This window comes from Streptomyces sp. Y309, from assembly GCF_056712025.1.
Map to the genome: position 1 here is coordinate 7,280,001 of NZ_CM160048.1, position 56,476 is coordinate 7,336,476.

Sequence of the window (56,476 nt, forward strand, 5' to 3'; positions counted from 1 at the left end):
AGCGTCGTGTGTTTCTTGCCGGAGGTAGAGCACTGGATAGGCGATGGGCCCTACCGGGTTACTGACCTTAGCCAAACTCCGAATGCCGGTAAGTGAGAGCGCGGCAGTGAGACTGTGGGGGATAAGCTCCATGGTCGAGAGGGAAACAGCCCAGAGCATCGACTAAGGCCCCTAAGCGTACGCTAAGTGGGAAAGGATGTGGAGTCGCAGAGACAACCAGGAGGTTGGCTTAGAAGCAGCCACCCTTGAAAGAGTGCGTAATAGCTCACTGGTCTAGTGATTCCGCGCCGACAATGTAGCGGGGCTCAAGCGTACCGCCGAAGTCGTGTCATTGCGATATGTACCCCCAACGGGGATCGTGATGGGTAGGGGAGCGTCGTGTGCCGGGTGAAGCTGCCGCGTAAGCGAGTGGTGGACGGTTCACGAGTGAGAATGCAGGCATGAGTAGCGATACATACGTGAGAAACGTGTGCGCCGATTGACTAAGGGTTCCTGGGTCAAGCTGATCTGCCCAGGGTAAGTCGGGACCTAAGGCGAGGCCGACAGGCGTAGTCGATGGATAACCGGTTGATATTCCGGTACCCGCTGTGAAGCGTCAAACATCGAATCCAGTGATGCTAAGGCCGTGAAGCCGTTCCGGACCCTTCGGGGAAAGGAAAGTGGTGGAGCCGCCGGCCCGATCTGGTAGTAGGTGAGTGATGGGGTGACGCAGGAAGGTAGTCCAGCCCGGGCGGTGGTTGTCCCGGGGTAAGGGTGTAGCCCGTCATCCAGGTAAATCCGGATGGCATGTGGGTGAGACCTGATGCCGAGCCGATTGTGGTGAAGTGGATGATCCTATGCTGTCGAGAAAAGCCTCTAGCGAGTTTCATGGCGGCCCGTACCCTAAACCGACTCAGGTGGTCAGGTAGAGAATACCGAGGCGTTCGGGTGAACTATGGTTAAGGAACTCGGCAAAATGCCCCCGTAACTTCGGGAGAAGGGGGGCCACACCTGGTGATCCGTTTTACACGGTGAGCTGGGGGTGGCCGCAGAGACCAGCGAGAAGCGACTGTTTACTAAAAACACAGGTCCGTGCGAAGCCGTAAGGCGATGTATACGGACTGACGCCTGCCCGGTGCTGGAACGTTAAGGGGACCGGTTAGTCACTCTTCGGGGTGGCGAAGCTGAGAACTTAAGCGCCAGTAAACGGCGGTGGTAACTATAACCATCCTAAGGTAGCGAAATTCCTTGTCGGGTAAGTTCCGACCTGCACGAATGGCGTAACGACTTCTCGACTGTCTCAACCATAGGCCCGGTGAAATTGCACTACGAGTAAAGATGCTCGTTTCGCGCAGCAGGACGGAAAGACCCCGGGACCTTTACTACAGTTTGATATTGGTGTTCGGTTCGGCTTGTGTAGGATAGCTGGGAGACTGTGAAGCATGCACGCCAGTGTGTGTGGAGTCGTCGTTGAAATACCAGTCTGGTCGTGCTGGATGTCTAACCTGGGTCCGTGATCCGGATCAGGGACAGTGTCTGATGGGTAGTTTAACTGGGGCGGTTGCCTCCCAAAGGGTAACGGAGGCGCCCAAAGGTTCCCTCAGCCTGGTTGGTAATCAGGTGTTGAGTGTAAGTGCACAAGGGAGCTTGACTGTGAGACTGACGGGTCGAGCAGGGACGAAAGTCGGGACTAGTGATCCGGCGGTGGCTTGTGGAAGCGCCGTCGCTCAACGGATAAAAGGTACCCCGGGGATAACAGGCTGATCTTCCCCAAGAGTCCATATCGACGGGATGGTTTGGCACCTCGATGTCGGCTCGTCGCATCCTGGGGCTGGAGTCGGTCCCAAGGGTTGGGCTGTTCGCCCATTAAAGCGGTACGCGAGCTGGGTTTAGAACGTCGTGAGACAGTTCGGTCCCTATCCGCTGTGCGCGTAGGAGTCTTGAGAAGGGCTGTCCCTAGTACGAGAGGACCGGGACGGACGAACCTCTGGTGTGCCAGTTGTCCTGCCAAGGGCATGGCTGGTTGGCTACGTTCGGAAAGGATAACCGCTGAAAGCATCTAAGCGGGAAGCCTGCTTCGAGATGAGGACTCCCACCCCCTTTGAGGGGTTAAGGCTCCCAGTAGACGACTGGGTTGATAGGCCAGATATGGAAGCCCGGTAACGGGTGGAGTTGACTGGTACTAATAGGCCGAGGGCTTGTCCTCAGTTGCTCGCGTCCACTGTGTTGGTTCTGAAACAACGAACAGTTGTGCTGGCTGAACAGCTCTACTAATCAATTGAAGAGTGTGCTTGTTCGCTGCCCTGTTTGAGATCCCGTTCTACGGCGGGATATTTCATAGGGTTTCGGTGGTCATAGCGTGAGGGAAACGCCCGGTTACATTCCGAACCCGGAAGCTAAGCCTTACAGCGCCGATGGTACTGCAGGGGGGACCCTGTGGGAGAGTAGGACGCCGCCGAACTATCTTTGGAGGACCCTTGGTCCCAGCGTTCACGCTGGGACCAAGGGTCCTTTTTATTTTTGCTCGAAGAGCGCCGACTACGCGGCTGCGTCAGAATGACTGCGGTACCGAAGACTAGGAGTCACCCATGTCCACCAACTCTCCCGACGAGCGCCCGGAGCGCGACCAGCGCCGCCGGGATGGTGGCGACCGGGGCGGACACCGCAGTGGGCCGCGTCGCGACAACGACCGCGGCGACCGTGGCGGGTTCCGCCGCGATGACCGCGGTGACCGCCGCGACGACAACCGTGGCAGTGATCGTCCCGGCTTCCGCCGTGATGACCGGCGCGATGAGCGCCGTGACAACGACCGGGGCGACCGCGGTGACCGTGGCGGGTTCCGGCGCGACGACCGCCGCGACGGGGACCGGCCGGCCTTCCGGCGTGACGACAACCGTGGCGGTGGCGGATACCGAGGCCGTGACGACCGCGACAGCGGACGCCCCCCGTTCCGCCGGGACGATCGCCGCGATGACCGCCGTGACGACCGGCGTGACGACCGAGACCGCGGCGATCGCGGTGGTTTCCGTCGTGACGGCGATCGGCCCGCTTTCCGGCGCGATGACCGGCGTGACGATCGTCGTGATGACCGGCGTGACGGTGACCGTGGTGGTTTCCGGCGTGATGACCGGCCTGGTGATCGCGATCGTGGTGATCGTGGTGGTTTCCGTCGTGATGGTGACCGGCCCGCGTTCCGTCGTGACGACCGGCGTGATGACCGTGACCGCGGCGACCGTGGTGACCGTGGTGGGTTCCGGCGCGATGACCGCGGTGACCGCCGCGACGACAACCGTGGCGGTGATCGTCCCGGCTTCCGCCGTGACAACGACCGCGGCGATCGCGGTGGTTTCCGTCGTGACGGCGATCGGCCCGCCTTCCGGCGCGACGACCGGCGTGACGATCGCCGTGATGACCGGCGCGACGGTGACCGTGGTGGTTTCCGGCGTGATGACCGGCCTGGTGATCGCGATCGTGGTGATCGTGGTGGTTTCCGTCGTGACGGTGACCGGCCCGCGTTCCGTCGTGACGACCGGCGCGATGATCGGCGTGACGACCGTGACCGCGGCGACCGCGGTGGCTTCCGGCGCGACGACAGCCGCGGCGGTGGCGGATACCGAGGCCGGGACGACCGCGGCCGCGACGACCGTGGGCGCGGGCCCCGCCGCGACGACAGCCGTGGCCGGCCCGGCGGGTTCCGTGGGCGCGACGACCGGCGCGACGACCGCGGTGGGTTCCGTCGCGACGACCGCGAGCGGGACCGCGAGCCGATCAAGCGGCTGCCGATCCCGGACGACGTCACGGGCGACGAGATTGACAAGGACGTACGACAGGAGCTGCAGAGCCTTCCCAAGGGGCTCGCGGAGGACGTCTCCAGGAACCTGGTGATGGTCGCCAAGCTCATCGACGAGGACCCCGAGCAGGCCTACGAGTACGCGAAGATCGCGCTGCGGCTCGCCTCGCGCGTCGCCGCCGTGCGTGAGGCGGCGGGCTTCGCCGCGTACGCCAACCAGAAGTTCAGCGAGGCGCTCGCCGAGTTCCGGGCCGCGCGCCGGATGACCGGCGGCGTCGAGCTGTGGCCGGTCATGGCCGACTGCGAGCGTGGGCTCGGGCGGCCCGAGAAGGCGCTCGACATGGCCGGGGCGCCCGAGGTGCACAAGCTCGACAAGGCGGGCCAGGTCGAGATGCGGCTCGTCGCCGCCGGCGCGCGGCGCGACATGGACCAGATCGACGCCGCCATCGTCACGCTGCAGAGCCCCGAGCTGGCGTCCAACTCGGTGCAGCCCTGGACCGCGCGCCTGCGGTACGCCTACGCCGACGCGCTCCTCGCCGCCGGGCGGGAGGACGAGGCGCGCGAGTGGTTCGCCAAGGCCATCGAGGCCGACAAGGACGGCACCACCGACGCGTCCGACCGGCTCGCGGAGCTGGACGGCGTCGAGTTCGTCGACGCCCTGCACATCGATGACGTCGAGCCCGAGGAAGCAGCGGCTCCTGAGGCCAAGGCCGAGGCCGAGGCTGACGCCGATGCCGGGGACGCAGGCGACGCCGGTGCCGACGTCGTCGAGCGCGATGAGATCGAGCGTGACGAGAACTGACGGCAGCGTCAGTTAGGTGATCGAAGGGGCGGGTCTCCCAGTGGAGGCCCGCCCTTCGTCGTACGCGAGGTCAGAACGCCAGGTCGCGCAGGACCAGGCCCGTCGCCGGCTTCGGGCCGAACGACGTCGACTTGCGGGGCATCGTGACGCCCTGGCGGGCCAGGTCGCGTACGACCTCCTCGCGGACTGGGTGCATCAGGACCGCCGTGCCGCCCTCGCGCTCGGCCTTCTCGACCGTCGGCTCCGTGTGATGGATGTACGCGATGTTCTCCGGGTCGTCCGGGATGCGCCAGATGTGGTCCAGGAGCGTGGCGTGCAGGACCGTCGCGTCGAGGGTGCGCCAGGCGTCGGGCCGGCCCAGGGGAACCGTGCGGGCCAGGAGGTCGGCGGAGGGGCGGTCGACGAGGTGGTACGAGCCGTCGCCGGCCAGGAGGAAGGCGTTGCCCTCGGCTGCGGCGTCGGCGAGGGCGGCCCGCGCCTCGGACAGCGAGCAGCGCAGGGTGCGTACCCGGAACGAGTCCGCGAGGGCGCTCAGGGCCTCGGCGACCGGCAGCCGGTGCAGATAGCGGTGGATCGCGCGCACCCGCAGCGGATAGCGGGCCGTGTCCACGAGGAGGACCAGACCGAAGTCCCAGGGGCCCGGCGAGGAGTGCTCGGAGCGCAGCCGCAGATAGGTGGCCCAGCGGTGGTGGCCGTCGGCGATGAGGGCCTGGTGGCGGGCGAGATCTGACTGGATCTCAGCGATCTCCGCCGGGTCGGTCACCGCCCACAGACGATGGCTGAAGCCGTCCTCCGTGGTCGTGGAGAGCAGCGGTTTGTGCTGCGCGGCGCGCTCTATTACGGCAGCGGTGCCGACCGCGACACCGCCCTCCGGACCGGCCGCGCTGTCACCCGATGTGTGGCCCGCCGCTGCGTCGCCGCGGTAGGTGAGGAGCAGCGGCTCGAAGTTCGCGGCCGTCGCGCGCATCAGGGCCGCGCGGTCCTCTACGACGTGCGGCATGACGTCCTCGTGCGGCAGGACGACGCCCTGATCCGGTTCGGACAGGCGCAGGGCGCCGACGATGCCGCGCTGCAGCATGACGTCGTCCCGCTGCTCGTACACGTACAGGCTGGGGATCGGATCGGGGGCCAGGATGCCCTCGCTGAGCCAGTCGTGGAGGGTGTCCGCGGCCTGGCGGTTGCGGGCGGCCGGAGTGGTCGCCTGCGGCAGGATCAGGCGGACGATGTTGTGCGGATCGGACGACTCCAGTTCGAGGAGTCCGTCGGGCCGGACGATCACGTCGTACGGCGGTGAGGTCACGGCGGCGAGGGAGCCGACCCGCTCGGAGTCGTAGCGCACCCCCCTGAACGGGATCAGGTCGAGGCCGTGGACGTCCGTGTGACCCGCTGTGTTCATTGGTGCATCGTATGTGTGTCAGTGGCATGAGCGATGATCGGGGGAGTGGAATTAGCGAGGAGAGATGCGTAATGAGCCAGACCGGCAGCGGGGGCGGAAGCCGGCCCGTGCGGACCCGTCCCGCGGGCAGCGCGCGGGCGCTGAGCGAGAGCTATGACACGGCGCTCCTCGACCTGGACGGCGTGGTGTACGCGGGCGGCAAGGCCATCGCGCACGCCGTCGAGGCACTGGAGGCGGCCCGGTCGGGCGGCATGCACCTCGCGTACGTGACGAACAACGCGCTGCGTACGCCGGACGCGGTGGCCGGACATCTGACGGAGCTCGGCATCCCGACCGCGCCGTCGGACGTGATCACCTCGGCGCAGGCCGTGGCGCGGCTCGTGAGCGAGCAAGTGCCCGCCGGGGCACGGGTGTTGGTGGTGGGCGGTGAGGGGCTGCGGGTCGCGCTGCGTGAGCGTGGTCTCGAGCCGGTGGAGTCGGCCGACGACGATCCGGCGGCCGTGGTGCAGGGGTATGGCGGGCCCGAGCTCGCCTGGGGGCGGTTCGCGGAGGCCTGTTACGCGATCGCGCGTGGGGTGCCGTGGTTCGCCTCCAATACGGATCTGACGATTCCGAGCGGGCGGGGCATCGCGCCGGGGAACGGGGCGGCCGTCGAGGTCGTGCGGATCGCCACGGGAGCGGAGCCGCAGGTGGCGGGAAAGCCGTTGCCCCCCATGCACCGGGAGACGATTCTGCGGACCGGGGCGGAGCGGGCGCTGGTCGTGGGGGATCGGCTCGACACGGACATCGAGGGGGCGTTCAACGGGGGCGTGGATTCGTTGCTCGTGTTGACCGGGGTCACCGATGGGGCGCAGTTGCTGGCCGCTCGGCCTGAGCATCGGCCCACGTATGTGGACGCGGATTTGCGGGGGATGTTGGGTGGGCAGCCTGAAGTGACCTCGGGGGAGGGGGGGTTCGTCTGTGGGGGGTGGACTGCTTCCGTTTCCGTGCGGGGTGATGCTTTGGTGCTTGAGGGGGAGGGGGAGGCTTTGGATGGGCTTCGGGCGTTGTGTGCGGTCGCTTGGGCGTGGGCCGGGGATGGTGTGTGTCGGTTGGACGGGGGGAAGGTGTTGGCTCGGCTGGGGGTATAGGGCCCTGCGGGGCATTCCCCAGTCCCGCCCCTTCCCGTAACCAAGGGCTGCCGCCCCTGGACCCCGCTTATCGGCCTGAACGGCCTCGTCCTCAAACGCCGGACGGGCTGAGATAGGGCTGGGGTGGTGGGCCGCACCGGGCGGTGGCAGCGCCGGGCGGTTGAGCCGGTAGGCGTCGGTCAGGCCTGCTCGTTGTTCGACAGGAGTTGGTCCTCTGTTGTGCCCTTGCGCCAGTAGCCCGTGAACTTTACGCGTTTGCGGTCGATGCCGCGTTCGCCGACGAGGTGGCGGCGTACGGACTTGACCGTTGCCGATTCGCCCGCGATCCAGGCGTAGGGCGTGCCGGTGGGGAGGCGGGCGGCACGGATCGCGTCCGTCGTCGTGCCCTCGCCCGTGAGCCAGGTGATGTCGGCGTCCGCCTTGGTGAGCAGTTCCTGGCGGTCCGCGGGGTCGTGGAGTTCGAGCCACGCGAGGACCCGCGTCGACGGCGGCAGCGATTCGAGGATGCCGGCGACGGCGGGCAGTGCCGATTCGTCGCCGGTCAGCAGGATCCAGTCGGTGTCCTCGGGCGGCCTGAAGTCGTACGCCGCGTTCTCCTCCTCGACCGGGGCGAGGACGCCGACGCGGGTGCCGGGACGGGCGGCCGTGCGCGCCCAGCGCGAGGCCGGGCCCTCGGTGGCAGGCGCGTCCGGGGCAGCCTCGTGCACGGCGAAGTCGACGATCAACTCGTCCGGGTCGCGGCGCAGTTCACGGATGGTGTACGTGCGCATGATGCCGCGTACGGCGGGGTCCAGGGCGCGCCAGGCCGCGTACCAGTCCGGGGAGTCGGTGTCCGGCATGACCGGCGCGCTCTGGCCCGGTTGCGGCAGGAAGACCTTGACGCGCTGGTCGCGTCCGCCCGAGGCCATCCGCGCCACGTCGGAGCCGCCGAGGGCCACGCGGATCATCGACGGCGTCAGGCGTTCGGTGCGCAGGACGTGGGTGTCGAAGAACTGGAACGGGGCGTCGGTCATGGTGAGCCTCTTTCCTGTGTCCCTGTGCGTCTTCTGGTTCCTGTGGCGTCTTCTGGTTCCCGTGGCGAGTTCTGGTTCCCTTGGCGAGCTGCTAGGGCTTGAGCTTCTTGGACTTCTCGATGGCGGCGGCGAGCTGTTCGAGTACGGGCGCGTAGCCGGCGTAGCTGTAGCGCTCCTCCATGGACCACGGGACCGTCTGGCCGGCCTTGACGGCGGGAAGCTTGGTCCAGGTGGGCTTCTTCGCGAGCTGCTGTTCGGTCAGGGCGGAGGAGCGGTTGTCGACCATGATCAGGTCGGCGTGGTACTTGTCGGCGTTCTCCCAGCTCAGGAACTCCCAGAAGCCCCACTCGTCGCTCTTCTTGCCCTCGACGAACTCGACGCCGAGGTCCTTGAAGTAGTTGAGGTCGCAGTAGGAGTCCGGCACGGCGACGTACATCTGGTCGGCGTCGCCCGTCATCGCCATGACCTTCAGTCCGCCGTTCGCCTTCGCGGCCTTGCGCAGGGTCCGTTCGGCCTTCTGGAAGCGGGACTTGGCAGCGCGCACCTTCTCGGCCTCCAGGTCGGCGCCGAGCGCGACCGCCAGGTCGGTATAGCGCTTCAGCGGCTCCAGGAGGGAGGCGCGGGCGCCGTTGATGCCGACCGTCGGGGCGAGGGCGGCGATCTTCTTGCTGCTCTCCTCGGGGACGAACCAGAGGTTCGGCGGCGGGAACATGTTGCTGATCAGCAAGTCCGGTTCGAGGGACGCGTACTTCTCGATGTTGAACTGGCCCCAGTTCTCGCCGACGCTCGTCAGTCTGTCGACATCGAGTTCGCCGGCCTGTGGGTTGGGCTTGCCGTCGACGGGCTTGGACGGGCCGAAGACGCCGGTGCACTCGACGCCGTAGTCGTGCAGGGCGGCGGCCGTGCTGATGAACGCGACGATGTTCTTCGGGGTCGACTTGGCGCGCACGGTCTTGCCGCGGTCGTCCTTGAAGCTCCAGGCCTTGCCGTCGGCGCCCGTGTTCGACGCCTTGTCCTTGTCGTTGTCGTCGCCGCAGGCCGTGAGGAGGGCGCCGAGGCCCAGGGCGCCGCCGGCGGTGAGCAGGCCGCGGCGGGAGAGGCGGGAGGAGTGAGAGAGACGAGAGGGGCGGGAGAGGTGGGGCGCGGGCATCAGGTGACCTTCTTCGACTTGTCCAACGCCTCGGCGAGCTGCTCGATGAGCGGCGCGTACCCGGCGTGGCTGAACTGGGCTTCGTTGTGCCAGGAGATGACCTGGCCTGCCTTGACCGCGGGCAGCTGGGCCCAGGTCGGCTTGGAATCCTTGAGCTCGTCGGGCTGGAGGTTGCCCGTCCGCTTGTCGACGAGAATCAGGTCGGCTTCGTACCGATCGGCGTTCTCCCAGCTGAGGTTCTGCCAGAAGCCGCTCTTGATCACGCTGGTGGGGGTGACGAACTCGACGCCGAGGTCGCGGTAGTGACGCAGGTCGGTGAAGGCGTCCGGATCGCCCACGTACATGGTGTTGGCCTGGCCGGACATCCCCAGGACCTTGATGCCGCCGCGGGACTTGGCCGCCTTGGCCGACTTGCGCAGCCGCTCGGACGCGGCCTCGAAGCGCTTCTTCGCCGCGGTGACCCGCTGCGCCTTCAGGTCGGCGCCCAGCGACTCGGCGAGTTCGGCGAAGCGGCCGATGGCCCTGGTCAGGGACGTCTTGCCGGTGAGGATGCCGACGCTGGGCGCGAGCGGCAGGATCTTGCCGGCGGACTCCTCGGGGACGTACCAGAGAGTCGGGGAGACATTCATGGTGCTGACGAGGAGTTCGGGGCGCAGGCTCGCGTACTTCTCGATGCTGAACTCGCCCCAGGCGTTGCCGATGATCGTCACCTTGTCGACATCGACATCCGCGGCCTGCACGTCCGGCTCGCCGTTCTTGAACTTGGTGGGGCCGAAGACGCCGGTGCACTCGACGCCGAAGTCGTGCAGGGCGGCGGCCGCGCCGATGTAGGCGACGATGCGGCGGGGCCGGCTCGACGCCTTCGCGGTCCTGCCGCGGTCGTCCTTGAAGGCCCAGGCTCCGCCCGCCTTCGAGGAGTTGTCGCCCGCGCCGCCCGCGCCGTCCCCGTCGTCCTTGCCGCCCTCGCCGCCCTCGCCGCCACCGCCACCGCACGCCGCGAGCAGCCCGCCGATGCCCAGCGCGCCGCCCGCGCCGAGCATCGCGCGCCGCGACGGCCGGGACCAGGGGGACTCGGGAGAGGGGCGTGACCCGGGCATACGTGGTGCTTCTCTCGTCGAAGAGCAATGGGAGGGTAGGCTAACCTAACCACGTGTTGGTCGACAGTCCCCCTGAACCCAGCGCGGAGACCGCTCCCGCGCCACCCGGCCGCCGAGCGATACGCGGCGCCGGGCTCCTGTTCTCCGCAGTGGTGCTGCTGGCCCTGGTGTTCGCCAGCATCGCCGTGGGCGCCAAACCGCTCTCCATGGACCAGGTCTGGCACGGCCTGTTCGAGGACTCGGGGACGTACACCGACATCGTGGTCGGCGAGCGGGTGTCCCGTACGCTGCTCGGCCTGCTCGCGGGCATGGCGCTCGGCCTGTCCGGCGCCGTCCTGCAGGCGCTGACCCGCAACCCGCTGGCCGATCCCGGGCTGCTCGGCATCAACATGGGCGCGTCCGCCGCCGTGGTCACCGCCATCAGCTTCTTCGGCGTCACCTCGCTGAGCGGTTATGTGTGGTTCGCCTTCGTGGGCGCGGCGGTCGTCGGTGCCCTTGTGTACGCGCTCGGCGGCACCCGCAGCGCGACACCCGTGCGGCTCGCGCTCGCCGGCACGGCGCTGACCGCGGCGCTCACCGGCTATCTCCAGGCCGTGATGATCACGGACAACGCCGCGCTCGACAAGATGCGCTTCTGGACGGTCGGTTCGCTGGCCTCCGCCAAGATGGAGACGATCCAGCAGGTCCTGCCGTTTCTCGCCGTCGGCACCTTGCTCGCGCTCGCCCTCGCCCGGCCGCTCAACGCCGTGGCGATGGGCGACGACACCGCCCGCGCCCTCGGCGCCCATCTGACCCGCACCCGCGCGCTGTCCATGGTCGCCGCGACGCTGCTCTGCGGCGCCGCGACCGCCGCGTGCGGGCCCATCATGTTCGTCGGCCTCATGGTGCCGCACATCGTGCGGTCCTTCACCGGCCCGGACATGCGCTGGATCTTCCCGTACGCGGCCGTCCTCTCGCCCGTCCTGCTGCTCGGCGCCGACGTGCTCGGCCGGGTCGTCTCGCGCCCCGCCGAACTCCAGGTCGGCATCGTCACCGCGGCCGTCGGCGCCCCGGTGTTCATCCTGCTCGTACGACGGCGGAGGACGGCCCAGCTGTGAAGGCGATACGTACCCGCGCGACACGTACCCCGGCGATGCGTGCCCGCGCGATCCGTACCCGTGCGATGCGTACCCGTGCGATGCGTACCCGTGCTATCCGTACGGGCGGCGGGCTCTCCGTCCGCTTCGACGTCCGCGCCGCCGTCGTCGTGGCCGTCCTCGTGGTCGCCGCGCTCGCCGCGAGCGTCGTGCTCATCGGCACCGGCGACTTCGACATCCCGACCGCCGACGTGATCCGCACCCTGCTCGGCAACGGCGACCCCGGCCAGGAGTTCATCATCAACGACCTGCGGCTGCCGCGGGTCGTCGTCGGCCTCCTTGTGGGCGCCTCGCTCGGTCTCGGCGGCGCGCTCTTCCAGTCCATCGCCCGCAATCCGCTGGGCAGTCCGGACGTCCTCGGCATCGGGCAGGGCTCCACCGCCGGCGCCCTCCTCATGATCGTGATCTTCCAGGGCAGCGCCAACGAGGTCGCCGGCGGTGCGCTGGTCGGCGGCCTGGTCACCGGTGCCGCGATGTATCTCCTCGCCTGGAAGCAGGGCGTCCACGGCTACCGGCTCGTCCTCGTCGGCATCGGCGTGAACGCCTTCGCCGTCGCCATGAACGGCTATCTGCTGACCAAGGCCGACCTCGTCGACGCCGCGCGCGCGGTCGTGTGGATGACGGGCTCCCTCAACGGCCGCGACTGGGAGCAGGTGTGGCCGCTGCTCACGCTGTGCGCGGTGCTGCTTCCGCTGGTCATCGCCCATGCGCGGCCGCTGCGGATGCTGGAGATGGGCGACGACACCGCGTACGCCCTCGGGGTGCCCGTCGAGCGCACCCGCGTCGTGCTGATGGGCTCCGCCGTGCTGCTCACCGCCGCCGCGACCGCCGCCGCCGGGCCCGTCAGCTTCGTCGCCCTCACCGCGCCGCAGCTCGCCCGCCGCCTGACCCGCTCGCCCGGCCCCAATCTGCTGCCCGCGATGTGCATGGGCGCCACCCTGCTGATCGTCGCCGACTGGGCCTCGCAGCGGGCCTTCGGCGCCGACCAGTTGCCCGTCGGCGTCGTCACCGGTGTGCTCGGCGGCGTGTATCTGCTGTGGCTGCTGGTCACCGAGCGGAAGGCGGGGCGGATATGAGGACCAGGACCCCGTCCTCGTACGAAGACACACACGACCAGGAGCGTGCCCCTGTGAACCGGCTCATCGCCGACGACGTGACCATCGGCTACGACCAGCGCGTCATCGCGGAGAAGCTGTCCGTCGAGATCCCCGACAACTCCTTCACCGTGATCGTCGGCCCGAACGCCTGCGGCAAGTCGACGCTCCTGCGCGCCCTGTCCCGGATGCTCAAGCCCTCGGCGGGCCGGGTGCTCCTGGACGGGCAGGTCATCCAGTCGATGCCCGCGAAGAAGGTCGCGCGGACACTCGGACTGCTGCCCCAGTCGTCCATCGCCCCCGACGGCATCACCGTCGGCGACCTGGTGGCGCGCGGCCGCTACCCGCACCAAGGTCTGCTGCGGCAGTGGTCGGGCGCCGACGAGCGGATCGTGCGCGAGTCCATGGAGTCGACGGGGGTCGCCGAGCTCGCCGACCGGTACGTCGACGAGCTCTCCGGCGGCCAGCGGCAACGCGTGTGGATCGCCATGGCACTCGCCCAGCAGACGCCGCTGCTGCTGCTCGACGAGCCGACCACGTTCCTCGACATCCAGCACCAGATCGACGTCCTTGACCTCTGCGCCGACCTGCACGAGGAGCAGGGGCGCACGCTGGTCGCGGTCCTTCACGACCTGAACCACGCCGCCCGCTACGCCACGCACCTCATCGCGTTGCGCGACGGCGAAGTTCTGGCCGAGGGGCCGCCGCGTGAGATTGTCACCGCTGAGTTGGTTCGGGAGACCTTCGGGATCCAGTGTCAGGTGATCGATGATCCGGAGACGGGGACGCCGCTTGTGGTGCCCGCTGCGCGGAAGGCTCGCGTGGGCGCGTGATGCGGGGCTCTTATGGGGGCTTCGCCCCCTTTCCCCCTCTTTCGCCGCTTCGCGGCTCGTCCTCAAGCGCCGGACGGGCTGAATTCTCGCCGTCGGCCGCCGCGGGGCTGGGCGCTACAGCAGGGAGCGCAGGCGCAGGAGGTCTCGGAGGCCCGCCTCCAGTTTGACGCGGCCGGAGGTCCATGCCTTGGTGAAGTTCAGGTTGCCGTCGACCATCGCGAGCAGGTCGTCGCCGGTCATGGCGAGGCGGATCTGGGCCTTCTCGCGCGGTGGGCCGGGGCGCTGGTCGAGCACCTCGATCCGGCCGTTCTTCAGACGGCCGGTGAAAGTGGCGTCCAGGTCCTTGATGTGGCAGCTCAGCGAGCGGTCGAGCGCCGCCGCACTGCGTACGTCGCCGTCGGCCCCCGCGAGATTGTCCGAGAGTCTGTCGAGTGCGTCGCGGCACTCCGCCATGGTCGCCATCGTGATCGACGGTACCGCAGGGCTTCGATGTAGCGTCGTGCCATGAGCGACTGGACGCCGGGCCGCGAGCCCGAGCCCACGGAGGCGGAGTACGAGATTCCGGCGGAGGCGGACGCCAACGCTCCGGTGGGCCCGGAGGCGGGCGCGGATGCCGACGCCGACGCCCTGGTCGGCCCGGAAGCCGACCCCTCGGAGCCCGCCCCGCTGGAAGTGGTCCGCACGCCCACCGGCAACGCCGAGGTCGACGCGCAGCTCCAGCGTCTCGCCGACGCCGACCACCTCGCCACGGACGGCCACATCGAGGTGTACGAGGATGTCCACCGGGGCCTGCGCGACACGCTGACCGCGCTCGACGCACGCCCCGGGCCCCCCGCGCCTTCGGGGGCGCCGCACACTTCGTACGACAGGAGCTGAACCGAACGTGGCAGGAGTGGCACGCCGCCGCCTCGACGCCGAGCTGGTGCGCAGGAAGCTCGCGCGCTCGCGCGAGCACGCAAGCCAGCTGATCGCCGCCGGCCGGGTGAGCGTCGGCAAGACCCTCGCGACCAAGCCGGCCACGCAGGTGGAGACGGCCGCCGCGATCGTCGTCACCCAGGACGACAGCGACCCCGAATACGTCTCGCGCGGCGGCCACAAGCTCGCCGGCGCGCTGGCGGCCTTCGTGCCGCAAGGCCTCGCCGTCGAGGGGCGGCGCGCTCTCGACGCGGGCGCGTCCACCGGCGGCTTCACCGACGTGCTGCTGCGGGCCGGGGCCGCGCACGTCGTCGCCGTCGACGTCGGCTACGGCCAGCTCGCCTGGTCGCTGCAGAGCGACGACCGGGTCACCGTCAAGGACCGTACGAACGTACGCGAGTTGACGCTCGACCTCATCGACGGCATCCCCGTCGACCTGGTCGTCGGCGACCTCTCCTTCATCCCGCTGGGCCTGGTGCTGCCCGCTCTGGTGCGCTGCGCCGCCCCGGACGCGGACCTGGTCCTCATGGTCAAGCCGCAGTTCGAGGTCGGCAAGGAACGCCTCGGCAGCGGCGGTGTGGTGCGCAGCGCCGAGCTGCGGGCCGACGCCGTGCGGACCGTGGCACGGCAGGCGTGGGGGCTCGGTCTCGGGGTGCGCGGTGTGACCGCGAGCCCGCTGCCCGGGCCCTCCGGGAATGTCGAGTACTTTCTGTGGCTGCGCGCCGGGGCGCCGGAACTCGACCCGGCGGACGTCGACCGTGCCGTGGCGGAGGGGCCCCGTTGAGTCAGACCCGAGCTCGTACTGTTTTTCTCCTTGCGCACACCGGCAGGCCCGCGGCCATCCGCAGCGCCGAACTCGTCGTACAGGGGCTGCTGCGCAGCGGCCTCGGTGTGCGGGTGCTCGAGGCGGAGGCGGCGGACCTGCCGCTGCCGCCCTCGGTCGAGCTGGTCAAGGAGGCGACGCCCGCCTGCCTGGACGGCTGTGAGCTCCTGGTCGTGCTCGGCGGTGACGGGACGCTGCTGCGCGGCGCCGAGTTCGCCCGCGCCTCCGGCGTGCCGATGCTCGGCGTGAACCTCGGCCGCGTCGGCTTCCTCGCCGAGGCCGAACGCGACGACCTGGACAAGGTCGTGGACCGCGTCGTCACCAGGGCGTACGAGGTCGAGGAGCGCATGACCGTCGACGTCGTCGTGCACAGCAACGGTGACGTCGTGCACCGCGACTGGGCCCTGAACGAGGCCGCCGTGCAGAAGATGTCGGCCGAGCGGATGCTGGAAGTCGTCCTGGAGATCGACGGACGCCCGGTGACCGGCTTCGGCTGCGACGGCATCGTGTGCGCGACACCGACCGGCTCGACGGCGTACGCCTTCTCGGCGGGCGGGCCCGTGGTGTGGCCGGAGGTCGAGGCGCTCCTGATGGTGCCGATCAGCGCGCACGCCCTCTTCGCCAAGCCCCTGGTGACCTCGCCGGACTCCGTCCTCGCCGTCGAGGTGCAGCCGCACACGCCGCACGGGGTGCTGTGGTGCGACGGGCGGCGGACCGTCGAACTGCCCGCCGGGGCGCGGGTGGAGGTGCGCCGGGGCGCCGTGCCGGTGCGGCTCGCGCGACTGCACCACGCGTCGTTCACGGACCGGCTGGTGGCCAAGTTCGCCCTGCCGGTGTCCGGGTGGCGGGGCGCGCCGCACTAGGCGTGGCCGGGGCCGCCCCCCTGTGCCGGGCGGCTCCTTGACGGCGCGTCACGTCGTTGCGCCGACCAAGGCGGCCATGTCGCGCCGGCCGTCGCCGCGTCGCGTTGACCGTCGCCACGTCGCGCTCCGCAACGCTACGTCGCGCTGACCACGGTTATCGCGCGGCGCCGCAGCACTGCCATCACGGGCAGCCCCGTGGCGCCGAGGGTCAGGAGCAGCGTGCCAGCGCCTATGCCCGTCGGCACCGCCCACGGCAGATACGGCACCGCCGAGCCGAAGGCCGTGCTGAGCATCGGCGCGAGCGTCGCGAGGGCGATCGCGCCTCCGAGCAGCAGCGCCGTCCCGGCGACGACCACCGCCTCCCACGCCGCCATGGCCCGCACCTGGCGGCGCTGGGAGCCGACGACCCGCAGCAGGGCCAGATCGCGGCGGCGCTCGAAGGAGATCATGGCGAGGGTGTTCGCCGAGGCGATCGCGGCGAAGCCCGCGTACAGCGACGTGCCCATGTAGTCCATCCAGACCTCGCCGGTGCTGCCCGCCGAGCCGGTGTGGTGCTCGGCCGTCGTATGCATCGCGATCTTCGTGAGGCCGAAGCCGACCACAAGGAGCAGCGGCACCACCGCCGCGGCGAAACGGCGGGGCTGGGAGCGGACGTTGAGCATCGCCAGGCGCGCCGCGCTGCCGCCGAGGCGCCCCACGGCTGCCGACACCAGCCAGGCCGCGGGCCCGATGAGCCGCGGTCCGAGCAGTCCCGCGCCCGCGCAGAACAGGATCAGGACCAGGAACGCCCCTTCGTTCGCCTCGTCCGCGGGCTGCCGCGAGAGCAGCACGGACAGGAAGACGCCGCCCGCGACCGCGAGCAGTCCGAGCGGGGCCCGCAGCAGGCCGAGGCCGCGCCGCCCGGCCGCCGCCTCGTCCAGCGCGCGTGCCGGGCGCAGCAGCGAGAAGCGCAGCGCGGACAGCACGGCCGCCAGGGTCGAGGTGACCACGGCGACCCCCAGGCACACGGGCAGCGCCAGCCAACTGAAGCGGAAGGGCACTTCGGCCGGCACCAGGCCGTGCGTGACCATGCCCCGGAACCACACCCGGGCCAGCACGCCGCCGAGGGCGAAGCCGGCCAGGGCGGCGGGAACGGACGCGGCGAGGGCCTGGACGGCCACGGCGCGGCGGACCTGCCGGGGCCTGGCGCCGATGGAGCGGACCAGCGCGAGCTCGCGGTGCTGCTGCACGACGGCCGTGCCCATCGTCGACACGACCACGAATATCGACATGTAGATGGAGCCGATCAGGAGCACGGCCGCCATGTCGCCCACGGCGTTCTCGGTGAGCTGTGCGCGTGCCCGGGCCGAAAGGCTGTCCGTGCTCGTCGTCCGCAGCATCATCGTCGACGCGCTCACGACGGTCGCCGCGAACAGCGCCGCGACGGCCGTGCCGATGAATGCCGGGCGGTGCGCGTGCAGCGCCGCCCGAGCCAGTCCAGTACTCATACCGATCATGATGGGGCGGCAGATACACCCCCCACCATGAGGGCGACCGCATGATCTTGCTGGGGAAAACCCCACCCCGACGCTCAGAACCCCACCCCGACGGTCAACGGAACGGGCCACGGGGAGTGACGGAACCGCGTCCGCCGCCCGGCGCACCGACCAGCGCCTTCACAGCGGGGAGTGGGGCGGCGTCGCGGCGCGCCGGGAAAACCTCGTATGGTCAGGGGCGTGTTGGAGGAGATGCGGATACGGTCGCTCGGAGTCATCGACGACGCTGTCGTCGAACTGTCGCCCGGCTTCACCGCCGTGACCGGCGAGACCGGAGCGGGCAAGACGATGGTCGTCACCAGCCTCGGCCTGCTGCTCGGCGGGCGCGCCGACCCCGCCCTGGTGCGGATCGGCGCCAAGTCGGCGGTCGTGGAGGGGCGCATCGCCGTCCCCGCGGGCGCCTCCGCGGCCGTGCGCGCCGAGGAGGCCGGGGCCGAACTGGACGACGGGGCGCTCCTGGTCAGCCGTACGATCTCGGCGGAGGGCCGCTCCCGCGCCCACCTCGGCGGGCGTTCCGTGCCCGTCGGCGTGCTGTCCGAGCTCGCCGACGACCTCGTGGCCGTACACGGGCAGAGCGACCAGCAGGGCCTGCTGAAGCCCGCCCGGCAGCGCGGCGCCCTCGACCGGTACGCGGGCGAGTCCGTCGCCGTACCGCTCGACAAGTACACGGCCGCGTACCGCCGGCTGCGCGCCGTCACCCTGGAGCTCGACGAGATCACCACGCGCGCCCGCGAGCGCGCCCAGGAAGCCGACATGCTGCGCTTCGGCCTGGAGGAGATCGCCGCCGTCGAACCGCGTGCGGGCGAGGACACCGAACTCGCCGCCGAGGCCGAGCGCCTGGGCCACGCCGAAGCCCTCGCCTCCGCCGCGGCGGCCGCGCACGCCGCGCTCGCCGGCAACCCCGAGGACCCCGAGGGCGTGGACGCCACGACCCTCGCCGCGGGCGCCCACCGCGCCCTGGAGGCCGTCCGGACCCACGACCCCGCCCTCGCCGCCCTCGCCGACCGCATCGGCGAGATCGGGATCCTGCTCTCGGACGTCTCGGGCGAGCTCGCCGGGTACGCCGACGACCTCGACGCCGACCCGCTGCGGCTCGCCGCCGTCGAGGAGCGGCGGGCCGCGCTCACGCAGCTGACCCGCAAGTACGGCGAGGACGTCGGCGCCGTGCTCGCCTGGGCCGAGGACGGTGCCTCGCGGCTCACCGAACTCGAGGGCGACGACGACCGGCTGGGCGAGCTGACCGCCGAGCGGGACGCGCTGCGGGCCGAGCTGTCCGGGCTCGCCCGGGCCCTCACGGACGCCCGTGCGGAGGCCGCCTCGCGGTTCGCCGCCGCCGTCACCGAGGAGCTGGCCTCGCTCGCCATGCCGCACGCGCGCGTGACGATCGATGTGCGGCAGACCGACGACCCCGACGGGGTCGAGATCGACGGGCGTACGGTCGCGTACGGACCCGCCGGTGTCGACGAGGTCGAGCTGCTGCTCGCCCCCCACCCGGGCGCGCCGCCCCGGCCCATCGCCAAGGGGGCCTCCGGCGGTGAGCTGTCGCGCGTCATGCTCGCCGTGGAGGTCGTCTTCGCCGGTACGGATCCCGTACCCACGTATCTCTTCGACGAGGTCGACGCGGGGGTCGGCGGGAAGGCCGCCGTGGAGATCGGGCGGCGGCTCGCGCGGCTCGCCAAGTCCGCGCAGGTCGTGGTCGTCACGCACCTGCCGCAGGTGGCCGCGTTCGCCGATCGGCAGTTGCTGGTCGAGAAGACGAACGACGGGTCCGTGACGCGGTCCGGGGTGCAGGTGCTCGAAGGGGAGGACCGGGTGCGGGAGCTGTCCCGGATGCTGGCCGGGCAGGAGGACTCCGAGACCGCCCGGGCGCACGCGGAGGAGTTGCTGGCCGCGGCGCGCGGGGACCGCTGAGCCTCGGGGCCCTGCGGGGCTTTCCCCAGTCCCGCCCCTTCCCGAAACTGGGGCTCCGCCCCAGACCCCGCTCCTCAAACGCCGGAGGGGCTATATCTAGCCCGTCCGGCGTTTGAGGACGAGCCGCGAAGCGGCGATACGGGGGTCCAGGGGGCGGAGCCCCCTGGTTACGGGAAGGGGCGGGACTGGGGAGCCTCCCGGCAGGGCCCCGTACCCTGACCCCCATGATCGCCCCCTTCCTCGCCGCCGCCACCGTCACCCGTGCCGCTCTGACGGCGCTGCGCACGCGCCCGCCGGGCGGCCCCGCCCGCTGGCAGCGGACGAACTTCGCGGGGCGCGCGGTCGAGTTGTACGGGGGACCCGCGACGGCCGTCGGCGCGGTTTTCGGGGCGGCGGCGCTCGCCCCCCGGCCCCGCGCCGCCGCGGGCCTCGCCGTGCTGGCGGCGGGCGCGTGCGGGGCGTACGACGACGTGGCGGGAGCGGAGGACCCCCGGCGCGGGTTCCGGGCACATCTGGGGGCGTTGCGCGCGGGTGAAGTGACCAGTGGCGCCGTGAAGTTGTTCGGTGTCTCGGCGGCGGCGCTCGCCGCGGGCGCGCTGCTCAAGGAGCGGCCGGTGGACAAGGTGCTCGCGGGCGTCGTCATCGCCGGTACCGCGCACTTCGTGAACCTCGTGGACGTACGGCCCGGCCGCGCCGCGGCGACCGTGCTCGCGCTCGGCGCGCCGGGCCTGCTGCGGCCGGGGCCGGGCGCCGCGCTCGCCGCCGCGTCGATGGGCGCCGCGGCCGCCGTGCTGCCCGACGACGTGCGGCAGCGCACGATGATCGGCGACACCGGGGCGCACGCCCTGGGGGCGGCCCTGGGCGCGGCCGTCGTCGCGGGCAACGGGCGGGCGGGCCTCGCCGCGCACGCGGTGGGACTGGTGGCCGCGGCGGCCTGCGGGGACACGGTGAGCCGGGTCGCCCGGTCCGCCCTCGCGTAGGGGGGCGTGCCCGGTGGCGTTCCCGGCCGCTTCAGCCACGCCGAGACCCGCCGAGACCCGCCGAAGACTTTCGATCGTGCCCCCGGAGTTGCGAAGATGCGTGGGCCGACGGGCACTTGGCGCGAGAACGCGGCAGCCGAGCAGAAGACACGTTCGGCGGCGCCCGCGCTCACCCGAGTGGGTGATCCGGTGCGCGGAGTTGTCCCGTCCGACGTGGAAGGGACCTTTCTGCGGTGCCGGAACGGGCGTACGTACTGGCATTCTTGGCGCTGCGCACGGCCGGTCGACCGACCGCCCGCGCCCTCGGCGCCCACCCACCCCTCGGCGCGCCGCCCAGCCGCCGACCCGACCCAGGAGCCCCGGCCACGTGAGCCACGTGAGCACCCCCGCACCGCAAGGCCAGCCGCCGCTGCACACCGTGCAGGTACTGGGCGGCGGCAGCGCGGGAAGCAGCGCGCACGTCAGGTCCCTGGCGACAGGGCTCGCCGCGCGCGGCGTGCGCGTCACCGTGTGCGCCCCCGCCGAGGCCGACGAGGCGTACGACTTCGCGGGCACCGGCGCCCACCACGTCCCCGTGCCGCGCCGCAGCGACCCCGCGTCCGTCGCCGCGCTCCGGGCTGCCTGCGCGGACGCCGACCTGGTGCACGCCCACGGGCTGCACGCCGGGCTGCGTGCCGCCCTCGCGCTGACCGGCCGCCGCACCCCGCTCGTCGTCACCTGGCATACCCGCACCCAGGCCGGCGGCGCCCGCGCCCACGTCCTGCGGGTCCTGGAGCGGCGTGTCGCCAAGGCCGCCGCCGTGGTCCTCGGCACCTCGTCCGACCTCGTCGACCGGGCCCGCGGCCGGGGCGCCCGCGACGCCCGCCTCGCCCCCGTCGCGCTGCCCGCGCCACGCCGCGGCGACGGGGCGGACGCCGAGCCCGACGGGCCGCGCCACAAGGTCCGCGCCGAACTCGGCGCCGTGGACCGCCCGTTGCTGCTCGCCGTCGGCACCCTGGACGGCCACCGCGGCTACGACGTCCTGCTGGACGCCGCGCACTCCTGGAGCGGTCGCGAACCGCTGCCGCTGCTCGCCGTCGCGGGGGAGGGGCCGCTGCGTGCCGCACTGCAGGCCCGCATCGACGCCGAGGGCCTGCCCGCGCGGCTCATCGGACGGCGCGAGGACGTCCCGGAACTCCTCGCCGCCGCCGACCTCGTAGTGCTGCCGAGCCAGTGGGAGTCCCGCTCCCTGCTCGCCCAAGAGGCCCTGCACGCGCGCGTGCCGCTCGTCGCCACCGCCGTCGGCGGCATCCCCGAACTCGTCGGCGACGCCGCCGAACTCGTTCCCTACGGCGACGCCCAGGCCCTCGCCGACGCCGTCGTCCGCCTCCTCGCCGACGACGTACGCCGGCAGGAGCTGAAGGACAGGGGCACCGCCCAGGCCGCGACCTGGCCGACCGAGGACGAAACGGTCGCCCAAGTGCTGAGTGTCTACGACGAGTTGACCCAGCCCCTCACCTCGTACTGAGCTGATCCAGCCCCTCACCTCGTACGGAGCTGCCTCAGCCGCCCATCTCGTACGAACGCTTCCCCACAGGTAGTGAGCCGCCCCGGCTACGCCACATGCCTGCGCGCCCGCAGCGCCAGGCTCAGTGCGAGCACCGTCTGCGGGTCGTCCAGGTCCGTGCCGAGCAGTTCGCCGATCCGGGCCAGGCGGTTGTACAGCGTCTGGCGGTTCAGATGCAGCTCGCGCGCGGTCTCCGCCTTGCGGCCCGCGTGGGCCAGATACGTCTGCAGGGTGGGCAGGAGCGGCGGCTTGGAGCGCCGGTCGTGATCGCGCAGCGGGCCGATCGCGCGGTCCACGAACGCGGCGAGCGCGGTGCCGTCGTGCTGGTGCAGCCGCCACAGGAGCAGGTCGATGTCCAGGCGCCGCGCGTCGTACCAGGCCCGGTCCGGCAGGCCCTGCGCCGCCGTGGCCGTCTCCGCCGCGTGCCGCAGCCCCGACGCGGCCGCCGCCCAGCCGCCCGCCACGCCGACCACCACGATCGGCGGCGGCGCCCCGGCCCGCCGCATGCCCGCCCGCTCCACCCCGGCCCGCAGCGCCGCCGCGACCCGGTCCGCGACCGCCGCGCGCTCCGGCTCGGCGCGCAGCCCGAGCAGAAGCGGAACTCTCCCCTCCACGGGGCGTACGCCGAGCAGCGCCGGCACCCCCACCGACGCCAGCTCCTCCGCGACCGCCCGGGCGAGGACCGCCCACCCGCCGCCGGTCGGCAGTCCGTCGGGGATCCGCATCACGACCGGGAGCAGCGGGCTCGCCCCCGGCTTGAAGCCGAGCACGCGTGCCTGTGCGGGCGCGTCGTCGGCGGTGATCCGGCCCTCGGCGAGGTCGGTGAGGAAGTCGCCGCGGCCGCGCGCCGCCAGCTCCTCCTCCTGTCTCGCCTGCATCAGGACCACCGCGAGGCTGCCCGCGGCCCGCTCGGCGGCGATCCGGTGGACGGGAAGCAGCGGGGACTCCACGGCCAGCAGGACCAGTCGGGCGCGCACCGAACCGGCGCCGGGCCCGCCGCCCGGCACGTCCACGAGGACCGCGTCGGCCGGCGGCTCGGCCCGGTCCTCGGGGCGGCCGCGCAGGCCCTCCCAGACCTGGAGCGGATCCGCGCACGCGCTGTCCGCCCCGGCGGCGTACAGGAGTTGGCCGTCGGCCGTCTCCAGGAACACCGCATTGCCGCTGAACTCCGCGAGGACGGCGAGGACTTGCGGTACGCCGCCGCCCGAGAGCAGGGCGTCCGTGCAGCGCCGGTGCACCTCCTCGGCGCGGCGGAGGAGCGCGTAGTGGCCGTTGACGATCTCCGTGTGCACCTCTTCGGTGACCGTCACGAAGGGCACCTCGCGGTGGAGCTGCACCAGCGGCAGACCGGCCGCGCGGGCGGTGTCCACCAGCGCGGCCGGGAGGCGGCCGAAGCGCGGGCCGAGCTCGACGACCAGGGCCGCGATGCCGCGTTCGGCGAGATCGCGGACGAAGGCGCGCTGCTCGGCGGGGCGGGTGCCGAGGCCGAGGCCCGTGGTCAGCAGGAGCTCGCCGCCCTTGAGCAGCGAGGCCATGTTGGGCACCTCGCCGGCGTGCACCCACCGCACCGTCCGCTGCAGCCGTTCGGCGCCCGCCACGACCTCCGGCAGCCCGCCGCGCAGCCCCGGGAGCTCCAGCGCCCGCTGTACGGTGATGCCGCCCTGAGAGTCCTGACTGTCCATGGGGCGGACGCTACCCGACCAGCACGGGAGTGCCGGTGGCCGTGCGGAGGCCGGGAGTCCGGGCGCCCCGGCGTGTCCTGGCCGCCGGGACTTTGCGCGGCGGGGCCACGCCCTCCCGCCGCGCCCTCCGGCACCCCCTCGTGCGTACGCGGGCGCTGCTAGCCCCCGTACGCCCCGGAGGCCGTGAGCCGCAGGGCTGTGTCGATCAGTGGCACGTGGCTGAACGCCTGCGGGAAGTTGCCGACCTGGCGCTGCAGGCGCGGGTCCCACTCCTCGGCGAGGAGGCCGAGGTCGTTGCGCAGGGCCAGGAGGCGCTCGAAGAGCTTGCGGGCCTCGTCCACGCGGCCGATCATCGCCAGGTCGTCGGCCATCCAGAAGGAGCAGGCGAGGAACGCGCCCTCGTCGCCCTCCAGGCCGTCCACGCCCTCGTCCTCACCGGCCGTCGGATAGCGCAGGATGAAGCCGTCCGAGGTGGACAGCTCCCGCTGGATGGCCTCGATGGTGCCGATGACGCGCTTGTCGTCCGGCGGCAGGAAGCCGACCTGCGGGATGAGGAGCAGGGAGGCGTCCAGCTCCTTGGAGCCGTACGACTGGGTGAAGGTGTTGCGCTCTTTGTCGTAGCCCCGCTCGCAGACGTCGCGGTGGATGTCGTCGCGCAGCTCGCGCCACTTGTCCAGCGGGCCGTCCGCGTCGCCGGACTCGATGAGCTTGATGGTGCGGTCGACGGCGACCCAGGCCATCACCTTGGAGTGCACGAAGTGCCGGCGCGGGCCGCGCACCTCCCAGATGCCCTCGTCGGGCTGGTCCCAGTGCGCCTCCAGATAGCGGATCAGCTTGAGCTGGAGGAGCGAGGCGTAGTCGTTGCGGGCCAGGCCCGTCATGTGCGCCAGGTGCAGGGCCTCGGTGACTTCGCCGTACACATCGAGCTGGAGCTGGTGGGCCGCGCCGTTGCCCGCGCGGACCGGTGCCGAGTTCTCGTACCCCGGAAGCCAGTCCAGCTCGGCCTCGCCGAGCTCGCGCTCGCCCGCGATGCCGTACATGATCTGCAGGTTCTCCGGGTCGCCCGCGACCGCGCGCAGGAGCCACTCGCGCCAGGCGCGGGCCTCCTCGCGATAGCCGGTGCGAAGCAGCGAGGAGAGCGTGATGGCGGCGTCGCGCAGCCAGGTGAAGCGGTAGTCCCAGTTGCGGGAGCCGCCGATGTCCTCCGGCAGGGAGGTGGTGGGCGCGGCGACGATGCCGCCCGTGGGGGCATACGTCAGGGCCTTCAGGGTGATCAGCGAGCGGACCACGGCCTCGCGGTAGGGCCCGTGGTACGTGCACTGCTCGACCCACTCGCGCCAGAAGTCCTCCGTCGCCGTGAGAGCGTTCTCCGGCTCGGGGTGGGCGGGCTGGCCCTTGTGCGAGGGCTGCCAGGAGATCGTGAAGGCGATGCGCTCGCCGGGGGCGACCGTGAAGTCCGAGTACGTCGTCAGGTCCTTGCCGAACGTCGCCGCGGTGGTGTCGAGCCACACCGAGTCGGGCCCGGCGACGGCCACCGTGCGGCTGTCGACCTTGTGCACCCAGGGCGTCACGCGGCCGTAGCTGAAGCGCATCCGCAGGGCCGAGCGCATCGGCACCCGGCCGGTGACGCCCTCCACGATCCGCACGAGCTGCGGGGCGTCGGTGTCGCGCGGCGGCATGAAGTCCGTGACCCGGACGGTGCCGCGCGTGGTGTCCCACTCGGACTCCAGGATCAGGGAGTCCCCGCGATACCTGCGCCGGGCCGCCGTCGCGGGCCGCGCGCCCGGACCGGGGGCGGGGCCCAGGCGCCAGAAACCGTGCTCCTCGGTGCCGAGCAGGCCGGCGAAGACGGCGTGGGAGTCGAAGCGGGGCAGACACAGCCAGTCGACCGTGCCGTCCCGGCAGACCAGTGCTGCGGTCTGCATGTCTCCGATCAGTGCGTAATCCTCGATGCGCCCGGCCACGTGCATCCCCATTCAAACGGCCACGTTCGCCCGCTCACGGGGCGCTCGTACTACGGTCAAGGGTTCGCTGTAAAACGAACTGCCGGGCCCGAATGTTTCCGGTGGTCTCCAGAAGTGCCGACGGGGGGTGGTTCCGCCCGTGCGCACGGCTCGGCAGCAAGTGTCCGAGCAACATACATCGACGCCCCGGAAATCCGCCCGCTCGTACCGGCGAAGTGACTACGCCGAACGAGTTCCGGGTCAGCCGGTGCCCGTACGGTGCCTGCGCGGTGAAGATCGTGTACGCGACGTGAAAGCGCGTGTCAAGACGTGGCCGGAAGCAGCCCCCTCCTGTCGCTGATACCCTGGTAGCCCGTGAGCCGGTGGTCATCGAACCCCCGAACCGCAGCGACGGCACTTCCCTCCGAGCAGCAAACCCAGCCCGGAGCGGACGCCGGTACGCACCTTCAGACCGCGACGCACGGGAGCCCCCCCTTGGCCATGCCGCCCAAATCATCGACGACCAAGCACATCTTCGTCACCGGGGGTGTCGCCTCCTCCCTCGGCAAGGGCCTGACGGCCTCCAGCCTGGGTGCGCTCCTCAAGGCCCGGGGCCTGCGCGTCACGATGCAGAAGCTCGACCCGTACCTGAACGTCGACCCGGGCACGATGAACCCCTTCCAGCACGGCGAGGTGTTCGTCACCAACGACGGCGCCGAGACGGACCTCGACATCGGACACTACGAGCGGTTCCTCGACGTCGACTTGGACGGCTCCGCCAATGTCACTACAGGCCAGGTGTACTCGCAGGTCATCGCCAAGGAGCGGCGCGGTGAGTACTTGGGCGACACCGTGCAGGTCATCCCGCACATCACCAACGAGATCAAGCACCGCATCCGGCGGATGGCGACCGACGACGTCGACGTCGTCATCACCGAGGTCGGCGGCACCGTGGGCGACATCGAATCGCTGCCGTTCCTGGAGACCGTCCGCCAGGTCCGCCACGAGGTCGGCCGGGACAACGTCTTCGTGGTGCACATCTCGCTGCTGCCCTACATCGGCCCGTCCGGCGAGCTGAAGACCAAGCCGACCCAGCACTCGGTCGCCGCCCTGCGCAACATCGGTATCCAGCCGGACGCGATCGTGCTGCGCGCCGACCGCGACGTGCCGACCGCCATCAAGCGCAAGATCTCGCTGATGTGCGACGTCGACGAGGCCGCGGTCGTGGCCGCCATCGACGCCAAGTCGATCTACGACATCCCGAAGGTGCTGCACACCGAGGGCCTGGACGCCTACGTGGTCCGCAAGCTGGACCTGCCGTTCCGCGATGTGAACTGGACGCAGTGGGAGGACCTGCTCGACCGGGTCCACAACCCCGACCACGAGATCACGATCGCCCTCGTCGGCAAGTACATCGACCTGCCCGACGCCTATCTGTCGGTGACCGAGGCGCTGCGCGCCGGCGGCTTCGCCAACAAGGCCCGCGTCAAGATCAAGTGGGTCACCTCCGACGACTGCAAGACCCCGGCGGGCGCCGCCAAGCAGCTCGGCGACGTCGACGCGATCTGCATCCCCGGCGGCTTCGGCGACCGCGGCGTGTCCGGCAAGGTCGGCGCGATCCAGTACGCCCGCGAGAACAAGATCCCGCTGCTCGGCCTCTGCCTCGGCCTGCAGTGCATCGTGATCGAGGCGGCCCGCAACCTCGCGGACATCCCGGACGCCAACTCCACCGAGTTCGACGCCGCCACCTCCCACCCGGTCATCTCCACCATGGCCGAGCAACTCGACATCGTCGCGGGCGAGGGCGACATGGGCGGCACCATGCGGCTCGGCATGTACCCCGCCAAGCTCGCCGAGGGCTCCATCGTGCGCGAGGTGTACGACGGCAAGGAGTACGTCGAGGAGCGCCACCGCCACCGCTACGAGGTGAACAACGGCTACCGCGCGGAGCTGGAGAAGAAGGCCGGCATCCTCTTCTCCGGCACGTCGCCCGACGGCAAGCTCGTCGAGTACGTCGAGTACCCGCGCGAGGTGCACCCCTACCTGGTCGCGACCCAGGCCCACCCGGAGCTGCGCTCGCGCCCGACCCGCCCCCACCCGCTCTTCGCGGGCCTGGTCAAGGCCGCCGTGCAGCGCCAGCAGGCCGCCGGCAAGTAAGGGGCCGGGTGGCCGTCCCGTAGTGGCCCGGTAGCGGTCACGGGCCGGTCACACACGAGAGATACGGTTGCCGGGGTACGAGCCTTTCGAGGCGCGTGCCCCGGTTTCTGTTTGTGCGCGTGGGAGGACGGCCGACATGACGATCAAGGACACCGCCGAGGAGTGGCAGGTCACGACGAGCGACACCCCGTTCGTCGGGAACAAGACCTCGGTGCGCACCGACGACGTCGTCATGCCGGACGGGACAGTCGTCCGCCGCGATTACCAGGTCCACCCCGGCTCGGTCGCCGTCCTCGCGCTCGACGACGCGGGCCGCGTCCTCGTCATCCGCCAGTACCGCCACCCGGTGCGCCACAAGCTCTGGGAGATCCCGGCCGGCCTGCTCGACGTGCCCGGCGAGAACCCGCTGCACGCCGCCCAGCGCGAGCTGTACGAAGAAGCCCACGTCAAGGCCGAGGACTGGCGCGTGCTCACCGACGTGTACACCACGCCCGGCGGCTGCGACGAGGCCGTGCGCATCTTCCTGGCCCGGGACCTCGCCGAGGCCGAGGGCGAGCGCTTCGAGGTCTTCGAGGAGGAGTCCGACATGGAGCTCGCGCGCGTGCCGGTCGACGAACTGGTGCGCGGGGTGCTCGCGGGGGAACTGCACAACAACTGCCTTGTGGTGGGGGTGCTTTCCCTCGTCGCCGCGCTCCAGGGGGACGGCGTGGAGTCGCTGCGCCCGGCCGACGCGCCGTGGCCCGCACGGCCGTTCGAGGCCTGACGGGGCGGCTGCGGCGTAGCCCGTCCGGCCGCGTGCGGTCCGACGATCTCTTGATCCGATCGGGCGACTTGTGGGCCCCGTGCGGCCAGGAACGCGGCAGGGCCTGAACTAGGCTCTGAAAGCGTCCCGACCGGAGTCCCGGCGGGTTCGTGCGCAGGCGGACGGGAGCGTTACCCGTGACGGATCAGGCGGTCGACACGGACGGTTCGGTGACTGGCGCGCCATCGCCCACCAGCGCGGCGGCCACCAGTGCGGCGGCCACCGGGGACGGCGGCCGATTCGTGGGCCGCCACCGGGAGTTGAAGGAACTCCGCGCCGACATCGACCGCGCCGGCCTCGACACCCTCTCCGGCCGCAAGACACCCCGCGCCCGCGTGCTGCTCATCGCCGGACGCCCCGGCTCCGGCCGCACCGCGCTCGCCGAGGAACTCGCCCGGCAACTCGCCGACCCCTACCCCGACGGCGTGCTGCGCGCCCGCCTCACCGACCCCGACGGCATCCCCGTGCCCACCGAGCGCACCGCCCGCGAACTCCTCGACGCGCTCGGCGAGTCCGCGCCCGCCGGGGCGGACGAGGACGACCTGGCCGCGGCCCTGCGCACCGCGCTCGACGGCCGCCGCGCCCTGCTCCTCCTCGACGACGCGGCCACCGCGGAGCAGGTTGACCCGCTGCTCCCGGACACCCCCGACTGCCTGGTCGTGGCCGTGTCCGCGGGCCCGCTCACCGGCATCCCCGACGTCCGCCCGTGCACCCTGGGCGGCCTGGACACCAAGGCCGCGCTCGACCTGCTGGCCCGCAGCGCGGGGTCGGTGCGCATCACCGTCGACCCGCGCTCCGCGGAGAGCCTGGTCGAGGCGTGCGGCGGCAACCCGGCCGCGCTGGTCATCGCCGGCGGCTGGCTCGCCGCCCGGCCCAAGGCCGCCGTCGCCGATCTGGCCAAGCAGGTCCGCGACTGCCCCGAGGAGGGCGCGGCCGAATCCGAACTCGCCCGGGTGTTCCAGCACACCTACGCCGGGCTGCCCTCACCCTCCGCCCGGATACTGCGGCTGCTCGGCCTCGCCCCGGCCGGCCACGTCGACCCGCACACCGCGTCCGCGCTCGCGGGCTGCTCGGTGAACGGGGCGCGGGCCGCGCTCGACGACTTCGTCGCGCTCGGCCTGCTGCGGACCGTCGACTCGGCGCTGCCGCAGTACGAGGTGCCGGGCTGCCTCGTGCCGCTCCTGCGGGAGCTGACGCAGGATCAGGACCGGCCGGGGGAGGTGCAGTTGGCGCGGGCGCGGATGCTGGAGCGGACCGTGCGGCTGCTCCAGTCCTGCCGGGCCGTCACCGAGCCCGACGGCTCGGCGGCGCGCAAGAAGCTCGCCGGACTGCCTCGCGCCCTGCGCTTCCCGAACCCGCACGCCGCCGCCGAGTGGCTGCGGATCCGGCAGCCCGCGCTGCTCGCCGCGGCCCGGCTCGCGGTCGCGGACGGCGACCTGGACACCCTCGCCCGGCGCCTGATGGCGGCCCTGGCCCGCGCCCTGGTCGCGCACCGCGGCACCCGGGACGCGGCGCCCGAGCTGTACGGCATCCACCAGCTCGTCCTCGGCGTCGCCGAGCGCCGCGACCTGCCGCGCGAGAAGGCGGCGGCGCTGCTGAACCTCGCGGATCTGGACGCGCAGACGGGACGTACGCACGAGGCGCTGGCCCGCTACCGCGCGGCACTCGACTGCGGCCGGGCCGCCGGCGATCCGTACGCGACCGGCCGCGCGATGGAATCCGTAGGCGGTGCCTACCAGGAGCTGGGGGACTGGCAGCGGGCGGCCGACTGGTACGGCAGGGCCCTCGCCCAGCGCCTGGCCCGCGGCGAGCGCGCCGACGCCGCCCGGCTGCACGGCCGCATCGCCACCGCCCACACCTACGCGGGCCGCTACGGCGAGGCCCTGCGCAACTGGCGCTCGGCCGTCGCGGGCTTGCGCAAGACCGGCGACGTGGCGGGGCGGGCGCGGGCGCTGAGCGAGATGGCCCGCGTCCAGGAGTACGCGGGGCGCCCCGAGGAGTCGCTGCGCACCTGCCAGGAGGCCGCCGAGTGGGCGCGCGAGGCGGCGGACGTGCGGCTGCAGGCGGCGCTTCAGGTGCGGCTCGCGGACACCCTGGAGCGGCTGGGCGACGCGGCCGCCGCCGGGCTGCACCGGGCCGCGGCCGAGCGCATGCTGGGAGGGGAGTTCACCGAGGTCGCAGGGGCTGCGCCGACGCACCACGAGGGAGATCAATAGCGAGGTTGAGCTACCACCTCCACCTACGAAATCCGTAGTGCATCCGGCCAAGATTGAAGCTTTGAAAGGCTGGACAGCGAGAAATCCTTCATTAGACTGGCTCCGCCGCGTGCTTTCGTGGTGTCTTCCGATGCGCTCGCCTGCGTACCGGTATGTACTCCAATGCCCGAACCCCCCAGAGCCAAGGACCGTGATCGACGTGAAGGTCGGCATCCCCCGCGAGGTCAAGAACAACGAGTTCCGGGTGGCCATCACCCCCGCCGGCGTGCACGAGCTGGTGCGCCACGGCCACCAGGTCGTCATCGAGCACAATGCCGGTGTCGGCTCCTCGATCACGGACGACGAATTCGTCGCCGCCGGCGCCCGGATCCTGGAGACCGCCGACGAGGTGTGGGCCACGGCCGACCTGCTCCTGAAGGTCAAGGAGCCGATCGCCGAGGAGTACCACCGCCTCCGCAAGGACCAGACGCTCTTCACCTACCTGCACCTGGCCGCCTCCAAGGAGTGCACGGACGCGCTCCTGGAGTCCGGCACCACCGCCATCGCGTACGAGACGGTGGAGCTGCCCACCCGCGCGCTGCCGCTGCTCGCCCCGATGTCCGAGGTCGCGGGCCGGCTGGCCCCGCAGGTCGGCGCCTACCACCTGATGGCCGCCAACGGCGGCCGCGGCGTGCTGCCCGGCGGCGTCCCGGGCGTGGCCGCGGGCAAGGCCGTCGTCATCGGCGGCGGCGTCTCCGGCTGGAACGCCGCGCAGATCGCCATCGGCATGGGCTTCCACGTGACCCTGCTCGACCGCGACATCAACAAGCTCAAGGAAGCCGACAAGGTCTTCGGCACGAAGATCCAGACCGTCGTCTCCAACGCCTTCGAGCTGGAGAAGGCCTGCCTCGAGGCCGACCTCGTCATCGGCGCCGTGCTCATCCCGGGCGCCAAGGCCCCGAAGCTGGTCACCAACGAGCTGGTCTCGCGCATGAAGCCGGGAAGTGTTCTTGTCGACATCGCGATCGACCAGGGCGGCTGCTTCGAGGACTCGCGCCCGACCACGCACGCCGAGCCGACCTTCCCGGTCCACAACTCGGTCTTCTACTGCGTCGCCAACATGCCCGGCGCGGTGCCCAACACCTCGACGTACGCGCTGACCAACGCGACGCTGCCGTACATCGTCGAGCTCGCCAACCGCGGCTGGGCCGAGGCCCTGCGCCGCGACCCGGCGCTCGCCCTGGGTCTCAACACCCATGACGGCAAGGTCGTTTACAAGGAGGTCGCCGAGGCCCACGGCCTCGAGCACGTCGAGATCGAGTCGCTGCTCGGCTGACCCCGGTCAACGGGAGTCGTCAATCTCACGCCCGCGGCCGGACCTTGCGAGGGGTCCGGCCGCGGGCGGTTGGGCGTACACTCGCTCAACTCGCCTTGAACGTAAACATTTGGGCGATTCGTCCCCCAGGCAAACGCGGCGATGCGATGCAGTGCACCCTTGACATCGGGATGTTCCATTGCCGACACATCGGGCCGGGTCCGGCGGATTGTGTTGCTGCGGAGTGGTGACACGCCATAGAGTCGCCAACCGTCGGCATGGTGCCACGCTGACCTATCTAGAAATTTCCTGGTCACCAAGGAGGTAAGACGACTTGTGAATGAGTCGACATTTGCTCCCGGGGGTGGTCAACCAGGAATGTCTGGACGAGGCCAAGGCCCCGTCGGGCTCCAGGCTGTCGGCTCCGTCGCTGTCCGCACCTTCGAAGCCCGCCAGAGTCCGAAGCCGACACCGTCAGCACCCCAGAGCATGGATGGCCATCACGTGAACGCCATGGCCGGCGACCGGAGTGGCGAGAACACCACCCCCACCCCCCTCGCCGACTACGAGGAACTGCCCCAGGGTCACTTCTACGACCCCGACGCGGAGTACGAGCCCGATCCCGAGTACGCGGCCACGCTCGCGCCGGACGCTGCCCGCCAGCGCCGCGAGCGCATCGGCCCCACGGGACGCCCGCTGCCGTACTTCCCGATCCCGGGGCCGCTGACCGACCACGGCCCCGCGAAGATCATCGCGATGTGCAACCAGAAGGGCGGCGTCGGCAAGACCACGTCGACCATCAACCTGGGCGCGGCGCTCGCGGAGTACGGGCGCCGGGTGCTGCTCGTCGACTTCGACCCGCAGGGCGCGCTCTCGGTGGGCCTCGGTGTGAACCCGATGGAGCTCGACCTCACCGTCTACAACCTGCTCATGGAGCGGGGCATGTCGGCGGACGAGGTGCTGCTGAAGACCGCGGTCCCCAACATGGACCTGCTGCCCAGCAACATCGATCTCTCGGCCGCCGAAGTGCAGTTGGTCAGCGAGGTCGCGCGCGAGTCCACGCTCCAGCGCGCGCTCAAGCCGCTGATGGCCGACTACGACTACATCGTGATCGACTGTCAGCCCTCGCTCGGCCTGCTCACGGTCAACGCGCTCACGGCGGCCCACAAGGTGATCGTGCCCCTGGAGTGCGAGTTCTTCGCGCTGCGCGGTGTCGCGCTGCTGACCGAGACCATCGAGAAGGTCCAGGAGCGGCTCAACCCCGACCTGGAGCTCGACGGCATCCTCGCGACGATGTACGACTCGCGCACGGTGCACAGCCGCGAGGTCCTCGCGCGCGTGGTCGAGGCGTTCGACGACCACGTCTACCACACGGTCATCGGGCGCACCGTGCGCTTCCCGGAGACCACGGTCGCCGGTGAGCCGATCACGACGTACGCCTCCAACTCGGTGGGCGCGGCCGCCTATCGCCAGCTCGCCAGGGAGGTGCTCGCCCGGTGTCACGCCGAGTGAGTCTGCCGGGGGCCGACGAACTGTTCCGTACGACCGGGGGAATGGCGCTGCAGGCGTCGACGCCGCGGCGCCAGGCGAATGGCGAGGCGAGGGTGCCCGCACCCGCGGGCGAGAGCGACACGGCCGCTGAGGAGTCCCCCGCCGCCCCGCGGGGGGACGGCGAGGCCTCCGGGAACGCCGAACACACCGCGGCGGACGCGGAGTCCGGCGCGGGTTCGCGGAGCCGCTCCGCGTCCGGCACGGACGCCGAGAAGGGGGCCGGGCGGCGGGCGGCGCAGGAAGGTTCTGCCAGCTCCGCGTCGGCCGGCGGCAAGTCCGCGAACGCGTCCGGCAACACGCCCGCGCAGGCGCGGCGCCGGGCCCGTGCCGCCAACCGGCGGCCCAGCGGCCGCGAGCGGCACGACGAGAAGATCACCGTGTACGTCTCCGCCGAGGAGCTCATGGACCTCGAGCACGCGCGTCTCGTGCTGCGTGGCGAGCACGGGCTCGCGGTGGATCGTGGCCGCATCGTGCGGGAGGCGGTGGCCGTGGTGCTCGCCGACCTCGAATCGCGTGGGGACGCGAGCATTCTCGTACGACGGCTGCGTGGGCGGTAGCGGTAGCCTTCCCGCCGATGCCCCTGAACGACGATTCCGCACCGCCCGTCCGGCGCCGTGCTCTGGGGCGTGGCCCCGGAGCGGAGCCTTCTTCGGCCGAGGCCGGTTCTGATGCTGCGGACCGTGGCGGGTTGTGCCCACCCGTTCCGCCGTGCGGAACGCCTGCCCACAACCCGGGGGAACTGGAAGCGCCGGGGACGCCTGCCCACAACCCGGGGGAACTGGAAGCGCCGGGGACGCCTGCCCACAACCCGGGGGAACCGGGAGCGCCGGGGACGCCTGCCCACAACCCGGGGGAACCGGGAGCGTCGGGGACGCCTGCCCACAACCGCGGCGGCACTTCACAGGAGCCCTTGGCCGAGCCCGGTGACGGGCGGTTCACGGTTCGGCTTGTGAACTTTGAAGGGCCGTTCGATCTGCTGCTTCAGCTCATCTCGAAGCACAAGCTGGACGTCACCGAGGTCGCGCTCTCCAAGGTGACCGACGAGTTCATGGCGCACATCCGGGCCATGGGGCCGGACTGGGACCTGGACCAGACGACCGAGTTCCTCGTGGTCGCCGCCACCCTGCTCGACCTCAAGGCGGCGCGGCTGCTGCCCGCCGCCGAGGTCGAGGACGAGGCCGACCTCGCCCTGCTCGAAGCCCGTGACCTGCTGTTCGCGCGGCTGCTGCAGTACCGCGCGTACAAGCAGATCGCCGACATCTTCACCGCGCGGCTCGACGAGGAGGCGCGGCGCTATCCGCGGACGGTGGGCCTGGAGCCGCACCACGCCGAGCTGCTGCCGGAAGTCGTCATCAGCATCGGCCCCGAAGGGTTCGCCAAGCTCGCCGTGAAGGCGATGCTGCCCAAGCCCAAGCCTCAGGTGTACGTCGACCACATCCACGCGCCGCTGGTGAGCGTGCGCGAGCAGGCGGGCGTCGTCGTGGCGCGGCTCAAGGAGCGCGGCGAGGCCCGCTTCCGGGACCTGATCGAGGAACTGGGCCCCGACGACACCCTCACCGTCGTCGCCCGCTTCCTGGCGCTTCTGGAGCTGTACCGGGAGAAGGCCGTCGCCCTGGAGCAGGAGGAGGCCCTCGGCGACCTCCTGGTGCGCTGGACCGGCGGGGACAGCGACGCGGAGCCGACCGTGACCGACGAGTTCGACCGGGCGCCCGAGCCGGAGGAGGAGAAGAAGCCGTGAGCGCAGTGCCTGCGGAAACGGAAACGGAAACGGAAGACGGATCCGGGAGCCCCGCGGGCGACCTGGGGGCGGCCGTCGCCGGGCTCGACCTCAAGCCCGCCCTGGAGGCCGTCCTCATGGTCGTGGACGAGCCCGCCACCGAGGAACACCTGGCGAAGATCCTGCGGCGGCCGCGGCGGGCCGTCGCCGACGCGCTGCGGGAGCTCGCCGACGAGTACACCGTGCAGGGCCGGGGCTTCGAGCTGCGCCTGGTGGCGGGCGGCTGGCGGTACTACACGCGCCCCGCGTACGCGCCGGCCGTCGAGGGCTTCGTCCTGGACGGGCAGCACGCCCGGCTCACCCAGGCGGCTCTGGAGACGCTCGCCGTCGTCGCCTACCGCCAGCCGGTCAGCCGCTCGCGGGTCTCGGCGGTGCGCGGAGTGAACTGCGACGGGGTCATGCGCACCCTCCTGCAGCGGGGTCTGGTGGAGGAGGCGGGCGCGGAACCCGAAACAGGTGCGATCCTGTACAGGACGACGAACTATTTCCTGGAGCGGATGGGCCTGCGCGGCCTGGACGAGCTCCCCGAGCTCGCGCCCTTCCTCCCCGAGGCGGACGCGATCGAGGGCGAGACGCAGGAAGGGATCCCGTCGTTCGATCCGGACGCACCCGATGCGCCGGATGCCGAGGACGCAGACGACTAGACGGAACATTTGATGCGAAGCAGCAGCGGCAGGAACAGCAGCGGAAACAACGGCGGGAGCCGTGGTGGCAACAGCGGCGGCCGCGGCAGCAGCGGCGGCCGCGGAGGCGGCGGCCCCCGGAGCGGCGCCGGTGGCGGCGGCCGCGGGAGCGGCGCCAGTGGCGGCGGCCGCGGGAGCGGCGCCAGTGGCGGTGGCCGCGGAAGCTTCCGGGGTGCCGGCAGCAACCGCGACGACAAGCAGGGCAGCGGCCGCCCCAGCAAGCCCCGCCCCGAGGAGCGGCGCTACGACGTCGGCCCGGGCGGCACCCAGGACGGCCCGAAGTCGGGCCGCGGCGCCTCGGCGCGCGGCGGGGCCAAGGGCGGCCCCAAGCGCGGCCAGGACCAGCGCGGCACCGGGCGCGGCCGCCCGGCCCCCGCACGGTCCCGGGAGTACGAGACGCGGGCCGAGGAGCGCAACCGCGAGCGGTACGCGGGCCGGCCCAAGGTCAGCACGCCCAAGACCTTCCCCGGCGCCGAGCAGGAGGGTGAGCGGCTGCAGAAGGTCCTCGCCCGCGCGGGCTACGGCTCGCGGCGTGCCTGCGAGGAGCTGGTCGACGAGGCCCGCGTCGAGGTCAACGGCGAGATCGTCATGGAGCAGGGCCTGCGCGTCGACCCCGAGAAGGACGAGATCAAGGTCGACGGCCTGACCGTGGCCACGCAGTCGTACCAGTTCTTCGCCCTGAACAAGCCCGCCGGTGTCGTCTCCACCATGGAGGACAACGAAGGGCGGCAGTGCCTCGGCGACTACACGAACAACCGCGAGACGCGGCTGTTCCACGTGGGGCGGCTCGACACCGAGACCGAGGGCGTCATCCTGCTCACCAACCACGGCGAGCTGGCGCACCGCCTGACCCACCCCAAGTACGGCGTGAAGAAGGTCTACCTCGCGCACATCGTCGGCCCGATCCCGCGTGACCTGGGCAAGCAGCTCAAGGACGGCATCCAGCTCGAGGACGGGTACGCCCGCGCGGACCACTTCCGCGTCGTCGAGCAGACCGGCAAGAACTACCTGGTCGAGGTGACCCTGCACGAGGGCCGCAAGCACATCGTGCGCCGCATGCTCGCCGAGGCCGGGTTCCCCGTCGACAAGCTGGTGCGCGTCGCCTTCGGCCCGATCACGCTGGGCGACCAGAAGTCGGGCTGGCTGCGCCGCCTTTCCAACACCGAGGTCGGCATGCTGATGAAGGAAGTCGACCTGTAGGACTCACGGGTACGGCGGCTCAGCGTCCCAGCGCCGAGTCCCGCCGCACCCGGAACACGAAGTCCGCCACGCGGCGGCGGTCCGGCTCCGGCGGCAGCGGAGTGCGGGCCGCCGCCGCGTCGGCTTCCGCCGCGAGCCGCGTCATCCAGGACTCCACCTCGGCCCACGGCACCTCGCCGCGCCTGACCGCGAGCAGCGGCTCGCGCATCTCGCCGACGTCGATCGTCAGCTCGCCGGTGCGCAGCAGATCGCGGCACGACATCAGCAGGCGCAGCAGGTGCATGGCGTGCTTCCAGCGCGGGGCGCCGTGGCGGCGTACGTCCGCGTCCAGCTTCTTGCGCTGGCCGAAGGCGTAGCGCGCGAAGGTCTCGTGGGCCTGGCGGGACAGGAAGGCGCCGCGGAGCGCGAGCAGTTCACGGCCGGTGTCGGTGAGGTGCTCGACGAGCGGGGAGTGCAGGCACTCCAGGATGTTCGGGTTGGCGCGCAGGGCCAGCTCGCAGAAGCGCTCCAGCTCCCAGCTGAACTGCTCGTCGGCCGGTCCCTCCACATGCGTCGGCGGCTTCTCGAAGTGCCAGAACAGCGGGGTCGGCGCGAGGAAGACGCCACGGCGGTCGGTGTCGCTGTCGTCGGTGGCCAGACCGAAGGCCCGCGAACCCATGACGCAGGCGTAGATCGTGTGGTCGCGCACCAGGTCCAGGGGGTCGAGGGTGTCCTGGGGATCGACGGTGTGCTGCGGGCCCGGCGGTGTGTCCATGGCCGGGAGCGTACGGCGTTCCTCAGCCGAGCCTGATCGAATTTCCGCGCACGTCGATGGCCCGCGGCGGCAGCGGGCGTCGAGCCGGGCCGCCCGCGACCGCCCCGTCCGCGACCCGGAACCGGCTGCCGTGGCACGGGCAGTTGATGGTGCCGCCGTCGACCTCGCGCACCGCGCAGCCCTGGTGTGTGCACACCGCCGAGAAGGCCTTGAACTCGCCCTCGGCGGGCTGCGTCACGACGACCTTCTCGGCGCCGAAGACCTTGCCGCCGCCGACCGGGATGTCGCCGGTCTTCGCCAGCTCCGGCCCGGCGGGCGGCCGTTCGCCGCTCGCACCAGGCGAGGCGGGCGAGGCGGAGCCGTCCGGGCCGCTGGGCGGCTCCGAGTCCGCGCCCCCGTCGCCGTACTCCGCGCACCCGGCCGCCGCGGCGGCGCCCAGCGCACCGGCCACGAGCGCCGTACGCCGCGTGGGGCGCCCCACGGGCCGCCCGCCGCCCGCGTCCTGGCCCCGGCCACCTCCGCCCCCGCCCTGGCCGCTCACGTCGTCACCCCGAACGTACGGAAGAACCACAGCGCCGACGTCAGCCACACCACCGTGAGCACCGCGAAGACGAGCCCGCCCACCACCGGGAGCAGCCCGCCGGGCAGCCGTTCCGAGCGGAGCAGCAGCATCTTGGCGCTGAACGCCCCGAAGAAGAAGCAGCCGAGGAACGAGTGCCACAGCACGCGCGCCGAGTACGTCTGGTAGCCGAGGGCGTAGAGGCAGTGCACCGCGACCGGCACCGCCACCAGGAACGCGATCCGGCCCGACCAGCGGTGCAGCGCCGCCGACCAGGACGGCCCCGGCAGCCTGCCGTACACCATGAGGGCCGAGACGACCTGGAGCAGCGCGAAGCCGAGCGCCGTCGTGCCGAGCCAGGACTTGACGGCACCGGTGCTGCTGAAGCCCGCCAGGTTGAAGGCGGTGCCCGCAGGGTCGTGGACCTGTCCGTACGCCCCGAGGCCCACCGCGATGGCGGCCGCGACCAGGGCGGGCACCAGGTAGCGGGCGGGGTGCGGGCGGCGCGGGCCGCCCGCGTGCGGCGGCACGGGGAAACCGCCCTGGGTGGGGGCGTTCGGGTCGACGCTCATGGGGCCTCCCGGTTCGGGGGCGGGCGGGTGCGGGCCGGGGTGCTCGGGGCACGGCCGGCGGGGGTGCTCAGGGCACGACCGGGCGTGCGGTGAGGCGGCCGCCGTCGTCCAGGACGACGGTGCCGGTGTCCGGGTCGAGCCGGGGGGCCTTCGTGGGCTCGCCGTCGCGGTTGAGGATGCCGACCTGGCTGCCGTCGGGCTGGACGATCCAGCCGCCGTCGAGCCGCTCGCCCCGCGCCTCGACGGTCGCGCGGTACACCCCGGACGGCTTCTCGGCTTTCGGTGCGGTGAAGGCCCATGACTTCTTGCGGATCTCGACGGTGCCGCGGACCTCGCCGTGGTCCGGCGCGAGTCGGCCGTCGAGCTTCGCGCCGTGCTTGCCGGTCAGGCGCATCGACCCGTCGTCCTCGACGTCGCCCTTCAGCCAGGACTCCGTGGCGCGGCCGTCGCAGAAGTACGCGACCGCCTCGCCGTCACGGAGGGTGATGGCGACCGAGGCCGAGTCGTCGTCCGTACGGCCCGTGTAGCGCCCGTCGGACGGGGGCTTCTTCGTGGGCGGGGGAGAGGGCGTGCCGGTGGGGCTCGGGCGGTCCGCGGGGGCGCTCGCGGTGGGCGATGCCGTCGGCTCGGCCGTGCCGGACGAGGAGTCCGAGTACGACGAACTGCCCGTCCCCGTCGTCTCGTTGACCGACAGCATGAACAGGGCCAGCACCAGCCCCGCGAACAGCGTGAACAAGGGTCCTGAGCGCTTCATGCGTGCCCCCCGAGGCGCGTGGCCTGCCTCTCCATGCAAGCCGACCCGCACCTTGGCGTCCAGGGGCGCACGGAGGCTGTGCGCCCGTGGTGCGGCGGGCCTCGCGCCGGTTGCTCCGAGTGGCGGGGTGCGTCGCTCCGGGTGACATTGGCAGGGTCCGGGGCCCTTGCCGGCGAAGGCGGGGCCCGGCCACTGAACCGAAAGGCAGCGGGACCATGGCGGGTAACGATCTGGGCGGTCTTCTGGGCGGACTCCTCGGCGGGGGCGGACAGCAGGGCGGGAGTGGATCCGGAGGCGGTGGCGCCCTCCTCGGCGCCCTGCTCGGCGCGCTGATGAACAAGAGCGGCGGCAGCAACCCGCTCGGCGGGCTCCTGGACGGGCTGACCAAGGCCGGTCTCACCGACCAGGCCCAGTCGTGGGTGAGCACCGGCGAGAACAAGCCGGTGACCGGCGAGCAGGTGCGGCAGGCGGTGCCCGACGACACGCTCCAGCAGGTCGCCAAGGACGCCGGGGTCTCGCCCGAGCAGGCCGCGGACACGATTGCCCAGGAGCTGCCGAGCGCTGTCGACAAGTTGACGCCGAACGGCCAGTTGCCGGCGTCACTGGATGACATCATCCGCCAGCAGCAGCTCTGACGCGGGTGTGTGGTGTGCGGCGGCCGTCTTGCCAGGCGGGCGCCGCACACGTGTGTCGGAGGCGCTGACTACCCTTGCCGTACGGCACGACAGACCACGAGAGCGCGACCAGCACGGCAAGCGCACACGAGCGAGGAGCAGCACGGTGGCGGTACGAGCGGTGCGGGGCGCCGTCCAACTGGAGCGGGACACGGCCGACCACATGAGCGAGCAGGTCCGTGAGCTGCTCACGACCGTCCTCGAACGCAACGGGCTCACCGCCGACGACCTGATCTCCATCTGGTTCACGGCGACCCCCGACCTGCACAGCGACTTCCCGGCCGCCGCCGCGCGCGGCCTCGGCCTCGCCGACGTACCGCTGATCTGCGCGCAGGAGCTGGACATCGAGGGCGCCATGCCGCGTGTCGTGCGGCTGCTCGCCCACATCGAGTCGGACCGCGCCCGGTCCGAGATCTCCCACGTCTACCTCGGCGCGGCCGCCGCCCTTCGCAAGGACATCGCCCAGTGAGAACCGCCCTCGTCATCGGCACCGGCCTGATCGGCACCTCGGCCGCGCAGGCCCTCGCGCGCCGCGGCGTCACCGTCCACCTCGCCGACCACGACCAGGAGCAGGCGCGCACCGCGGCCGCGCTCGGGGCGGGCACGAGCGAGGCGCCGGGCGGGCCCGTCGACCTGTGCGTGGTCGCGGTGCCGCCGGCGCACGTCGCCGCCACGCTCGCCGACGCGATGCGGCGCGGGGTCGCGCGCGGCTACCTCGACGTGGCCAGCGTCAAGGGCGGGCCGCGGCGCGAGCTCGAGTCCCTCGGGCTCGACCTCACGGCGTACATCGGTACGCACCCGATGTCCGGCCGCGAGCGGAGCGGACCGCTCGCGGCCTCGGCGGACCTCTTCGAGGGGCGGCCCTGGGTGCTCACCCCGACGCGGGACACCGACACCGAGGTCCTCAACCTCGCGCTCGAACTGGTCGCGCTGTGCCGGGCGGTGCCCGTCGTCATGGACGCCGACGCCCACGACCGGGCGGTCGCGCTCGTCTCGCACATGCCGCACCTCGTCTCCAGCATGGTCGCGGCCCGCCTGGAGAACGCCGAGGAGACGGCGGTACGGCTCTGTGGCCAGGGCATCCGTGACGTGACCCGCATCGCGGCGTCCGACCCGCGGATGTGGATCGACATCCTCTCCGCGAACCCCGGCCCGGTGGCCGACCTGCTCGCGGAGGTCGCCGCCGACCTGGACGAGGCGGTCACCGCGCTGCGCGGCCTGCAGTCCGCCGACGAGGCCAAGCGGCTTGACGGGGCCGCGGGCGTCGAGGGCGTGCTGCGGCGGGGCAACGCCGGGCAGGCCCGGGTGCCCGGCAAGCACGGCACCGGGCCCACCGCGTACGAGATCGTGGCCGTGCTCATCAGCGACCAGCCCGGCCAGCTCGCCCGCATCTTCGCCGACGCGGAGCACGCCGGGGTCAACGTCGAGGACGTCCGCATCGAGCACGCCACCGGCCAGCAGGCGGGCCTCGTCCAGCTCATGGTCGAGCCGCAGGCCGCGCCCGTGCTCGCGGCGGCGCTGCGGGACCGCGGGTGGTCCCTGCGGCAGTGAGCGGGCGGTCCCCGCGGCGGTGAGCGGGTGCTCCCCGCCGCGGTGAGCGGGGCTGGGAAGGGCCCCGCCGAGGGGCCGCAAGAGGGAACGCCGGGAGCCAGTAACCTTGTGCGAGGCGCCGAAACGGCGCCCACCCCGTCCCCCGCACCGAGAAAGGTGTCCGCTCCCCGTGGAATCCGTGGAAAACACCGCCGCCGCAGGCCCGGCTCCCGTGATCGTCGCCATCGACGGGCCGTCCGGCACGGGGAAGTCCAGCACGTCCAAGGCCGTCGCGGCCCAGCTCGGCCTGAGCTACCTGGACACCGGCGCCCAGTACCGGGCGATCACGTGGTGGATGGTGCACAACGGCATCGACCTCACGGACCCCTCCGCGATCGCCGCCGCGGCGGGCAAGCCGGAGATCGTCTCGGGCACGGACCCGTCCGCCCCGACGATCACCGTGGACGGCACGGACGTCGCGGCCCCGATCCGCACGGCCGAGGTCACGTCCAAAGTGAGCGCGGTCAGCGCGGTCCCCGAGGTGCGCGCCCGGATCACCGAGCTGCAGCGCTCCATCGCGCGCGGCGCGCAGGACGGCATCGTCGTCGAGGGCCGTGACATCGGCACCACGGTGCTGCCCGACGCCGACCTCAAGATCTTCCTGACGGCGTCCCCGGAGGCCCGCGCCGCCCGCCGCTCCGGCGAGCTGAAGGGCGTCGACGTCGCCACCACCCGCGAGGCCCTCATCAAGCGGGACGCCGCCGACTCCAGCCGCAAGACCTCCCCGCTGGCCAAGGCCGGCGACGCGGTCGAGGTGGACACCACCGAGCTCACGCTGCAGCAGGTCATCGAGTGCGTCGTCACGCTCGTCGAGGAGAAGCGGGCCGGAAAGTGAGCCAGGTTCCCGGTGAGCGCGGGGCGGCCTCCGCGCGCGCGGATTCGGCCGAGCGCGGAGCTCCCTCCGAGCGTGGCGCCGACGTCGGCCGCCGCATCGGGGTGGGCCTCATGTACGGCCTGTGGAAGCCGCGCGTCCTGGGCGCCTGGCGGGTCCCCGCGGCCGGCCCGGTGATCCTCGCCGTGAACCACTCGCACAACGTCGACGGCCCCATGGTCATGGGTGTGGCGCCCCGGCCGACGCACTTCCTGATCAAGAAGGAAGCATTCGTCGGGCCGCTCGGCCCGTTCCTGCGGGGCATCGGCCAGCTCCAGGTCGACCGCTCGACGGCCGACCGCACGGCGATCACGGACGCGCTGGCCGTGCTGCGCGAGGGCGGCGTCCTCGGGATCTTCCCGGAGGGCACCCGGGGCGACGGCGACTTCGCGTCGCTGCGTGCGGGCCTCGCGTACTTCGCGGTGCGCTCCGGGGCGCCGATCGTCCCCGTGGCCGTACTGGGCAGCACGGAGCGGAACGGCCGGCTGATACGGCAGCTGCCGCCGCTGCGCAGCCGCGTGGACGTCGTCTTCGGAGACCCCTTCGAGGCGGGCGACGGAAGCGGGCGGCGTACGCGCAAGGCGCTCGACGAGGCCACCGTGCGCATCCAGGAGCGGCTCACCGCCCACCTGGAAAACGCCAGGCGCCTGACCGGGCGCTGAGTAACACTTCTACTCAGGCGCACCGCGCGGCGTCCGTTCCGGTCACCCTGGCCGACCTGCTTGTCCGGCTGGGGGTCCGGGGGTTATCCCCCGGGAGAATGCAGCAGTAGTGGCCCCCCGTGGGGCGGGCCACCGATCACCACGATGAACGACGAGGTACGGACTTCATGAACGACCACATCCAGCCCGAGGGCGAGGGCTCGGCCGAGCACGCCGAGCACGACCACGGTGCGCTTGGCGATGCCGAGTACGCGGAGTTCATGGAGCTCGCCGCCGTAGAGGGCTTCGACATCGAGGACGTCGAAGGCGCCATCGAGGCGGCCGGGCACGGCCCGCTGCCGGTGCTCGCCGTCGTCGGCCGCCCCAATGTCGGCAAGTCGACGCTCGTGAACCGCGTCATCGGCCGCCGCGAGGCCGTCGTCGAGGACAAACCGGGCGTCACCCGCGACCGCGTCACCTATGAGGCCGAGTGGGCGGGCCGCCGCTTCAAGGTCGTCGACACCGGCGGCTGGGAGCAGGACGTCCTCGGCATCGACGCGTCCGTGGCCGCCCAGGCGGAGTACGCGATCGAGGCGGCGGACGCCGTCGTGTTCGTGGTGGACGCCACGGTCGGCGCGACGGACACCGACGAGGCCGTCGTCCGGCTCCTGCGCAAGGCGGGCAAGCCCGTCGTGCTGTGCGCCAACAAGGTCGACGGCCCCTCCGCCGAGGCGGACGCGGCGACGCTGTGGTCCCTCGGCCTCGGCGAGCCGCACCCGGTCTCCGCGCTGCACGGCCGCGGCACCGGCGACATGCTGGACGCCGTCCTGGAGGCGCTGCCCGAGGCGCCCGCGCAGACCTTCGGCACGGCCATCGGCGGCCCGCGCCGCATCGCCCTCATCGGCCGCCCGAACGTCGGCAAGTCGTCCCTGCTCAACAAGGTGGCGAACGAAGAGCGCGTCGTCGTCAACGAACTGGCGGGCACGACCCGCGACCCGGTCGACGAGCTGATCGAACTCGGCGGCGTCACCTGGAAGTTCGTCGACACGGCGGGCATCCGCAAGCGCGTCCACCTGCAGCAGGGCGCCGACTACTACGCCTCGCTGCGCACCGCCGCCGCCGTCGAGAAGGCGGAGGTCGCGGTCATCCTGATCGACGCCAGCGAGTCGATCAGCGTGCAGGACCAGCGCATCGTCACGATGGCGGTGGAGGCGGGCCGCGCCGTCGTCCTCGCGTACAACAAGTGGGACACCCTCGACGAGGAGCGCCGCTACTACCTGGAGCGTGAGATCGAGACGGAGCTCGCGCAGGTCGCCTGGGCGCCGCGGGTGAATGTCTCGGCGCGCACGGGCCGGCACATGGAGAAGCTGGTTCCGGCGATCGAGACGGCCCTGGCGGGCTGGGAGACGCGCGTGCCGACGGGCCGCCTGAACGCCTTCCTCGGCGAGCTGGTCGCCGCGCATCCGCACCCGGTCCGCGGCGGCAAGCAGCCGCGCATCCTCTTCGGCACGCAGGCGGGCACGAAGCCGCCGCGGTTCGTGCTGTTCGCCTCGGGCTTCATCGAGCACGGCTACCGCCGCTTCGTGGAGCGCAGGCTCCGCGAGGAGTTCGGCTTCGAGGGCACCCCGATCCACATCTCGGTGCGGGTGCGCGAGAAGCGCGGCCAGAAGAACCAGAAGAAGAAGTAGCGACGGCTCCGGGGCGGATCGGCCCCGCGTGTGCGAACGTGACGATGCCCGGCCTTCCACGGGGAAGGCCGGGCATCGGCATATGGGGGAGCGCCGCGGTGCCCGCGGTCAGCGCTCGCGGCGCGGGCCCGGCGGGAGCGCGGCCGGGAAGAGCCGGCCGTAGCCGGTGTGGTCGGCCTGGGCCGGCTGGCCGTAGCGGGCGATGTGGAAGGCGTTGTGCCGCGGGTCGTGGTGCGGCTCGTGGTGCGCGTCGTGCCGGGGCGGGTGGCGGGGGTCGTGTCGCGCGTCGTGCTGTCCGGTGCCGTGCTGCCCGCCGTGCGACCTGCTGCCGAAGGCGTCGAACCGCAGGTCCTCCTCGCCGCTCCGGTCGCCGGGCAGGGCGCGGAACGCCCTCAGATACTCCGAATACAGCGCGTCGTAGATCGGCGTGGCCGAGGGGGCGCCCGAGGCGTCCTGCGCGGTGCGCATGGACGGGATGGGGCTCTGGTACGGCCGGTGGGGTGAGGCGTCATATGCGTGCACGTCTGGGCCAACGACACCGAAGCCGGACGGATGCGGGAAAATCGCCGCATTCGCCTGGTAGGCGGCACCGCTGCCGGGCTGCCGTCCATTGCGGCCGGGCCGCCGTCCGTGGCCGCCGGGCTGTCGTCCGTGGCTGCCGGGCTGCCGTCCGCGCCGCCGGATGCCGGTCGCGCACCCGGCGGCGCGGACGGCGCTCACGTGCCGGCCAACGGCATGCCGCAGGCGACCAGTTGGCCGCGCGCGGCGGCCCGGTCCAGGGCGTCGCGCAGCAGGTCCTCGCGGGGCTGGCGGCCGATGGCGCCCGCGGGGGCCGCGAACAGGAGCACCGACTGCGTCTTGTTGGCCGCGGCCCGCCAGCCCTCGGTGACCTGGAGCGGCTGGTGCGCCTGCCACCAGGCGACCTGCGGGCCGCCGCCGGTGCCGGGCTGCAGGATGGCGTGCAGCTGGCCCATGGCGAGCAGCACCGACCAGCCGTGCACCGTCGGCGGCACGCCGTCCAGGGACGTCACGGGCAGGAAGCCCTGCTCGATCAGGAGCGGCAGGAATTCGTCGCCGCCGCCGGGCGCGGCACCGGGGCGGGCGATCGGTCCGGTCGGTTCGACGACCAGCGCGGGCCGCAGCTCGCCCTCGATGAGGACGAGGCCGCTGGTGACGCCGAGCACGGCCTGCTCGGGCGCGCTCCGGGAGCCGCCGGGGCCCGGGGCGCCCTCGTCGGCGGAGCCGGTGATCGCGCGGACGGCGCCCTGGAGCTGCTCCTCGGCGACCTCGACGATCTGGGACGGCAGGCAGGCGGCATGGGCGAAGGCGAGCACGGCGGTCTCGTCGCCGACGAACAGGACCGTGCTGGTGCGCTCGCGCTCCGAGTCGCCCGGGGTGCGACAGGAGGTGCAGTCGTAGGCGCCCGGGGCGTTCTCCCCGGCGAGCAGGCGGTCCGCTTCTTCATCGCCGATCTCGGCGCGTACCTCGTCGCTGAGGTCGAGCATGCGCGGCACGGGTGGCTCCTCGGAATCGATGCGTGGGGTGTCCGGGTGGTGCCCGGCTCATAAAGGAGACAACGGGCGATCAGTGGCGCAAGTCACGCACGCGGGCGAACGGAATTGAACTATCCGAAGCAGAGCGTGAGTTGTAGGGCGGAATCTGTCACTCCGCGCCAACTGGTGCCCACTGCAAGGAAGTTGGACCGGTGAAGTGAGTCACAGATCAATTGGGTGATGGGCTCGTAAATGCGGAAATCGGGGAATTAAGTGGGTGTCCGAAACTCGACGATACCCCAGGTAACAGTCAACTGGCCTGGAATGACAAGGACCTGGTTGATATCGGGGCGAGCGGGCTCATAGATTCCACCGCCGTGTGCAGCGAGCACCGCTCGGGTACGTCCGCTGCTGTTCGGCGGGCGGGGCTCGGCGGGACCCCGGCGTCGGAAGCGCGTGGGGCCCGCGGAGTCAGGGGGAGCCCGGGTTCGTGGAGAGGGAAATTCATGTCCGTTCGTCCCCAGTACATTCGCAGGGCTGCAGTGCTCGGTTCGGCCGCGATCCTCGCGCCGCTTGCACTGCTCGCCGCGAGCGGCCAGGCCGCCGCGGACAGCGGAGTGTGGGACCGGATCGCCCGCTGCGAGAGCGGCGGGAACTGGCAGATCAACACAGGGAACGGCTACTACGGAGGACTGCAGTTCTCCGCCGGGACCTGGCGGGCGTACGGCGGCACGGCCTATGCGCCGACCGCCGACCAGGCGTCCAAGGCACAGCAGATCGCCGTCGCGGCGAAGGTGCAGCGCGCCCAGGGATGGGGTGCCTGGCCGTCCTGCTCGGCACGGGCAGGCGCGCAGGGCACCGCTCCCGGCGCGGCCGCTCCAGAGCGGCCCGCCGCCCCGAAGCAGGCGGCGCCCCGGCAGGCCGCCCCGAAGGCGGCTCCGGAGCAGCCCGCTCCGCAGTACCGCGTGCCCGCCCGGAGTGACCGGGGCACGCGCGGGGAGACGGGTTCGGGCGGCTACACCGTCCGGTCCGGTGACACGCTCAGCCGCATCGCGGCGGTGCACGGCACCAGCTGGCAGCAGATCTTCGCGGCCAACCGGGCTGTCATCGGCGGTGACCCGGACGTGATCGTGCCCGGGCAGCGGCTCGTGCTCTGACGGTCCCGTCGTGGTGGCCCCGCCCCGTCGTCCGACCGGGTGGGGCCGCCTCGGCGGCGGCGCGGCAGGCTCTGGCCTGCCGGGGTGGTGCCTAGCGTGGCCCGATGCATTCGACGCACCCGAAGCATTCGACGCAGCCGATGCGCCCGACGCGGCCGATGGATTCGACGCGGCCGACGCGTCCGAAGTCGTGTACGCGTCTTCGTCCTCGGTCCGGGGCTCTGCTCGCCGCGGCGGCCTTCTCGCTCCTGGCGCCGTCGGCCGCCGCGGCGGCGGAGCGCCCGCCGCCGCTGCCGGGTGCGGAGATGACCAGGTATACGTACGACTGCTCCCGCGCCGAAGGGCCCTGGGCCTGTCTGGCCCAGTGCGAGAGCAGCGGCCGCTGGGACAGCAACACTGGGAACAACTTCTACGGCGGGCTGCAGTTCCACCAGCCCACCTGGGTGGAGTTCGGCGGGCTCGCCTACGCCCCGCGCGCGGACCTCGCCACCCGTGAGGAGCAGATCCTGGTGGCCCAGAAGGTGCTGCGCAAGCAGGGCTGGAAGGCCTGGCCCGGCTGCTCCAAGAAGGTCAAGGACGCGGACCTCGACGGCGACGCGCTGCTGCCGGTGCGGATCACGCACGTCGTCCAGCGCGGCGAGACCCTCAGCTCGATCGCCCGCCGCCACCAGCTCAAGGGCGGCTGGCAGGCCCTCTACCAGGCCAACCGGAAGACGGTCGGCCCGCTTCCCGACCGGCTCACGCCCGGCACGGTGCTGGTGGTCCCCGCGGAGTGACACCCTCTTACCCCGGTGAGGCGGTGTGACCTCCCGGCGGCAGCTCCGCCGCCTCCCCGGCGAAGGCGACCTCGCCGCGGCGCAGTTCGTACACCACCTCCGCCCGGCCCCCGCGCTCGCGCAGTCCGGGCGGCAGCCGCTGTTCGGCGACGACCACGCACGCGTTCAGGCCCGTCAGGAGGTCGTACGTACGGGACGCCACCGTCGGGGACATGCCCTGGGCGGGCTCGTCGACCAGGACCACGCGCGCGCGTGCCAGCAGGGCGCGGGAGAGCGCCAGCATGCGCTGCTCGCCGCCCGACAGTGTGCCCGCGCGGCGGCCGAGCAGCGGGCGCAGTTCGGGGTACGCGTCCAGGGCGGGGGCGAAGTCGCCCTTGGCGTGCGCCAGTTCCAGGTTCTCGCGGACGGTGAGCGTGCCGAAGACGGCCCTTCGGTCCGGCACGAAGCACAGTCCGCGGCGGGCGCGTTCGTGTGCGGGCAGCCGGGTGACGTCGGTGCCGTCCCAGACGACGGCGCCCCCGGACAGCGGGACGGTGCCGGCCAGGGCGCGCAGCACGGTGGTGCGGCCGGAGCCGTTGCGGCCGAGCAGGACCGTCAGGCCGGGGGAGGGTGCGGCGAGGGTCACGCCGTGCAGGGCTTCCAGGGGGCCGTAGCGGACGCGGGCCGCCCGTAGCTCCAGGGGGCTCATCGGGTGCCGCCGCCTTCGGTGTGCGGGCCTTCGGTGTGCGGGCCCTCCAGGACCTGGTCGGCCGGGCCCGAGGCGACGACGCGGCCCGCCGTCATCACGTACACCGAGTCGGCGAGGCCCGCCACCAGGTCCAGGTCGTGCTCCACCACCAGCAGGGCCGTGCCGTCCGCCGCGAGCGCGTGCAGGATCCGGGCGAGGGCGGCCACTTCGGCGGTGTCCAGGCCCGCCGCGGGCTCGTCCAGGAGCAGGACGTGCGGGTCGCCCGCCAGCGCGCGGGCCAGCTCGACCCGTCGCAGGGTACCGGTGGGCAGGTCCGCGGCGGGGTGGTCGCGCACGGGGGTGAGCTCGAACAGGCGCAGCGCCCGGTCCAGGGCCGCCGGGTCGCGCACCCGGCCCTGTTCCGCGCCCACTCGTACGTTCTCGGCGACGGTCAGTGTCGGGAACACGGCGAGTTCCTGGAACGTGCGGGCCACGCCCACCCGGGTGCGGGCGTGCGCCGGAAGCCGCGTGATGTCCCGCCCCGCGAACGTGACCCGCCCCCGGTCCGGCCGCACCGTCCCGGCCAGACAGTGGAACAGGCTGCTCTTTCCTGCCCCGTTGGGCCCGACCACGGCGGTGATGCGGCCGGGGGGCACCACGAGGGACACGTCCCGCAGGGCGGTGAACCCGCCGTACGAGAGCCACAGGCCGCGGGCCTCAAGCACGGGCTCCTCCGCCCCGGCCTCCGGGCCCTGTCGCTGCCTGCTCCCGCCACCGCTCACGCCGGTCGTGCCGGTGCCGTCGGCCGGGGGCTGCTCTTGGGGCGGGAGCCGCCCTGCGGCACGACTGCCCACAGCGGGAGCGGGTCGTCCGTTCCCTGCCTCCGGGCCCTCTCGCTGCCCGCTGTCGTCGGGATGGCTGCTGTCGCCGCCGCTTGCGCCGGTGCTGTCGGCCGGGGGCTGTTCTTGGGGCGGGAGTCGCTCTGCGGCACGGTTGCCCACAGCGGGGGCGGGTTCGTTCCCTGCCTCCGGGCCCTCGCGCTGCTTGCTGTCGCCACCGCCACTGCTTGCGCCGGTCGTGCCGGTGCCGTCGGCCGGGGGCTGCTCTTGGGGCGGGAGCCGCTCTGCGGCACGACTGCCTACAGCGGGAGCGGGTTCGGTACCTGCCTCCCGGCCTCCGCGCTGCCCGCTGCCGCTGCCAGCGCCACCGCCGCCGTCATCGCCGACGCGACCGTCACCGTCGTCGACGCCACTGCCGCCGCGGCAGCCGCCGTCGCCGCGACCGCTGCCGCCACTACCAGGGCCGTCATCACCGGCGCTGCTGCCGCGACCGTCACCGTTATCACGGCCGTTGCCGCCGCTGCCGCCGTGACCGCCGCCGGTGTCACCACTGCTGCCGTGGCCGCCAACGTCATCGCTGCGGCTGCCACCGCCGCTGCCTCCGTTGGTGGCGCCGCCGCTGCCGCCCCCGCCGCCGGCGTCCCCGCCCCCGCCGCTGTGGGCAGTCGTGCCGCAGGGCGGCACCCGCCCCAAGAGCAGCCCCCGGCCGACGGTGCCCGTCAGGTCGGCGCCGGCCAGAGCCGTCCGGGCCCGTACCCCGGCAGGGGTGAGTCGTGGGTGCCTTCGAAGGTGGTGTGTCGCTGCGCGCAGTGCCTCGTAGGGGCCGCCCGGGAAGCGGCCGATCAGGATGGCGAGGATGCCGATGACCGCCGCCGCGACCCCGCCTCGCGTACCCGCGTCGAGGCCGACAAGCAACGCCCCCGCGAGCAGCGCGCCGAGCAGGCTGTCGGCTCCGAGGACGACGACGGCCGCGAACCACAGCAGCCCCCGCACGGGGTCGTACGCCCCGGGGTCGAAGGCGCGCAGCCCCATGCCGAGCATGCCGCCCCCGAGCGCGGCCAGCGCCGCCCCGATGACGAATGCGGCGAGCTTCAGCGTGCGCACGGGCACCCCGGCCGCCGCGGCCCCCGCCTCGTGATCCCGCATCGCGGCGAGCGCACGCCCCGTACGCCCCCGCCGCAGCGCGGCCACGAGCAGCAGGGCGCCGCCGAGCAGGACCAGTTCGAGCAGGTAGTACGCGCGGTCCCCGCCGAAGCCCGCGGGCCGGCCGAGGGAGAGGCCCGACGTGGCGTACGGCTGCGCGAACACGAAGCGGCTGACGCCGACCCCGACGGCGAAGGTCGCGAGGGCGAGCGCCAGGCCGTGCCTGCTGATCGCGGGCCAGCCGGTGAGCAGCCCGAGCGGGGCGACGAGCAGCACGGCCACGGCGAGGGCGGGCAGCGCGGGCAGTTCGGGCAGGCCCGGGAAGCGTCCGTTCGTGAGCAGCGCCGTGAACAGAGCGCCGAGGCCCGCGTACGCGGCCTGGCCGAGGGAGATCTGCCCGCCCCGGCCGGTGACCACCACCAGGGAGAGGAGGATGACGCCGAGCGCGGGCACCTGGACGGACGTGGTGAGGTCCGAACCGGCGAGGCCGAGAGGGAGGAGGAAGAGGACGACGGCCACTATCCACGCCCCCGGCGGCGTCGGCACGCGGGCCGTCGCGGTGCGCGGCAGCGCGTCCCCCTTGCCGATGCCCGGAAGCACGAGCGCCGCGATCAGCAGCGCCACCACGAACAGGTTCGCGCCGACGGCCTGGAGCAGCGGCTCGCGCCAGCCCGCGGGGTGCAGCCGGGTGAGCTGGCTCTGGGCCACGCCGACGCCGAGCGCCACGACGACGGCCACCGGCAGATTCCGCATCCGGGCGGCCACGGCGACGGCCACCACCTCCATGACGAGCAGCGGCATGCCGTACGGATCGAGACGTACGTACGGAGCGAGCAGCACGCCGGTCAGTCCCGCCGTGAACGAGCCGAACGCCCAGCCCGCCGCCGCCACCCGGTCCGCGTCGATCCCGGCGAGCACCGCGAGGCGGCGGTCGTCGACCACCGCGCGCAGTTCACCGCCGAAGCGGGTGAAGCGCGTGACGGCCCACACGGCGAACGCGAGCACCACGGCGGCCGCCAACTGCCCCCAGGGGTCCGCCGACACGAGCGTCGGCACATCGGCGCGGGCGCCCTGCCCCCACAGCAGCGCCGCCCCGCCGACCAGGAGCACGAACACCCCGATCGACGCGACCAGCGTCTGGGCCGGGTCGCCGCCGAGCACGGCGAGCGGCCGGAAGACGGCGCGTTCGAGGACCAGGCCGATCGCGGGCGCCACGACGAGGAGGGTGACCGCCGCGGCGAGCCAGAGCGGCCAGTCCCACTCGACGGTGAACTGCCGCAGCAGATAGGCACACAGCATCGCGATGGCGCCGTGCGCGAAGTTGAGGACGCCCGTCGCGCGGTAGGTGACGATCAGGCCGATTCCGGTGAGGGCGGCGGCGCTGCCGACGGAGAGCCCGGCCAGCGTGAGGTCGTAGCTCAGGGAGGCCACCGGGTCAGTCCTGCGGGGAGTTCGGGGAGTTCGGGGGCTGCGGGGGTTCAGGAGACTCAGGGGACTCAGGGGACTCAGCGGACACAGGGCCCCGCGGCGGTCGACCGGGATCCCCCGGCAGGCAGATCGGACACGGGTCCAGATCCCCGTCCCGCAGCATGCTCGCGTCGGCGGGCACCGCCTCGGGCTTGCCGGACACCAGCGGACAGTCCGCGCGGTGCCACAGCGTGCCGCCGGGGACCATGAGGAACTCTCCGCTGCTCGCGACCGGCGCCGCGGCCCGCTCGGCGCGCACCGCCGCTGGATCCTGGCCCTCGACGGCCACCAGCAGCCCGTACAGCTCCTCCACCCGCGCCGCCGCGAGCGCCCCGCGGCCGTGCGCGAGGAGCACCGCGCCCGCCACGATCAGCGCGGCACCCGGCACGGTGCACGAGGCGATGTAGGGCAGCTGGCGCTCGGCGAAGCGCTCGCCGGAGATGCCGTACCAGCCGATCACACAGAGCACCGCCCCCGTCGCGAGAGCCGCGAACGCCGCCCACAGCATCGGATGCACCGCCCGCAGCCTGGCCGCGCGTGAGGCGGCCGAAGACGCCGTGGGAGATCGCTGAGCCGTCCGTGCCGCCCGCATCGAGGCCCCCTGGGAGACGTCGTAAGTCAGACAGGTCTGTTACTGACAGGTCTGTTCATGTCAGCCAATGGCTTGCACTATGCCTTCTGGAAGCTGACCCTGAAAGCACCGGGCGCTCTTCGCCCGGACCGACACCCGGTGGTGAGCCAGATGGTTCTCTGGACCAGCCCCAGGCGGGGGAGCGATCTTCGGCGGGGGAGGGTGCGGAGCACGGCCCTGGCGGCAGCCGCCGTCCTGCTGATCGCCCCGGCCGCCGTGGCCTGCGGAGACGACAGCGGGGGTGACGACAGCGCGCCGCCGAAGCCCTCCGTGGAGACGACGGAGAAGCAACCGGCGGACACCGCGTCCGAGAGCGAGGCGCCCGGCGGCGCCGACGAGCCCGCCGACCCCGCGGCCGCCGAGAAGGAGGTGCGGCGGAACTTCGAGAAGTTCTTCGACCCGGCCACCTCCTTGCGGGACAAGGAGGCCGTCCTGGAGAACGGCCCGAAGATGCGCGAGGTGCTGCAGAGCTTCAGCGGGGACGAGCGCGGCAAGCAGGTCGGCGCGAAGGTCGGCAAGGTCGAGTTCACCTCGGCGACCGAGGCCGAGGTGACGTACGCGCTGACGCTGAAGGGCCAGACCGCGCTGCCCACCGCCAGCGGTACGGCCGTGAACCAGGACGACACCTGGAAGGTGTCCGTCAAGACGCTGTGCGCGCTGGTGAAGCTGAGCGGCAATGCGTCGCCCGGCCCGGGCTGCTGAGGTCCCGGGCGGCCGGGCCCGGCGCCCGGCGCTCGCCGTCCTCGCGATCGCGGCGCTCCTTGCCGCCCCGGCCTGCGGCAGCCGCCTGCCGGAGAGCGACTTCGAGGAGCGGCCGCCCGCGCCGCGCGGCACCCAGCAGGGGCCGCCCCTGAGGGTCGGCATCATCGCCAGCGCCACCAGCCCGGTCGGCGGCTCCGCCTTCACCGGCCCGCGCGACGGCGCCAAGGCCTACTTCGAGCGGCTCAACGACCGCGGCGGCGTCGGCGGCCGCCAGGTCGAGGTGCACACCTGCGACGACGGCGGCAGCGGCGTCGGCAACAACGAGTGCGTGCACAAGCTGCTCGACGAGAAGAAGGTCGTCGCCCTCGTCGCCACCACCGTCCTGGACTACGCGGGCGCCTCGCGCGTCTCGAAGGCGGGCGTGCCCGACATCGGCGGCCAGCCCGTCGGCTCCGCCTACGACACCTATCCGCACCTGTACGGCATCTACGGCAGCCTCGCCCCGCGCACCGGCAAACCGGGCTGGGACGGCAAGCTGGTCGGCGGCACGGAGGTCTACCGCTACTTCAAGCGCGAACAGGGCGCCCGCACCGCCGCCGTCGTCTCCTACAACCAGGCCGCGTCGGCCGCGTACGCCCGCCTGGTGAAGCGCGGCCTTCAGGCCGAGGGCTACAAGGTGGTCACCGAGCAGGTGGACTTCTCGCTGCCCAACTTCCGGGCCGTCGCCGCCGACCTCAAGGACCGGGGCGCCGACCTGGTCTTCGACGCGATGGACACCCACGGCAACGCGCAGCTCTGCAAGGCGATGGACGACGTCGGCGCGGAGGTCACCGCGAAGGTCACCAATGTCCAGAACTGGTCGTCCACGGTCGCCGAGGACTACAAGGACGCGCCGCGCTGCCGCAACGCCCTGTGGGCCACCGGCGCGAGCCGCAACTACGAGGACACCGGCCACCCGGCGGTGCGCGCGTTCCGCGACGCCACGAAGGGGGAGGAGACGCACTCCCAGTGGCAACTGGAGGGCTGGGCCGCCGCGATGTGGTTCACGGACGCGGCGAAGTCCTGCCTGGCGTCCGCGGGCGATGCCACGCGGGCCTGCGTCGACCGCTTCATGAGCCGCGGCGAACCCTACGACGCGGACGGTCTGCTGCTGCCCGTGACGTACGAACGGCGGTCCGAGCCACCGAAGAAGCGCGAGACCTGCGTGTCCGTGGCCCGCTGGAAGGACGATGAGGGCTGGGTCACACAGGGCGACATGAACCGCACCTGTTTCGACGTACCACAGCTCTCCTACCAGCCCTGATCTATGTACCAGTCACGGAGTTCCTCGTTCCGCCTCTCGATCAGGCATCCGTTTCAGAACAAGACGGATTTTCGACCCAACCCTTGGCCCTGGATTCCCGTCTAACCCCTCGGTAGGCGGACGAGACGGACTGTCCGCAGGGAAGCGCGGAATACGGGGACGTATGCATATCTCTTTCCTGATTCACAACGCGTACGGGATCGGAGGGACGATCCGGACGACGTACAACTTGGCGAACACGCTCGCCGAGCACCATGACGTCGAGATCGTGTCGGTGCTGCGCCACCGCGACGAGCCGGTCTTCACCCCCGACGCGCGGATCAGGCTGAGCCACCTCGTCGACATACGCAAGGACAGCCCGGGATACGAGGGCGAGAGCGAGGCCTACCGCACCCCCGCCAAGGTCTTCCCCAGCGCCGAGGGGCGCTACGGCCAGTACAGCGCCCTGACCGACGAGCGCATCGAGGCCCATCTCTCCGCCCTGAGGTCCGACGTCGTCATCGGCACCCGTCCCGGCCTGAACGTGCACATCGCCCGCCAGGCCCGGCGCGGCGTGCTGCGCGTCGGCCAGGAGCACCTCACGCTCGACAGCCACACCAAGGAACTGCGCCTGCAACTGCGCAGCGTGTACCCGCGCCTGGACGTCCTGACCACGACGACCGAGGCCGACGCGGAGGACTACCGCCGGCGGATGCGGCTGCCCGGCGTGCATGTGCAGGCGGTGCCGAACCCGGTGCCCGCGCCCGGCATCGAGCCCGCCGACGGCTCCCACAAGTGGGTCGTCGCGGCCGGCCGGCTCGCCCCCGTCAAGCGGTACGACCTGCTGATCCGCGCCTTCGACAAGGTGCGGCGGGAGCGGCCCGACTGGCGGCTGCGGATCTACGGCGGCGGCAAGCA

49 protein-coding genes and 2 rRNA genes (2 of these 51 only partly in view) are annotated in these 56,476 nt (G+C 72.2%); 34 read left to right on the forward strand and 17 right to left on the reverse strand.

Annotated elements, in window-relative coordinates; genetic code table 11:
* From AC0KTA_RS30220 to AC0KTA_RS30235, 4 genes are all read left to right on the forward strand, one after another.
* Nucleotides 1-2,185 (forward strand): 23S ribosomal RNA (locus AC0KTA_RS30220) (it extends 939 nt beyond the left edge of the window).
* A 138-nt stretch (nt 2,186-2,323) separates the two neighbouring features.
* Nucleotides 2,324-2,440 (forward strand): 5S ribosomal RNA (gene rrf / locus AC0KTA_RS30225).
* Nucleotides 2,441-2,619: 179 nt separating this feature from the next.
* Complete coding sequence (locus tag AC0KTA_RS30230) at nt 2,620-3,864, forward strand: hypothetical protein (RefSeq protein WP_481056739.1); 1,245 nt, start codon at nt 2,620-2,622, stop codon at nt 3,862-3,864.
* Complete coding sequence (locus tag AC0KTA_RS30235) at nt 3,756-4,571, forward strand: tetratricopeptide repeat protein (protein ID WP_481056614.1); 816 nt, start codon at nt 3,756-3,758, stop codon at nt 4,569-4,571. The genes AC0KTA_RS30230 and AC0KTA_RS30235 overlap by 109 nt, the downstream gene beginning before the upstream one ends.
* Before the next feature lie 70 nt (nt 4,572-4,641).
* On the opposite strand, the gene AC0KTA_RS30240 is transcribed toward AC0KTA_RS30235, so the two are convergent.
* Nucleotides 4,642-5,967 (reverse strand): DUF1015 family protein, encoded by a 1,326-nt coding sequence (locus tag AC0KTA_RS30240; RefSeq protein ID WP_481051376.1) that lies wholly within the window; start codon nt 5,965-5,967, stop codon nt 4,642-4,644.
* Between the two features lie 71 nt (nt 5,968-6,038).
* Here AC0KTA_RS30240 and AC0KTA_RS30245 point away from each other — a divergent pair, with 71 nt between their 5' ends.
* Nucleotides 6,039-7,097 (forward strand): HAD-IIA family hydrolase, encoded by a 1,059-nt coding sequence (locus AC0KTA_RS30245; protein WP_481051377.1) that lies wholly within the window; start codon nt 6,039-6,041, stop codon nt 7,095-7,097.
* Nucleotides 7,098-7,276: 179 nt separating this feature from the next.
* Here AC0KTA_RS30245 and AC0KTA_RS30250 read toward each other — a convergent pair whose 3' ends face one another.
* The 3 genes from AC0KTA_RS30250 to AC0KTA_RS30260 all read right to left on the reverse strand — a co-directional run bounded on the left by AC0KTA_RS30250 (nt 7,277) and on the right by AC0KTA_RS30260 (nt 10,357).
* Nucleotides 7,277-8,110 carry a siderophore-interacting protein gene (locus AC0KTA_RS30250; RefSeq protein WP_481051378.1) on the reverse strand — a complete coding sequence of 278 codons (834 nt, stop codon included), beginning with the start codon at nt 8,108-8,110 and terminating at the stop codon, nt 7,277-7,279.
* Between the two features lie 91 nt (nt 8,111-8,201).
* On the reverse strand, nt 8,202-9,260 hold the full coding sequence (locus AC0KTA_RS30255; protein ID WP_481051379.1) for an ABC transporter substrate-binding protein: 1,059 nt from the start codon (nt 9,258-9,260) through the stop codon (nt 8,202-8,204).
* Nucleotides 9,260-10,357: an ABC transporter substrate-binding protein gene (locus tag AC0KTA_RS30260; protein WP_481051380.1), complete on the reverse strand. Its 1,098-nt coding sequence runs from the start codon at nt 10,355-10,357 to the stop codon at nt 9,260-9,262. Before AC0KTA_RS30260 ends, AC0KTA_RS30255 begins: the two co-directional genes overlap by 1 nt.
* 53 nt (nt 10,358-10,410) lie before the next feature.
* On the opposite strand from AC0KTA_RS30260, the gene AC0KTA_RS30265 reads away from it, so the two are divergent.
* The 3 genes from AC0KTA_RS30265 to AC0KTA_RS30275 are packed head-to-tail and all read left to right on the forward strand — an operon-like array spanning nt 10,411 to nt 13,420.
* Complete coding sequence (locus AC0KTA_RS30265; protein ID WP_481051381.1) at nt 10,411-11,454, forward strand: FecCD family ABC transporter permease; 1,044 nt, start codon at nt 10,411-10,413, stop codon at nt 11,452-11,454.
* 35 nt (nt 11,455-11,489) lie between these two features.
* Entirely contained in the window at nt 11,490-12,569 is a 1,080-nt protein-coding gene (locus tag AC0KTA_RS30270; protein ID WP_481056615.1) for a FecCD family ABC transporter permease, read from the forward strand.
* Nucleotides 12,566-13,420, forward strand: a complete 855-nt coding sequence (locus tag AC0KTA_RS30275) for an ABC transporter ATP-binding protein (protein ID WP_481051382.1) — start codon at nt 12,566-12,568, stop codon at nt 13,418-13,420. The genes AC0KTA_RS30270 and AC0KTA_RS30275 overlap by 4 nt, the downstream gene beginning before the upstream one ends.
* 114 nt (nt 13,421-13,534) lie before the next feature.
* Here AC0KTA_RS30275 and AC0KTA_RS30280 read toward each other — a convergent pair whose 3' ends face one another.
* Nucleotides 13,535-13,882, reverse strand: coding sequence for an SCP2 sterol-binding domain-containing protein (locus tag AC0KTA_RS30280; RefSeq protein WP_481051383.1), 348 nt, complete (start codon nt 13,880-13,882; stop codon nt 13,535-13,537).
* Nucleotides 13,883-13,924: 42 nt separating this feature from the next.
* On the opposite strand from AC0KTA_RS30280, the gene AC0KTA_RS30285 reads away from it, so the two are divergent.
* The 3 genes from AC0KTA_RS30285 to AC0KTA_RS30295 are packed head-to-tail and all read left to right on the forward strand — an operon-like array spanning nt 13,925 to nt 16,021.
* On the forward strand, nt 13,925-14,296 hold the full coding sequence (locus tag AC0KTA_RS30285; protein WP_481051384.1) for a hypothetical protein: 372 nt from the start codon (nt 13,925-13,927) through the stop codon (nt 14,294-14,296).
* Nucleotides 14,297-14,303: 7 nt separating this feature from the next.
* Nucleotides 14,304-15,119 carry a TlyA family RNA methyltransferase gene (locus AC0KTA_RS30290; RefSeq protein ID WP_481051385.1) on the forward strand — a complete coding sequence of 272 codons (816 nt, stop codon included), beginning with the start codon at nt 14,304-14,306 and terminating at the stop codon, nt 15,117-15,119.
* Nucleotides 15,116-16,021: an NAD kinase gene (locus AC0KTA_RS30295; protein ID WP_481051386.1), complete on the forward strand. Its 906-nt coding sequence runs from the start codon at nt 15,116-15,118 to the stop codon at nt 16,019-16,021. Before AC0KTA_RS30290 ends, AC0KTA_RS30295 begins: the two co-directional genes overlap by 4 nt.
* A 134-nt stretch (nt 16,022-16,155) precedes the next feature.
* On the opposite strand, the gene AC0KTA_RS30300 is transcribed toward AC0KTA_RS30295, so the two are convergent.
* Nucleotides 16,156-17,508 (reverse strand): FtsX-like permease family protein, encoded by a 1,353-nt coding sequence (locus AC0KTA_RS30300; protein ID WP_481051387.1) that lies wholly within the window; start codon nt 17,506-17,508, stop codon nt 16,156-16,158.
* Nucleotides 17,509-17,724: 216 nt separating this feature from the next.
* Between AC0KTA_RS30300 and recN the strand changes: the two genes are divergently transcribed.
* The 3 genes from recN (at nt 17,725) to AC0KTA_RS30315 (ending at nt 21,954) form a co-directional block, all read left to right on the forward strand.
* Entirely contained in the window at nt 17,725-19,467 is a 1,743-nt protein-coding gene (recN, locus tag AC0KTA_RS30305; protein WP_481051388.1) for a DNA repair protein RecN, read from the forward strand.
* A gap of 224 nt (nt 19,468-19,691) precedes the next feature.
* The gene (locus tag AC0KTA_RS30310; RefSeq protein WP_481051389.1) at nt 19,692-20,447 is read left to right on the forward strand and encodes a hypothetical protein; all 756 of its coding nucleotides are present in this window, start codon (nt 19,692-19,694) and stop codon (nt 20,445-20,447) included.
* A 367-nt stretch (nt 20,448-20,814) separates the two neighbouring features.
* Nucleotides 20,815-21,954: a glycosyltransferase family 4 protein gene (locus tag AC0KTA_RS30315; protein WP_481051390.1), complete on the forward strand. Its 1,140-nt coding sequence runs from the start codon at nt 20,815-20,817 to the stop codon at nt 21,952-21,954.
* Nucleotides 21,955-22,040: 86 nt separating this feature from the next.
* On the opposite strand, the gene AC0KTA_RS30320 is transcribed toward AC0KTA_RS30315, so the two are convergent.
* Nucleotides 22,041-23,675 carry a PucR family transcriptional regulator gene (locus tag AC0KTA_RS30320; RefSeq protein ID WP_481051391.1) on the reverse strand — a complete coding sequence of 545 codons (1,635 nt, stop codon included), beginning with the start codon at nt 23,673-23,675 and terminating at the stop codon, nt 22,041-22,043.
* Nucleotides 23,676-23,833: 158 nt separating this feature from the next.
* The gene (locus AC0KTA_RS30325) at nt 23,834-25,645 is read right to left on the reverse strand and encodes a glycoside hydrolase family 15 protein (RefSeq protein WP_481056616.1); all 1,812 of its coding nucleotides are present in this window, start codon (nt 25,643-25,645) and stop codon (nt 23,834-23,836) included.
* 474 nt (nt 25,646-26,119) lie between these two features.
* Between AC0KTA_RS30325 and AC0KTA_RS30330 the strand changes: the two genes are divergently transcribed.
* The 9 genes from AC0KTA_RS30330 (at nt 26,120) to AC0KTA_RS30370 (ending at nt 37,298) form a co-directional block, all read left to right on the forward strand.
* On the forward strand, nt 26,120-27,775 hold the full coding sequence (locus AC0KTA_RS30330; RefSeq protein ID WP_481051392.1) for a CTP synthase: 1,656 nt from the start codon (nt 26,120-26,122) through the stop codon (nt 27,773-27,775).
* Nucleotides 27,776-27,911: 136 nt separating this feature from the next.
* On the forward strand, nt 27,912-28,538 hold the full coding sequence (locus tag AC0KTA_RS30335) for an NUDIX domain-containing protein (RefSeq protein WP_481051393.1): 627 nt from the start codon (nt 27,912-27,914) through the stop codon (nt 28,536-28,538).
* A 299-nt stretch (nt 28,539-28,837) separates the two neighbouring features.
* Nucleotides 28,838-30,793, forward strand: a complete 1,956-nt coding sequence (locus AC0KTA_RS30340) for a tetratricopeptide repeat protein (RefSeq protein WP_481056617.1) — start codon at nt 28,838-28,840, stop codon at nt 30,791-30,793.
* Nucleotides 30,794-30,983: 190 nt separating this feature from the next.
* Complete coding sequence (gene ald, locus AC0KTA_RS30345; RefSeq protein ID WP_481051394.1) at nt 30,984-32,108, forward strand: alanine dehydrogenase; 1,125 nt, start codon at nt 30,984-30,986, stop codon at nt 32,106-32,108.
* 357 nt (nt 32,109-32,465) lie between these two features.
* Nucleotides 32,466-33,599 (forward strand): ParA family protein, encoded by a 1,134-nt coding sequence (locus AC0KTA_RS30350; protein ID WP_189734428.1) that lies wholly within the window; start codon nt 32,466-32,468, stop codon nt 33,597-33,599.
* Nucleotides 33,584-34,195, forward strand: a complete 612-nt coding sequence (locus AC0KTA_RS30355) for a hypothetical protein (protein ID WP_481051395.1) — start codon at nt 33,584-33,586, stop codon at nt 34,193-34,195. The genes AC0KTA_RS30350 and AC0KTA_RS30355 overlap by 16 nt, the downstream gene beginning before the upstream one ends.
* A gap of 17 nt (nt 34,196-34,212) precedes the next feature.
* On the forward strand, nt 34,213-35,376 hold the full coding sequence (locus tag AC0KTA_RS30360; RefSeq protein WP_481051396.1) for a segregation and condensation protein A: 1,164 nt from the start codon (nt 34,213-34,215) through the stop codon (nt 35,374-35,376).
* Nucleotides 35,377-35,438: 62 nt separating this feature from the next.
* Complete coding sequence (gene scpB / locus AC0KTA_RS30365) at nt 35,439-36,059, forward strand: SMC-Scp complex subunit ScpB (protein WP_481056618.1); 621 nt, start codon at nt 35,439-35,441, stop codon at nt 36,057-36,059.
* 12 nt (nt 36,060-36,071) lie between these two features.
* Entirely contained in the window at nt 36,072-37,298 is a 1,227-nt protein-coding gene (locus AC0KTA_RS30370; RefSeq protein WP_481051397.1) for a pseudouridine synthase, read from the forward strand.
* A 19-nt stretch (nt 37,299-37,317) separates the two neighbouring features.
* Here the strand turns inward: AC0KTA_RS30370 and AC0KTA_RS30375 are convergent, their stop codons facing one another.
* The 4 genes from AC0KTA_RS30375 to AC0KTA_RS30390 form a co-directional block, all read right to left on the reverse strand.
* On the reverse strand, nt 37,318-38,052 hold the full coding sequence (locus tag AC0KTA_RS30375; RefSeq protein ID WP_481051398.1) for a nucleotidyltransferase domain-containing protein: 735 nt from the start codon (nt 38,050-38,052) through the stop codon (nt 37,318-37,320).
* A 22-nt stretch (nt 38,053-38,074) separates the two neighbouring features.
* Nucleotides 38,075-38,533, reverse strand: a complete 459-nt coding sequence (locus tag AC0KTA_RS30380; RefSeq protein ID WP_481056619.1) for a Rieske (2Fe-2S) protein — start codon at nt 38,531-38,533, stop codon at nt 38,075-38,077.
* Between the two features lie 56 nt (nt 38,534-38,589).
* A complete protein-coding gene (locus tag AC0KTA_RS30385; RefSeq protein WP_481051399.1) occupies nt 38,590-39,183 on the reverse strand; it encodes a DUF6529 family protein in 594 nt (197 codons plus the stop codon).
* 67 nt (nt 39,184-39,250) lie between these two features.
* Entirely contained in the window at nt 39,251-39,937 is a 687-nt protein-coding gene (locus AC0KTA_RS30390) for a hypothetical protein (protein ID WP_481051400.1), read from the reverse strand.
* 146 nt (nt 39,938-40,083) lie between these two features.
* Between AC0KTA_RS30390 and AC0KTA_RS30395 the strand changes: the two genes are divergently transcribed.
* From AC0KTA_RS30395 to der, 6 genes are all read left to right on the forward strand, one after another.
* Nucleotides 40,084-40,572: a YidB family protein gene (locus AC0KTA_RS30395; RefSeq protein WP_481056620.1), complete on the forward strand. Its 489-nt coding sequence runs from the start codon at nt 40,084-40,086 to the stop codon at nt 40,570-40,572.
* A 145-nt stretch (nt 40,573-40,717) separates the two neighbouring features.
* Nucleotides 40,718-41,080, forward strand: coding sequence for a chorismate mutase (gene aroH, locus AC0KTA_RS30400; protein WP_481051401.1), 363 nt, complete (start codon nt 40,718-40,720; stop codon nt 41,078-41,080).
* Nucleotides 41,077-42,162: a prephenate dehydrogenase gene (locus tag AC0KTA_RS30405; protein WP_481051402.1), complete on the forward strand. Its 1,086-nt coding sequence runs from the start codon at nt 41,077-41,079 to the stop codon at nt 42,160-42,162. Before aroH ends, AC0KTA_RS30405 begins: the two co-directional genes overlap by 4 nt.
* 211 nt (nt 42,163-42,373) lie before the next feature.
* Entirely contained in the window at nt 42,374-43,036 is a 663-nt protein-coding gene (cmk, locus tag AC0KTA_RS30410; protein ID WP_481056621.1) for a (d)CMP kinase, read from the forward strand.
* On the forward strand, nt 42,994-43,734 hold the full coding sequence (locus tag AC0KTA_RS30415) for a lysophospholipid acyltransferase family protein (protein ID WP_481051403.1): 741 nt from the start codon (nt 42,994-42,996) through the stop codon (nt 43,732-43,734). Before cmk ends, AC0KTA_RS30415 begins: the two co-directional genes overlap by 43 nt.
* A 167-nt stretch (nt 43,735-43,901) precedes the next feature.
* Nucleotides 43,902-45,401 (forward strand): ribosome biogenesis GTPase Der, encoded by a 1,500-nt coding sequence (gene der, locus AC0KTA_RS30420; protein WP_481051404.1) that lies wholly within the window; start codon nt 43,902-43,904, stop codon nt 45,399-45,401.
* Nucleotides 45,402-45,509: 108 nt separating this feature from the next.
* Here the strand turns inward: der and AC0KTA_RS30425 are convergent, their stop codons facing one another.
* Together AC0KTA_RS30425 and AC0KTA_RS30430 are read right to left on the reverse strand one after the other, a co-directional pair.
* Complete coding sequence (locus AC0KTA_RS30425; RefSeq protein ID WP_481051405.1) at nt 45,510-45,869, reverse strand: hypothetical protein; 360 nt, start codon at nt 45,867-45,869, stop codon at nt 45,510-45,512.
* A 248-nt stretch (nt 45,870-46,117) separates the two neighbouring features.
* Nucleotides 46,118-46,915, reverse strand: coding sequence for a hypothetical protein (locus AC0KTA_RS30430; protein ID WP_481051406.1), 798 nt, complete (start codon nt 46,913-46,915; stop codon nt 46,118-46,120).
* A 485-nt stretch (nt 46,916-47,400) separates the two neighbouring features.
* On the opposite strand from AC0KTA_RS30430, the gene AC0KTA_RS30435 reads away from it, so the two are divergent.
* Both AC0KTA_RS30435 and AC0KTA_RS30440 read left to right on the forward strand, forming a co-directional pair.
* On the forward strand, nt 47,401-48,051 hold the full coding sequence (locus AC0KTA_RS30435) for a LysM peptidoglycan-binding domain-containing protein (protein ID WP_481051407.1): 651 nt from the start codon (nt 47,401-47,403) through the stop codon (nt 48,049-48,051).
* Nucleotides 48,052-48,356: 305 nt separating this feature from the next.
* Nucleotides 48,357-48,827 (forward strand): transglycosylase family protein, encoded by a 471-nt coding sequence (locus AC0KTA_RS30440; RefSeq protein ID WP_481051408.1) that lies wholly within the window; start codon nt 48,357-48,359, stop codon nt 48,825-48,827.
* Between the two features lie 7 nt (nt 48,828-48,834).
* Here the strand turns inward: AC0KTA_RS30440 and AC0KTA_RS30445 are convergent, their stop codons facing one another.
* From AC0KTA_RS30445 to AC0KTA_RS30455, 3 genes are read right to left on the reverse strand one after another with little or no spacing between them, the layout of a single operon-like run.
* A complete protein-coding gene (locus AC0KTA_RS30445; protein ID WP_481051409.1) occupies nt 48,835-49,515 on the reverse strand; it encodes an ABC transporter ATP-binding protein in 681 nt (226 codons plus the stop codon).
* Nucleotides 49,512-52,907: an ABC transporter permease subunit gene (locus tag AC0KTA_RS30450; protein WP_481051410.1), complete on the reverse strand. Its 3,396-nt coding sequence runs from the start codon at nt 52,905-52,907 to the stop codon at nt 49,512-49,514. Before AC0KTA_RS30450 ends, AC0KTA_RS30445 begins: the two co-directional genes overlap by 4 nt.
* 4 nt (nt 52,908-52,911) lie before the next feature.
* Entirely contained in the window at nt 52,912-53,535 is a 624-nt protein-coding gene (locus tag AC0KTA_RS30455) for a hypothetical protein (protein WP_481051411.1), read from the reverse strand.
* 150 nt (nt 53,536-53,685) lie between these two features.
* Between AC0KTA_RS30455 and AC0KTA_RS30460 the strand changes: the two genes are divergently transcribed.
* The 3 genes from AC0KTA_RS30460 to AC0KTA_RS30470 all read left to right on the forward strand — a co-directional run.
* Nucleotides 53,686-54,276 (forward strand): MTB12 C-terminal domain-containing protein, encoded by a 591-nt coding sequence (locus AC0KTA_RS30460; RefSeq protein WP_481051412.1) that lies wholly within the window; start codon nt 53,686-53,688, stop codon nt 54,274-54,276.
* The gene (locus AC0KTA_RS30465) at nt 54,251-55,579 is read left to right on the forward strand and encodes an ABC transporter substrate-binding protein (RefSeq protein WP_481051413.1); all 1,329 of its coding nucleotides are present in this window, start codon (nt 54,251-54,253) and stop codon (nt 55,577-55,579) included. Before AC0KTA_RS30460 ends, AC0KTA_RS30465 begins: the two co-directional genes overlap by 26 nt.
* Before the next feature lie 163 nt (nt 55,580-55,742).
* Nucleotides 55,743-56,476, forward strand: partial view of a glycosyltransferase family 4 protein gene (locus AC0KTA_RS30470; RefSeq protein WP_481051414.1) — the 5' portion only. It continues 532 nt past the right edge of the window; 734 of the gene's 1,266 nt are visible here — the first part of the coding sequence; the start codon lies at nt 55,743-55,745; its stop codon lies beyond the right edge, outside the window.

What these genes read in the sequence shown, in the direction of transcription:
- AC0KTA_RS30425 (WP_481051405.1), bottom strand. Translation starts at nt 45,869, where the DNA reads ATGCGCACCGCGCAGGACGCCTCGGGCGCCCCCTCGGCCACGCCGATC.
- AC0KTA_RS30275 (WP_481051382.1), top strand. Translation starts at nt 12,566, where the DNA reads ATGAGGACCAGGACCCCGTCCTCGTACGAAGACACACACGACCAGGAG.
- AC0KTA_RS30255 (WP_481051379.1), bottom strand. Translation starts at nt 9,260, where the DNA reads ATGCCCGCGCCCCACCTCTCCCGCCCCTCTCGTCTCTCTCACTCCTCC.
- AC0KTA_RS30300 (WP_481051387.1), bottom strand. Translation starts at nt 17,508, where the DNA reads ATGAGTACTGGACTGGCTCGGGCGGCGCTGCACGCGCACCGCCCGGCA.
- AC0KTA_RS30455 (WP_481051411.1), bottom strand. Translation starts at nt 53,535, where the DNA reads ATGCGGGCGGCACGGACGGCTCAGCGATCTCCCACGGCGTCTTCGGCC.
- AC0KTA_RS30325 (WP_481056616.1), bottom strand. Translation starts at nt 25,645, where the DNA reads ATGCACGTGGCCGGGCGCATCGAGGATTACGCACTGATCGGAGACATG.
- AC0KTA_RS30390 (WP_481051400.1), bottom strand. Translation starts at nt 39,937, where the DNA reads ATGAAGCGCTCAGGACCCTTGTTCACGCTGTTCGCGGGGCTGGTGCTG.
- AC0KTA_RS30465 (WP_481051413.1), top strand. Translation starts at nt 54,251, where the DNA reads ATGCGTCGCCCGGCCCGGGCTGCTGAGGTCCCGGGCGGCCGGGCCCGG.
- der (WP_481051404.1), top strand. Translation starts at nt 43,902, where the DNA reads ATGAACGACCACATCCAGCCCGAGGGCGAGGGCTCGGCCGAGCACGCC.
- AC0KTA_RS30260 (WP_481051380.1), bottom strand. Translation starts at nt 10,357, where the DNA reads ATGCCCGGGTCACGCCCCTCTCCCGAGTCCCCCTGGTCCCGGCCGTCG.
- AC0KTA_RS30250 (WP_481051378.1), bottom strand. Translation starts at nt 8,110, where the DNA reads ATGACCGACGCCCCGTTCCAGTTCTTCGACACCCACGTCCTGCGCACC.
- AC0KTA_RS30230 (WP_481056739.1), top strand. Translation starts at nt 2,620, where the DNA reads ATGGTGGCGACCGGGGCGGACACCGCAGTGGGCCGCGTCGCGACAACG.
- AC0KTA_RS30375 (WP_481051398.1), bottom strand. Translation starts at nt 38,052, where the DNA reads ATGGACACACCGCCGGGCCCGCAGCACACCGTCGATCCCCAGGACACC.
- AC0KTA_RS30280 (WP_481051383.1), bottom strand. Translation starts at nt 13,882, where the DNA reads ATGGCGACCATGGCGGAGTGCCGCGACGCACTCGACAGACTCTCGGAC.
- AC0KTA_RS30360 (WP_481051396.1), top strand. Translation starts at nt 34,213, where the DNA reads ATGCCCCTGAACGACGATTCCGCACCGCCCGTCCGGCGCCGTGCTCTG.
- AC0KTA_RS30440 (WP_481051408.1), top strand. Translation starts at nt 48,357, where the DNA reads ATGACCAGGTATACGTACGACTGCTCCCGCGCCGAAGGGCCCTGGGCC.
- AC0KTA_RS30245 (WP_481051377.1), top strand. Translation starts at nt 6,039, where the DNA reads ATGAGCCAGACCGGCAGCGGGGGCGGAAGCCGGCCCGTGCGGACCCGT.
- AC0KTA_RS30310 (WP_481051389.1), top strand. Translation starts at nt 19,692, where the DNA reads ATGATCGCCCCCTTCCTCGCCGCCGCCACCGTCACCCGTGCCGCTCTG.
- recN (WP_481051388.1), top strand. Translation starts at nt 17,725, where the DNA reads ATGGTCAGGGGCGTGTTGGAGGAGATGCGGATACGGTCGCTCGGAGTC.
- AC0KTA_RS30320 (WP_481051391.1), bottom strand. Translation starts at nt 23,675, where the DNA reads ATGGACAGTCAGGACTCTCAGGGCGGCATCACCGTACAGCGGGCGCTG.
- AC0KTA_RS30285 (WP_481051384.1), top strand. Translation starts at nt 13,925, where the DNA reads ATGAGCGACTGGACGCCGGGCCGCGAGCCCGAGCCCACGGAGGCGGAG.
- AC0KTA_RS30350 (WP_189734428.1), top strand. Translation starts at nt 32,466, where the DNA reads ATGTCTGGACGAGGCCAAGGCCCCGTCGGGCTCCAGGCTGTCGGCTCC.
- AC0KTA_RS30330 (WP_481051392.1), top strand. Translation starts at nt 26,120, where the DNA reads ATGCCGCCCAAATCATCGACGACCAAGCACATCTTCGTCACCGGGGGT.
- AC0KTA_RS30335 (WP_481051393.1), top strand. Translation starts at nt 27,912, where the DNA reads ATGACGATCAAGGACACCGCCGAGGAGTGGCAGGTCACGACGAGCGAC.
- AC0KTA_RS30385 (WP_481051399.1), bottom strand. Translation starts at nt 39,183, where the DNA reads ATGAGCGTCGACCCGAACGCCCCCACCCAGGGCGGTTTCCCCGTGCCG.
- AC0KTA_RS30270 (WP_481056615.1), top strand. Translation starts at nt 11,490, where the DNA reads ATGCGTGCCCGCGCGATCCGTACCCGTGCGATGCGTACCCGTGCGATG.
- AC0KTA_RS30445 (WP_481051409.1), bottom strand. Translation starts at nt 49,515, where the DNA reads ATGAGCCCCCTGGAGCTACGGGCGGCCCGCGTCCGCTACGGCCCCCTG.
- AC0KTA_RS30460 (WP_481051412.1), top strand. Translation starts at nt 53,686, where the DNA reads ATGGTTCTCTGGACCAGCCCCAGGCGGGGGAGCGATCTTCGGCGGGGG.
- AC0KTA_RS30370 (WP_481051397.1), top strand. Translation starts at nt 36,072, where the DNA reads ATGCGAAGCAGCAGCGGCAGGAACAGCAGCGGAAACAACGGCGGGAGC.
- AC0KTA_RS30240 (WP_481051376.1), bottom strand. Translation starts at nt 5,967, where the DNA reads ATGAACACAGCGGGTCACACGGACGTCCACGGCCTCGACCTGATCCCG.
- AC0KTA_RS30435 (WP_481051407.1), top strand. Translation starts at nt 47,401, where the DNA reads ATGTCCGTTCGTCCCCAGTACATTCGCAGGGCTGCAGTGCTCGGTTCG.